Annotated in this window: 46 protein-coding genes and 3 pseudogenes (1 of these 49 running past the window's edge); 27 read left to right on the top strand and 22 right to left on the bottom strand. The window is 73.7% G+C overall.

The annotated features are described in order from the left end of the window. On the top strand, positions 1-239 hold the end of the coding sequence (locus tag ACIG5E_RS22490) for a trans-sulfuration enzyme family protein (RefSeq protein ID WP_396535882.1). 964 nt of this gene lie to the left of the window's left edge; the window shows 239 of its 1,203 coding nt (coding positions 965-1,203); its start codon lies beyond the left edge, outside the window; its stop codon occupies positions 237-239. Between the two features lie 153 nt (positions 240-392). On the opposite strand, the gene ACIG5E_RS22485 is transcribed toward ACIG5E_RS22490, so the two are convergent. Beyond that, positions 393-2,138, bottom strand: coding sequence for a SpoIIE family protein phosphatase (locus tag ACIG5E_RS22485; RefSeq protein WP_396535880.1), 1,746 nt, complete (start codon positions 2,136-2,138; stop codon positions 393-395). A gap of 183 nt (positions 2,139-2,321) precedes the next feature. On the opposite strand from ACIG5E_RS22485, the gene ACIG5E_RS22480 reads away from it, so the two are divergent. Both ACIG5E_RS22480 and ACIG5E_RS22475 read left to right on the top strand, forming a co-directional pair. After that, the gene (locus ACIG5E_RS22480; RefSeq protein ID WP_396535878.1) at positions 2,322-3,179 is read left to right on the top strand and encodes an SDR family NAD(P)-dependent oxidoreductase; all 858 of its coding nucleotides are present in this window, start codon (positions 2,322-2,324) and stop codon (positions 3,177-3,179) included. Between the two features lie 196 nt (positions 3,180-3,375). Next, the gene (locus ACIG5E_RS22475) at positions 3,376-4,596 is read left to right on the top strand and encodes an ROK family protein (RefSeq protein WP_396535876.1); all 1,221 of its coding nucleotides are present in this window, start codon (positions 3,376-3,378) and stop codon (positions 4,594-4,596) included. A 7-nt stretch (positions 4,597-4,603) separates the two neighbouring features. Here the strand turns inward: ACIG5E_RS22475 and ACIG5E_RS22470 are convergent, their stop codons facing one another. Continuing rightward, positions 4,604-5,785 (bottom strand): S1 family peptidase, encoded by a 1,182-nt coding sequence (locus ACIG5E_RS22470; RefSeq protein ID WP_396535874.1) that lies wholly within the window; start codon positions 5,783-5,785, stop codon positions 4,604-4,606. A gap of 162 nt (positions 5,786-5,947) precedes the next feature. On the opposite strand from ACIG5E_RS22470, the gene ACIG5E_RS22465 reads away from it, so the two are divergent. Both ACIG5E_RS22465 and ACIG5E_RS22460 read left to right on the top strand, forming a co-directional pair. Further along, entirely contained in the window at positions 5,948-6,505 is a 558-nt protein-coding gene (locus ACIG5E_RS22465; RefSeq protein WP_396535872.1) for a hypothetical protein, read from the top strand. Between the two features lie 247 nt (positions 6,506-6,752). Further along, positions 6,753-7,937, top strand: coding sequence for a serine/threonine-protein kinase (locus tag ACIG5E_RS22460; RefSeq protein WP_396535870.1), 1,185 nt, complete (start codon positions 6,753-6,755; stop codon positions 7,935-7,937). Positions 7,938-7,994: 57 nt separating this feature from the next. Here ACIG5E_RS22460 and ACIG5E_RS22455 read toward each other — a convergent pair. Then, positions 7,995-8,545: pseudogene (locus ACIG5E_RS22455) on the bottom strand (TraG/TraD/VirD4 family protein); the annotation flags it as partial. 686 nt (positions 8,546-9,231) lie between these two features. On the opposite strand from ACIG5E_RS22455, the gene ACIG5E_RS22450 reads away from it, so the two are divergent. Next, positions 9,232-9,765, top strand: a complete 534-nt coding sequence (locus ACIG5E_RS22450) for a hypothetical protein (protein WP_396535868.1) — start codon at positions 9,232-9,234, stop codon at positions 9,763-9,765. A 164-nt stretch (positions 9,766-9,929) separates the two neighbouring features. Here ACIG5E_RS22450 and ACIG5E_RS22445 read toward each other — a convergent pair whose 3' ends face one another. After that, positions 9,930-10,268 (bottom strand): hypothetical protein, encoded by a 339-nt coding sequence (locus tag ACIG5E_RS22445; protein ID WP_396535866.1) that lies wholly within the window; start codon positions 10,266-10,268, stop codon positions 9,930-9,932. A 988-nt stretch (positions 10,269-11,256) separates the two neighbouring features. On the opposite strand from ACIG5E_RS22445, the pseudogene ACIG5E_RS22440 reads away from it, so the two are divergent. Then, positions 11,257-11,465 (top strand): annotated as a pseudogene (locus ACIG5E_RS22440) (SRPBCC family protein); the annotation flags it as partial. 154 nt (positions 11,466-11,619) lie between these two features. Next, positions 11,620-12,369 (top strand): ribonuclease BN, encoded by a 750-nt coding sequence (locus ACIG5E_RS22435; RefSeq protein ID WP_396535864.1) that lies wholly within the window; start codon positions 11,620-11,622, stop codon positions 12,367-12,369. Between the two features lie 158 nt (positions 12,370-12,527). On the opposite strand, the gene ACIG5E_RS22430 is transcribed toward ACIG5E_RS22435, so the two are convergent. The 4 genes from ACIG5E_RS22430 to ACIG5E_RS22415 all read right to left on the bottom strand — a co-directional run bounded on the left by ACIG5E_RS22430 (position 12,528) and on the right by ACIG5E_RS22415 (position 15,073). Then, the gene (locus tag ACIG5E_RS22430; protein ID WP_396535862.1) at positions 12,528-12,779 is read right to left on the bottom strand and encodes a lantibiotic dehydratase C-terminal domain-containing protein; all 252 of its coding nucleotides are present in this window, start codon (positions 12,777-12,779) and stop codon (positions 12,528-12,530) included. Between the two features lie 58 nt (positions 12,780-12,837). Beyond that, positions 12,838-13,551 carry an SDR family NAD(P)-dependent oxidoreductase gene (locus tag ACIG5E_RS22425; RefSeq protein ID WP_396535860.1) on the bottom strand — a complete coding sequence of 238 codons (714 nt, stop codon included), beginning with the start codon at positions 13,549-13,551 and terminating at the stop codon, positions 12,838-12,840. A gap of 136 nt (positions 13,552-13,687) precedes the next feature. Beyond that, on the bottom strand, positions 13,688-14,110 hold the full coding sequence (locus ACIG5E_RS22420; RefSeq protein WP_396535858.1) for an SRPBCC family protein: 423 nt from the start codon (positions 14,108-14,110) through the stop codon (positions 13,688-13,690). Positions 14,111-14,260: 150 nt separating this feature from the next. After that, complete coding sequence (locus tag ACIG5E_RS22415; protein ID WP_396535856.1) at positions 14,261-15,073, bottom strand: phytanoyl-CoA dioxygenase family protein; 813 nt, start codon at positions 15,071-15,073, stop codon at positions 14,261-14,263. 876 nt (positions 15,074-15,949) lie between these two features. Between ACIG5E_RS22415 and ACIG5E_RS22410 the strand changes: the two genes are divergently transcribed. Then, on the top strand, positions 15,950-16,324 hold the full coding sequence (locus ACIG5E_RS22410; protein WP_396535854.1) for a hypothetical protein: 375 nt from the start codon (positions 15,950-15,952) through the stop codon (positions 16,322-16,324). A 76-nt stretch (positions 16,325-16,400) separates the two neighbouring features. Here ACIG5E_RS22410 and ACIG5E_RS22405 read toward each other — a convergent pair whose 3' ends face one another. Continuing rightward, a complete protein-coding gene (locus ACIG5E_RS22405) occupies positions 16,401-16,703 on the bottom strand; it encodes a hypothetical protein (RefSeq protein ID WP_396535852.1) in 303 nt (100 codons plus the stop codon). Between the two features lie 421 nt (positions 16,704-17,124). On the opposite strand from ACIG5E_RS22405, the gene ACIG5E_RS22400 reads away from it, so the two are divergent. Continuing rightward, positions 17,125-17,325, top strand: a complete 201-nt coding sequence (locus ACIG5E_RS22400) for a SpvB/TcaC N-terminal domain-containing protein (protein WP_396535850.1) — start codon at positions 17,125-17,127, stop codon at positions 17,323-17,325. 425 nt (positions 17,326-17,750) lie between these two features. Here the strand turns inward: ACIG5E_RS22400 and ACIG5E_RS22395 are convergent, their stop codons facing one another. Continuing rightward, complete coding sequence (locus ACIG5E_RS22395) at positions 17,751-18,482, bottom strand: TetR/AcrR family transcriptional regulator (RefSeq protein ID WP_396535848.1); 732 nt, start codon at positions 18,480-18,482, stop codon at positions 17,751-17,753. 128 nt (positions 18,483-18,610) lie between these two features. Between ACIG5E_RS22395 and ACIG5E_RS22390 the strand changes: the two genes are divergently transcribed. Both ACIG5E_RS22390 and ACIG5E_RS22385 read left to right on the top strand, forming a co-directional pair. Next, entirely contained in the window at positions 18,611-19,336 is a 726-nt protein-coding gene (locus tag ACIG5E_RS22390; protein WP_396535846.1) for a hypothetical protein, read from the top strand. Further along, a complete protein-coding gene (locus tag ACIG5E_RS22385) occupies positions 19,336-20,742 on the top strand; it encodes an alkaline phosphatase family protein (protein ID WP_396535844.1) in 1,407 nt (468 codons plus the stop codon). Before ACIG5E_RS22390 ends, ACIG5E_RS22385 begins: the two co-directional genes overlap by 1 nt. A 420-nt stretch (positions 20,743-21,162) precedes the next feature. Here ACIG5E_RS22385 and ACIG5E_RS22380 read toward each other — a convergent pair whose 3' ends face one another. The 4 genes and pseudogenes from ACIG5E_RS22380 to ACIG5E_RS22365 all read right to left on the bottom strand — a co-directional run bounded on the left by ACIG5E_RS22380 (position 21,163) and on the right by ACIG5E_RS22365 (position 24,056). Continuing rightward, the gene (locus ACIG5E_RS22380; RefSeq protein WP_396535842.1) at positions 21,163-21,561 is read right to left on the bottom strand and encodes a hypothetical protein; all 399 of its coding nucleotides are present in this window, start codon (positions 21,559-21,561) and stop codon (positions 21,163-21,165) included. 108 nt (positions 21,562-21,669) lie between these two features. Beyond that, complete coding sequence (locus ACIG5E_RS22375; RefSeq protein ID WP_396535840.1) at positions 21,670-22,248, bottom strand: DUF6817 domain-containing protein; 579 nt, start codon at positions 22,246-22,248, stop codon at positions 21,670-21,672. A 55-nt stretch (positions 22,249-22,303) separates the two neighbouring features. Then, positions 22,304-23,176: a ketopantoate reductase family protein gene (locus ACIG5E_RS22370; protein ID WP_396535838.1), complete on the bottom strand. Its 873-nt coding sequence runs from the start codon at positions 23,174-23,176 to the stop codon at positions 22,304-22,306. Between the two features lie 216 nt (positions 23,177-23,392). After that, positions 23,393-24,056, bottom strand: a pseudogene (locus tag ACIG5E_RS22365) (response regulator). Positions 24,057-24,179: 123 nt separating this feature from the next. On the opposite strand from ACIG5E_RS22365, the gene ACIG5E_RS22360 reads away from it, so the two are divergent. Both ACIG5E_RS22360 and ACIG5E_RS22355 read left to right on the top strand, forming a co-directional pair. Next, the gene (locus ACIG5E_RS22360; protein WP_396536054.1) at positions 24,180-24,650 is read left to right on the top strand and encodes a MarR family winged helix-turn-helix transcriptional regulator; all 471 of its coding nucleotides are present in this window, start codon (positions 24,180-24,182) and stop codon (positions 24,648-24,650) included. After that, on the top strand, positions 24,647-26,008 hold the full coding sequence (locus tag ACIG5E_RS22355; protein ID WP_396535836.1) for an MFS transporter: 1,362 nt from the start codon (positions 24,647-24,649) through the stop codon (positions 26,006-26,008). The genes ACIG5E_RS22360 and ACIG5E_RS22355 overlap by 4 nt, the downstream gene beginning before the upstream one ends. A 7-nt stretch (positions 26,009-26,015) precedes the next feature. Here ACIG5E_RS22355 and ACIG5E_RS22350 read toward each other — a convergent pair whose 3' ends face one another. Together ACIG5E_RS22350 and ACIG5E_RS22345 are read right to left on the bottom strand one after the other, a co-directional pair. Continuing rightward, positions 26,016-26,546, bottom strand: coding sequence for a DUF5959 family protein (locus tag ACIG5E_RS22350; protein WP_396535834.1), 531 nt, complete (start codon positions 26,544-26,546; stop codon positions 26,016-26,018). A 157-nt stretch (positions 26,547-26,703) separates the two neighbouring features. Further along, positions 26,704-27,714, bottom strand: a complete 1,011-nt coding sequence (locus tag ACIG5E_RS22345) for a ScbA/BarX family gamma-butyrolactone biosynthesis protein (protein WP_396535832.1) — start codon at positions 27,712-27,714, stop codon at positions 26,704-26,706. Between the two features lie 452 nt (positions 27,715-28,166). On the opposite strand from ACIG5E_RS22345, the gene ACIG5E_RS22340 reads away from it, so the two are divergent. Beyond that, positions 28,167-28,898: a ScbR family autoregulator-binding transcription factor gene (locus ACIG5E_RS22340; RefSeq protein WP_396535830.1), complete on the top strand. Its 732-nt coding sequence runs from the start codon at positions 28,167-28,169 to the stop codon at positions 28,896-28,898. 894 nt (positions 28,899-29,792) lie between these two features. Then, positions 29,793-29,933 (top strand): hypothetical protein, encoded by a 141-nt coding sequence (locus ACIG5E_RS22335; protein ID WP_396535828.1) that lies wholly within the window; start codon positions 29,793-29,795, stop codon positions 29,931-29,933. Here ACIG5E_RS22335 and ACIG5E_RS22330 read toward each other — a convergent pair. Further along, positions 29,920-30,645 (bottom strand): TioE family transcriptional regulator, encoded by a 726-nt coding sequence (locus tag ACIG5E_RS22330; protein ID WP_396535826.1) that lies wholly within the window; start codon positions 30,643-30,645, stop codon positions 29,920-29,922. The genes ACIG5E_RS22335 and ACIG5E_RS22330 overlap by 14 nt on opposite strands. Before the next feature lie 93 nt (positions 30,646-30,738). On the opposite strand from ACIG5E_RS22330, the gene ACIG5E_RS22325 reads away from it, so the two are divergent. Further along, positions 30,739-31,884, top strand: a complete 1,146-nt coding sequence (locus ACIG5E_RS22325) for an erythromycin esterase family protein (protein WP_396535824.1) — start codon at positions 30,739-30,741, stop codon at positions 31,882-31,884. Positions 31,885-31,914: 30 nt separating this feature from the next. On the opposite strand, the gene ACIG5E_RS22320 is transcribed toward ACIG5E_RS22325, so the two are convergent. Beyond that, on the bottom strand, positions 31,915-32,856 hold the full coding sequence (locus ACIG5E_RS22320) for a LysR family transcriptional regulator (protein WP_396535822.1): 942 nt from the start codon (positions 32,854-32,856) through the stop codon (positions 31,915-31,917). 72 nt (positions 32,857-32,928) lie between these two features. On the opposite strand from ACIG5E_RS22320, the gene ACIG5E_RS22315 reads away from it, so the two are divergent. From ACIG5E_RS22315 to ACIG5E_RS22275, 9 genes are all read left to right on the top strand, one after another. After that, positions 32,929-33,576, top strand: coding sequence for a maleylpyruvate isomerase family mycothiol-dependent enzyme (locus ACIG5E_RS22315; protein WP_396535820.1), 648 nt, complete (start codon positions 32,929-32,931; stop codon positions 33,574-33,576). A gap of 227 nt (positions 33,577-33,803) precedes the next feature. Continuing rightward, a complete protein-coding gene (locus ACIG5E_RS22310) occupies positions 33,804-34,943 on the top strand; it encodes a PP2C family protein-serine/threonine phosphatase (RefSeq protein ID WP_396535818.1) in 1,140 nt (379 codons plus the stop codon). A gap of 450 nt (positions 34,944-35,393) precedes the next feature. After that, positions 35,394-36,818, top strand: coding sequence for an MFS transporter (locus ACIG5E_RS22305; protein ID WP_396535816.1), 1,425 nt, complete (start codon positions 35,394-35,396; stop codon positions 36,816-36,818). Positions 36,819-36,859: 41 nt separating this feature from the next. Next, positions 36,860-38,119: a non-ribosomal peptide synthetase gene (locus tag ACIG5E_RS22300; protein WP_396535814.1), complete on the top strand. Its 1,260-nt coding sequence runs from the start codon at positions 36,860-36,862 to the stop codon at positions 38,117-38,119. A gap of 170 nt (positions 38,120-38,289) precedes the next feature. Next, positions 38,290-41,379: an amino acid adenylation domain-containing protein gene (locus ACIG5E_RS22295; RefSeq protein ID WP_396535812.1), complete on the top strand. Its 3,090-nt coding sequence runs from the start codon at positions 38,290-38,292 to the stop codon at positions 41,377-41,379. Next, positions 41,376-42,551 (top strand): acyl-CoA dehydrogenase family protein, encoded by a 1,176-nt coding sequence (locus ACIG5E_RS22290; RefSeq protein ID WP_396535810.1) that lies wholly within the window; start codon positions 41,376-41,378, stop codon positions 42,549-42,551. Before ACIG5E_RS22295 ends, ACIG5E_RS22290 begins: the two co-directional genes overlap by 4 nt. A 30-nt stretch (positions 42,552-42,581) precedes the next feature. Continuing rightward, a complete protein-coding gene (locus ACIG5E_RS22285) occupies positions 42,582-44,360 on the top strand; it encodes an amino acid adenylation domain-containing protein (RefSeq protein ID WP_396535808.1) in 1,779 nt (592 codons plus the stop codon). Between the two features lie 71 nt (positions 44,361-44,431). Beyond that, positions 44,432-46,219, top strand: a complete 1,788-nt coding sequence (locus ACIG5E_RS22280; protein WP_396535806.1) for a non-ribosomal peptide synthetase — start codon at positions 44,432-44,434, stop codon at positions 46,217-46,219. Continuing rightward, positions 46,216-49,056 (top strand): condensation domain-containing protein, encoded by a 2,841-nt coding sequence (locus tag ACIG5E_RS22275; RefSeq protein WP_396535804.1) that lies wholly within the window; start codon positions 46,216-46,218, stop codon positions 49,054-49,056. Before ACIG5E_RS22280 ends, ACIG5E_RS22275 begins: the two co-directional genes overlap by 4 nt. Positions 49,057-49,102: 46 nt before the next feature. Here the strand turns inward: ACIG5E_RS22275 and ACIG5E_RS22270 are convergent, their stop codons facing one another. Genes ACIG5E_RS22270 through ACIG5E_RS22255 form a run of 4 tightly spaced genes read right to left on the bottom strand, consistent with a single transcriptional unit; the run spans position 49,103 to position 53,660 of the window. Further along, positions 49,103-49,567, bottom strand: a complete 465-nt coding sequence (locus ACIG5E_RS22270) for a hypothetical protein (RefSeq protein WP_396535802.1) — start codon at positions 49,565-49,567, stop codon at positions 49,103-49,105. A 40-nt stretch (positions 49,568-49,607) separates the two neighbouring features. Next, a complete protein-coding gene (locus ACIG5E_RS22265) occupies positions 49,608-50,987 on the bottom strand; it encodes a VWA-like domain-containing protein (protein WP_396535800.1) in 1,380 nt (459 codons plus the stop codon). Continuing rightward, the gene (locus ACIG5E_RS22260) at positions 50,984-52,231 is read right to left on the bottom strand and encodes an AAA family ATPase (RefSeq protein WP_396535798.1); all 1,248 of its coding nucleotides are present in this window, start codon (positions 52,229-52,231) and stop codon (positions 50,984-50,986) included. Before ACIG5E_RS22260 ends, ACIG5E_RS22265 begins: the two co-directional genes overlap by 4 nt. 58 nt (positions 52,232-52,289) lie before the next feature. After that, a complete protein-coding gene (locus tag ACIG5E_RS22255) occupies positions 52,290-53,660 on the bottom strand; it encodes a hypothetical protein (RefSeq protein WP_396535796.1) in 1,371 nt (456 codons plus the stop codon). Positions 53,661-53,999: 339 nt separating this feature from the next. On the opposite strand from ACIG5E_RS22255, the gene ACIG5E_RS22250 reads away from it, so the two are divergent. Then, on the top strand, positions 54,000-54,653 hold the full coding sequence (locus ACIG5E_RS22250) for a polysaccharide deacetylase family protein (protein ID WP_396535794.1): 654 nt from the start codon (positions 54,000-54,002) through the stop codon (positions 54,651-54,653). Positions 54,654-56,426 lie beyond the last annotated feature (1,773 nt).

Genomic DNA, 56,426 nt, shown 5'->3' with positions numbered 1-56,426 from the left:
CCGGCGGCCGCGAGGCCGCGAGGGCCTTCACCGAGTCCGTGCGCCTGGCCTCCCTGGCGCCCTCGCTCGGCGGCGTCCACACCCTGGTGCTCCACCCGGCGAGCACCTCGCACCGGCAGCTGTCGGACGAGGAGTTGGCGGCGGCGGGCATCGGCGCGGGAACGGTCCGGGTGTCGGTGGGCATCGAACACCCGGAGGACCTCTGGACGGACGTCGAGCAGGCCCTCGCGAAGGCCTGACGGCCGCCGGGCGCTCGGCGGCTCAGGCCGGAGAGCGGCGGACGCGGGTGGGGTCGAGGTGGAGTTCGCAGGCGGTGTGGCAGTCGTCCATCGCCGTGGCCATCTCGGCTCCGCAGGGGCAGAGGCGGTTCGGACGGACTTCCGGCGCGGCCGTCAGCGGGGCCTGGGGCGGGCGGCGAGGAGGGCGATGTCGTCCTCGGCGGCGGGGGCCGGGGGTGGGGCGAGGGAGTGGAGGACGGCGTCGAGGAGGACGTCGAGGTCGCCGGTGGCGGGGAGGCGGAGGGCGGCGAGGCGTTCCAGGGAGGTGTCGATGTCCTCGTGGCGGCGTTCGACCAGGCCGTCGGTGTAGAGGAGCAGGGTCTGTCCGGGGTCGAGCGGGTGGGTGGTCTGCTCGTAGCCGCCGAGGCCGGTGCCCAGCGGGGGACCGGTGGGGACGCGCAGCAGTTCGGTGGGGTGGTCCGGGGTGATCAGGGCGGGCGGCAGGTGGCCGGCGCTGGAGAGGGTCCAGCGGGCGCGGCCGGGGTCGGCGAGGGCCAGCAGGCAGGTCGCGGGGCGGGCGGTGTCGTCGGCGGAGATGACGGCGTCGAGCTGGCGCAGGATGCGGTGCGGGGGCAGGTCCGTGCCGGCGATGTCGCGCAGCGCCGAGCGGTAGTGGCTCATGTCGACGGCGGCCTCGACGCCGTGCCCCATGACGTCGCCCATCACCAGCAGGGTGCGGCCGAAGGGCAGCCGGACCGTCTCGTACCAGTCGCCGCCGACCACCGAGATGCTGCCGGAGGGCAGGTAGCGGGAGGCGAGGGTGAGGTTCTGGTGCGGGTTGCCGGGCTCGCTCAGCAGTGCTCGCTGGAGTTCCAGGGCGATGTCCTGGGAGCGGGTGTAGCGGCGGGCGTTGTCGATGGCGGTGGCGGCGCGGGCGGCGAGTCCGCCGAGCAGGGCGGCTTCCTCGGGGGTGAAGGCCGGAGTGCTGGCGGTGCGGCCGAGGGTGAGCACCCCGATCAGGTGGCCGCGGACGGTGAGCGGCAGGACAAGCAGGGAGGCGGCGCCGGCCGGGCAGGCGTCCGCCGGGCCGGGTTCGGTGAGGACGGCGACGCCGGCGGACAGGCTGCGGGCGGCGGCCGAGCCCTCGCGGTGGCGGACGGACTCGCCGGGGCGGGGCAGCTCGGCGAGGGCGGCGTCGAGCGCGGGCACGGCCAGCACGGCGGCGCGGTGCAGTCGTGGGGCGCCGGACCGGCCGGGGCGGGCGGGTTCGGCTTCGGGCGGCAGCACGTCGACGGTGGCGAGGTCGGCGAGGCCGGGCACGGTGAAGGCGGCGAGCTCGGCGCAGGTGGTGGCGGTGTCGAGGGTGGTGCCGATCCGTTCGGCGGCGGCGTCCAGCAGGGCGAGCCGGGCGCGGGCCTGTTCGAGTTCGCGCAGTTGGTCGCGGGCCGGGCCGGGGTCGTCCAGGACGACGACGATGACGCCGGTGGCCCGCCCGGCCTGCCGCAGCGGCCGGTAGCGCACCCGCAGGCCGGGCGGCACGGGGGAGCCGGCGCCCTCGGGGCCGCCCGTGACGTGTTCGCTGTCGCGTCCGTCGGCGAGGACGCGGCGCAGCGGGCCGACGGCGCCGGCGAAGGCGGTGGTCTCGGCCGTGCGGCCGAGCAGGTCGGCGCGGCGCAGTCCGGTGACGGCGGTGAAGGCGGCGTTGAGGTGGCGCCAGCGCAGGTGTTCGTCGAGCAGGGCGACGCCGACCGGGGCGGCGTCGAGCACGTCGCGAAGCAGGTCCGGATCGGTGCCGGACCGGCCACTGTCGGTGAGCGATCCGAGGCTCGCGGCGAGGGCCGCCGCGGTCGCCGCCAGGGAGCGGGCGTCCGGTGGTGAGGGAGGGGTGCCCTCTGCTCGGTCGTCGTGCCGGTACTGCATGGGTCCATGATCACGCGCCGGGGCGCGGCGCGCCCACAACTGGGTGAAACCTTGACTGGCCGGAGACCTTGTTGCAGCGAAGCCCGCGGCTGGTTGCGTGCGCGCACACCCACTTGTAGGGTGCGTGCACACGCACACAGTCATCGGCCTCCGGAGCGACCCGGAGGCCGGGAGGAGGCCCGCATGGCAACCCATCGCATCGTTCTGATCACCGGCACCTCCTCCGGGATCGGGCTCGCCGCGGCCGTGGCCGCCGCCGGCGCCGACTGCCGCGTGATCGCCACCATGCGCGACACCGGAAGGGCCGGGAACCTGCTCCGAGCGGCGGAGAAGGCGGGCGTCGCCGACCGGATCGAGGTCGAGCGGCTGGACGTCACCGACCCGGCCTCCGTCGCGAACTGCCTGGACATCGTCCTCGACCGCTACGGGCGACTGGACGCCGTCGTCAACAACGCGGGCGCCGGCTTCCTCGGCACGATCGAGCAGGACGGGATGGCGCCGGTGCGCGCCGCGATGGAGGTCAACTACTTCGGCGTGGTCGAGGTGACCCGGGCCGCGATGCCGCACCTGCGGGCCAGCGGCGGCCGGGTGGTCACCGTGACCAGCGTCGGCGGCGTGGTCGGACAGCCCTTCAACGAGGCCTACTGCGCGGCCAAGTTCGCCGTCGAGGGTTTCATGGAGTCGCTGGCGCCGGTCGCGGCCACCGTCGGGGTGGCCGTCACCGTGGTCGAACCGGGCGCGGTGGCCAGCGAGTTCGTCGGCAACCAGAACCTGGACGTGCCCGCGCTGATCACCGCCGCCGGCCCGTACGGCCCGGCCCTGGGAGCGTACGTCGACCGGGCGAGGCAGGCCTTCGACAGCTCCCAGACCCCCGAGGAGGCGGCCGTCCCGATCGTCGCGGCGCTGACCGCGGAGCGGCCGCCGCTGCGGGTGCAGACCTCCCAGACGGCCCGGGCGTTCGCCGGGGTCAAGCTGGCCGACCAGGACGGTTCGGCGGTGCTGGGGATGACGGGCGGCTGGGTCGAGCCCGCCGGCGCCTGACACCGGGTCGCGGCGGGGGCGGGGCTCGCGCGGTCGGCGCCGGGTGATCACCGGTCATACTTGGGCCGCGGCACCCGACACCGGACGCTGCGGGCGGTGTCAGGGCCACCGCCCGCCGGCACCGGAAGGTCCGTCGTGGACCGCCCGTCGTGGACCGCCCGTGGCGGACCGTCAGCAGCCCAGACCGGAGGAACCGATGAGCCCCCAGCAGCCGACCAGTCGCCCGGCGGCCGGGGCCCCCGGGGTGCCGTGGAACCGGCAGCGGCTGCGCAGCAACAACGAGTGGCTGCTGCTGGAGCTGCTGCGCACCGGCGGCGGCACCTCGCGCGCCCAACTGGCCCGGGACACCGGTCTGTCCAAGCCGACCGTCTCCGCCGCGCTGGCCGACCTGGAGCAGGCCGGGCTGGTCCGCGAGGCCGGGCGGGTGTCCCCCGAGCGCGGCCGCACCGCGGTGCTGTACGAGGTCGACCCGACCGCCGGCCACGTGCTGGGCGTGGACATCGGCCGGGCCCGGCTGCGGGTGGCGGTGGCGGACCTCGCCGGGACGGTCGTCGCGCGGCGGGACGTGGCCAACCGGGGGCGGACGGCGGACGCCGTCGCGGACGCCGTGGTCGCCGCCGCGCAGGAGGCGACCGCCGAGGCGGGCCTGAGCGCCGCGGACATCGTGCACGCGGTGATCGGCACGCCCGGGGTGTGGGACGAGGAGCGGCGCGGCGTCCGGTACGCCACCAGCCTGCCCGGCTGGGGCCGGCCGGGGCTGTTCGACCGGATCGGCGAGGGGCTGGGCACGGCCGTCACGGTGGCCAACGACGCCAACCTCGCCGCGCTCGGCGAGTACACCCTCGGCGCCGGGCGCGGCAGCCGGATGTTCGCCTACCTGTTGGTCGGCACCGGGCTCGGGCTGGGCGTGGTCAAGGACGGTGAGCTGCTGCTCGGCGCGCACGGTGCGCTGGGCGAGATCGGCCTGGTGCCGCTGCCCGCCCTCGCGGGCGAACCGGCCGGGACGACGCTGGAGCAGGAGGCCGCGGCGGACGCGGTGGTGCGGGCCGCCCGGGAGTTCGGACTGGAGGGGGCGGGCGGGCGGCAGTTGACCGCCAAGCGGGTCTTCGAGCGGGCCCGGGCCGGCGACGGCGCGGCGCTGCGGGCGGTCCAGTGGGAGGCGGATCGGCTCGCCTACGCCGTCGCGGTGCTGTCCGCCGTGCTCGACCCGGACCTGCTGGTGCTCGGCGGCGGCATCGGCAGCAGCGCGGACCTGCTCCTGGAACCGCTGGAGCAGGCCCTGCGCCGCTTCGCCCCGATGCGTCCGACGCTCGCACCCAGCCTGCTGGGGGAGGAGGCGGTGCTCCTCGGCGCGGTCTCCACGGCGCTGGAGACCGCCCGCCCCGAGGTGTTCGAGCGCCGGACGGCGGAGCTGTGATGTGGTGTCAGCCGGTGGCCAGGGTCAGGCCGTAGGTGCTGAGGATCGGGTTGACCGGCTGGAAGTAGGTCTCGCCGCCCGAGGTGCAGTCGCCGGAGCCGCCCGAGGTCACGCCCTGGGCCTGGTCGCCGGAGATGAACGAGCCGCCGGAGTCGCCCGGTTCGGCGCACACGTTGGTGCGGGTGACGCCGTAGACGCTGCCCTCCTGGTAGTTGACGGTGGCGTTCTGCTCCTCGACGGTGCCGCAGTGCCAGCCGGTGGTGGAGCCGGAGCGGCACACCGAGCCGCCGACCGGCTGCTCGGTCGAGCCGGCCACCGTCACCGCGCCGCCCGCGTAGTCGTTCACCTGCGGCTGGGCGGTCCAGTCCGGGCCGGCCGCCACCCAGGACCAGTCGTTGCCCGGGAAGGTCGAACCCTGGAAGGTGCCGATCGAACTGCCGTCGGAGGCCGTCGCGTTGGAGCCGGGCTGGCCGCAGTGGCCGGCGCTGACGAAGCCGGGCTGGCCGCCCTGGGTGACCGGGAAGCCGATCGAACAGCGGGCGGCGTTGTCGATGTAGTACGCGTCCCCGCCGTGCAGGTCGGCGAGCGGCCGGGGCGTGGCGGTGGCCCGCTCGACCCGGACCAGCGCGCGGTCCACCCCGGACTGGTCCAGGAAGGCCTCGGTGCGGGCGTCGTCGGCGGACTGCACCACGACGGTGTTGGACCGGACGTCGACGTACCAGAGCGGGGTGGCCTCGGGCGCGGCGGCCCGGGAGGCCTGGTCGAGCGCGCCCTTGGCCTGGTCCAGGGCCTTCAGCGGGTGCTGGACGACGGTCGCCCGGCCGCCGTGGGCGGTGATGGTCCGGGCGGCGGAGGCGTCCGTGGTGGCGACCACCAGATCGGCCTGCGGTCCGTCGATCCAGGCGCCGGCCCAGCGGTCGCCGAGCGCCTGGGTGAGGGCGCTCCGGACCGCGGCGGCCTGGCCCTCCCGGGCGATCCGGTCGGCGGCGGCCTGCGGGGCGAGCCCGAGGTCGCGCTGCATCGCGTGCAGCAGGGCGGGCGGTACCGCGGCGGTGCGGGTGGGGGCGGCCAGGGCGGCGGCTATGGACGGGTCGTCAGCGGGTGCGCTGACGGCGGGTGCTGCGGTGAGCGCGACGGTCGCGAAGGCGGCGGCGACGGCGGCGACGGCGAGCGCACGGATCCGGAGCATGGGGTCTCCTCGTTCGGCGTGGGGGTTGCCGGAAACCGTAGCGATCCGCTTGGGCTGGCCGGAACATGTCATAACGCCCCGCGCTCCGGTGCTATACCCCCGTGGGTCGGCGAGGTGCTCCGGCGGTCGTCGTGTGCGGCGGGTCGTGGCGTTCGGCGGGGCGTGGCGCCTGGTGGGTCGTCGACGCCGCCGCCCGCGCCGGTCGCCCCGCCGCCGTCGGCCCCGTCCGCCGCCCACCCGCAGACGCCCGTCGCCAAGCCGCAGCCGAAGGTGACCACGGCGCAGCCGCCGACCGACCCGGAGCCGGAGCACACCCAGGCGGCGGCCGGCGGTTCGGGGTGCGAGATCCGCTTCAGCGCGGGCAACTGCTACGCGGCCCGGCAGTTCTGCCGCAACGACGACCTGGACCGGAGCACCCACGACGCCGACGGGCGGGTGATCTACTGTCGGATGGTCAGCGGCAGCCGCACTGGCAGGCGTGAGTCACCCGCCCAGGGTGGACCAGAACAGGTGCTCGTAGGCCTGGAGCAGCAGGCCGTACTCCCGGGCGGTGGCCAGGCTGTGGCCGTCCAGCGGGACCGGCCCGAGGGCGTCGGCGGCTTGTTGCTCCAGTTCGGTCGCCGGCTGGGCGAAGAAGTCGAAGAACGCGCAGGCCTCGTCGGAGAAGCCGTGGTGGCGGCACAGGGCCTGGGCGATGGTGGCGCAGTAGCCGCCCGGTAGTCAGGTGTCCACCTCTGGATGCGGACGCGCTCCGCTGATCGGAGTGTGGAGCCATGGCGAGCAAGGTGAAGTACCTGGATCTTCTCCTTCGGAAGTCCCAGGTGGTTCGGGGAACCACCACACGGGACATCCTGTCCTTGAAGTCCCAGGAGAGCCAAGGGCAGGCCTGGGGCAAGCGGGACGTGACGGATACGCTCAGAGTGTCGGCCATACTGTCCGCTCCAAGACTCGGGGAGGCGTGCGACGTATGGAGTTCGGAGCGGACGGGGTCAGGCGCATCGGCAGCTATACCGTCGAACGCGAACTGGGCGCCGGTGGGATGGGAACCGTCTACCTGGCACGTTCGCGTGGAGGCCGTGCAGTGGCCGTCAAGGTGGCGCACGCGGAACTTGCCGCCGATCGGCAGTTTCGTGAGCGGTTCCGAGCCGAGGTCGCCGCGGCTCGTAGGGTCGGTGGATTCCATACGGCCCCGGTGGTGGACGCCGATCCGGAGGCGGACGCGCCTTGGCTCGCCACGGCGTACGTGCCGGGGCCCACGCTGTCGGGACTGCTCGCAGCCGAGGGACCGATGGACGAGGAGCGGTTGCGTATGCTGGGCGCGGCCCTGGCCGAGGCCCTGCAGGCCATCCATGCCTGCGGTCTGGTCCACCGCGACCTCAAGCCCGGCAACATCATCATGGCCGAGGACGGTCCGCGGGTCCTGGACTTCGGCATCGCACGGGCTGTTGAGTCAACCCGTCTGACCATGACCGGAGCAGCCTTCGGCACCCCCGGGTTCCTCGCCCCTGAGCAGGCCCAGGGCCTCGAAGTGAGCGGCGCCGCGGATGTGTTCGCGCTGGGCGCGGTGCTGGTCGCCGCGGCGGGCGGCAGCGCGTTCGGGGCAGGCACGCCCATCGGGCTGATGTACCGCTCGGTGCACGAAGCGCCGGATCTGTCCGCGGTACCGGAAGGGATTCGCCCGGTCGTCGCCGCCTGCCTGGCCAAGGACCCGGCCCACCGACCCGCACCGGACCGGCTCCTGGACCTGTTCGTGCCGGCGTCGGTGCCATACACCCCCACCGTGATCGTGTCGGCAGAGCAGAAGCCTGTCGAGGCGGTTGCGGCGAGGTACGCGCCGACCTTCCGTGCGGAGTCTCGAACCGAGGACGACGAGGAGGACGACGAGCTCGTCTTCATCGCCGCAGACCGCAGGAGCAGTGTCGCCATCGACAGCGGCGGTATCGCGATCGACCTCGACGGGGAGAGCGTTGAGCTCACCTGGGCAGAGATCGGCACCGTTGACTACACGGCGGAGCCCAAGCGACTCACGGTGACCGTCTATCGCCACGACGGCACCACCGTCCGCTGCTGGCTGAACGCACGCCGGGCTTCCCACCTCAACGATTGGATCAAGCAGTTGGTCCTAACCCTCGACCGCTATCTCCCGGCGTGAGACTCTCTTGCGGTTGGATGACGCCCTGTTGGTGAGCAGTCGTCAGGTTCTGCAGGTTCACGCCAGACCTTCGATCCCAGCAGCGCCTCGGCCCGCGCACGGTCCGGGTGCTCGTGGTGGCGGTGCCCACGCGGTGGCCTTGGCCTTGGCCCGCTCGGTGATCGCTGCGGTCTGCCGGGAGGAGGCCTTGCCGATCACGTCGGCGCCGGGCTCCTTGTACCAGGGGCGCAGGCTCAGCAGAGCGGGCTTGACGCCGGTGGCGAAGAGCAGCGCTGAGCCCTTGCGCAAGGCTCTGATCTGGTCGGCGGGCAGGATTCGCTCCTGCCGCATCGAGATCGAGGTGGAACGCCCGGACTCGCTGGCGGAGTGCGAAATCGTCTCGACGTCGTGCTCGCCGACGAGGCGGGACAGCTCGTCGGCGAAGTCCGCGTCATCGATGCCGGATCCGACGAGCTTGTCGTTGCGGCGGACCACATGGCGTCCATACCGACCTCGCCCCATACCCGCTGGCCCTGTCGGTAGGACTGGAGGATCGTGATCGGGATGACCCCGCGTGAGCCCAAGTGGCTGTACAGGTCGGGAAGATCGCCGATCTTGCAGACGTTGGCGTCAAGCAGTGTTGCCCCGAACCGCGATCCGCACACTGCGCAGGTCGGGGCCGGCGGAGTAGCGGATGAGCGTCCCTGCATCGTGCCCGGTACGCAGGGACTCGATCGCGTCCTCGTTGAGGCGTTCGCCGCGCAGGGCGGCCGGGATGCCAGGCTGGTCGGGGTAAGCGTCTCGGCCCCCGGGCGACCACCCGGACCGCCTCCAGAACACCCACCTGACCAGGCAAAACAGCCCTGACCAGCCAAAACACGCGCCCTGCCATAACGACACTCCACGCCCCTCCACACCGACCACCACGCTCACAAAACCCGCAATACTCCCAGCTCAAAGCCCCGGCCCACGGCCCGAAAGACTCGCCCACCCGTTCTCACCACACCCACAAAACCCCACCCCACACCCCAACTACACCTGAAACGTCAAGACGACAGAACTGGCAGTGACGGACCGACACGCCACGGCAGTCAACATTGAGCGGCTGACCCGACGCGCACCATCCGAACCGGGGTGCCCGAGGCCGGTTCACCAGGCTCGCAGGTCGCGGAAAGGGGCGCGCCCGCCGTTCCGTTCGACGAGCCCTGCAAGGCGGTGGAGCATGAAAGAAAGGGAAAACACACGTTCAGGTGTGACCGCGCAGACGCCATGCGGCAGACGCGCGTGCCATCCCGCGATCACATGAGGAGGAACAATGATCCGCACCCGCCGTCTCGCGATACTCGCCCCGCTGCTCTTGTCCTCATTGGCTCTCGGGCCCGCCGCCGTTGCCGCGCAGGGAGCGGCTGGACAGGCGCCTGCCCTTGCCTCCGCCAAGGCCAGGTGTCTGCTCACGCAGGACTCGACCAACTCGAAGCCCAATGACCCGAAGTTCACCCTCTCCGCTTCCGGTTTCAAGTCCGACAGCGTGGGGTTCTCCGGAGGCAACGGAGGCGGCGGAGCGAAGCTCACCAACGGATCCTTCTCCATCAACAACCTCGGGCCCGGCCATTACACCGTTACGGGCAACAAGGACGGCACCGTGAACTGCGGCAGCACACCGAAGCCGCAGAGTGAACAGAAGGGTGCCAACGACCAGTACAAGAAGGGCTTCTCGGACGGATTCGCGGCGATCAAGAGCAGCTGCACCGCGAAGCCGCCGCAGGGCCTCACCGCGGTGGACCCGAACTACCAGAAGGGCTTCACCGACGGAGCGGCCCTGGCGGCCAAGCAGTTCTGCGGGAAGTAGGACTGGTCCCCAGGCAGTTACGGGCCGGGCGCCGTGGCGGCGGCCGTCGTCCCGCTGCGTGACGATCGGGATGTCGGCGGCGGCCCTGTTGAACCTCGGCGGCGCGGGCATCGCGCACCTGGTGGGCGAACTCCTCCGGTGCGCGGTGCTCGCCGACCGCGAAGCTAGATCGGCTCCCCGATCTCCCAGACGACCTTGCGCGGCATGCCGGAGGTTTTGATCTGCGCGCTGACAAGCGCACCACGCTGGAGAACCACCCAGGTCTCGTACCCGCTCGGCGTGGCTTCGAAGATCATGTATTCGCTGCTCGACATGTAGTTGATCGCCTGCGCCGAGCCGCTGACGGACTCGTAGTCACCGAAGACTTCCTCCCCGGTGACGGATTTGGTCGGTGGGCCGACGAGCTTGACCAACTGGTCTCTGGTCATCCCCACCTGCAGTCGGGCCGCCGGATGGTCCTGCCAGTTGTTGTCGCCCTTGGTCTTGCGCTTGAAGAACGGCACCTCGTACGGCCCCCTCGGGTAGGCAACCGCCCCGCCCGGAACAGGCCCCACCTGTCGACGGTCGGTTGCATCAGGCAGTCTGACCCGGAGTCAGGGCCCTCGGCAACACCGCGGCTCCCCCGGCCCGGCCCACGTCGAAAGGACTGACGGTTGCGCCTGTCCTCCTGCGGTCAGGGGCGCGCAATTCGTACTCCGGCTGTAGATCGTCATCGCGCAGTGCCGCGCTACGCCGTCGCTGACCGCTTTTACGGCTCAGCCCAGTAGGCGCCGCCACCGGTGGCGGCGCCGCGGGCGCGCGGGTGCGGCGGCGGGGCCGTCGAAGTCGAGCGGCGCCGGGGCCACTAAGGCCCAGTAGAGGAGCTCGTCGGGGTCACGGGTCTGCCGCTCGGAAAGCAGGTCCCCACGCTCGGCGCATGCTCGGCCCCGTAGCCCGACCGCGCAATTATCGTCAAGATGACGAAAATGGGATTTCTCTTACGAGCAGGGTTAGGCGAGGCGGCCGCTCCGCCGGACAGCTGCTGGGCGCCCTTGGCGAGCTCGCCGCCGCGGCCGGCGACCTGCGGCTGACCCCGCAGGTGCAGGTGCCCGATCCGGGCGATCTGCGCCTGGACCGGGCCATGCTGCCGCGTGACGCGCTCTTCCAACCGAGCAGGTTCCGCTGGGCAAGGCGAGCGGGCGAATCACGTCGGAGATGCTCACCCTCCTATCCGCCCGAAAACCCCGGCCGCGCTGCCCGGCGAGCGCCTCGACGACGAAGTCCTGGCCCATCTGCGCAGCGATGCGGGGGCCGGGAGTCCGTTCCGGACGCCGCCGACCCGCGCCTGGCAACCGTCCGGGTCGCCGCGGTCTGACCGGCGGGTGTGTCGGTCTCCCAGAACAGGGCAGACGCCGCCGGCAGGAGAGGACATCGTCATGGCGGTTTTGATCGTGGTCTTGCTTCTGGCGCTGATTCTGGGCGGAGCAGGGTTCCGATGATGGGGGTGTCCCGATGATCATGGTGACCGAGTCGATCGACGTCGATGTGCCGGTGCACACCGCGTACAACCAGTGGACCTGGTTCGAACAGTTCCCGCAGTTCATGGAGGGCGTGGAGGAGGTCCGTCGGATCGACGACCGCCACAACCGCTGGGAGACGAGCGTCGCCAGGGTGGAGCATGAGTTCGACAGATCGTCGACCAGCTGCCTGATGAGCCGGTGGCGCGGCCGGATCTCTCCGGGATGAGCGATGGATCACGGGCAGTCGGCCGAGAATCCTTCCACTGGGGACGATGACGGCCGCACACCGCGGGGGCGGAGGCGGCGTGGCCGGCGCGGATCGGGTCCTTCGCTGGGAGGGCGTCGGCTGAGGGAGGTGTCCGGGAGGGCCTGGCGGTGCGGCCGGGAGATCGAGTTGCTGCACCGGTCACTGGCGTTCGCCGCCCTGTTCTTCCTGACCCTGGTGCCGTTGCTCATGGTGATCGCCGCGGCTTCCCCGGCTCGCGGCAACGGCATCACGGACTGGATCACCGACGGCCTCGGACTGTCGCCGCGCGGCAGCCAGGCGGTCGGCATGCTGTTCAGCTCTCGCGGGCAGATCCTCAGCACCGCCACCGCCTTCGGCCTCGCCGCCGTCGCCGCGTTCGGGATCTCCCTCACCGGCGCGATCCAGGCCGCCTATGAGCGGATCTGGCGGCTTCGCGCCGGTGGGTGGCACCAGATGTGGCGGCAAGTGGTGGCACTGGGCGGCGTGACCGCGTACCTCGTCATCGCCGCCTGGAGCGGCGTTCCATGGCGTCACACGGCCGCCCAGCCCGTCCTGCGGATCCTCGCGACGCTGATCGGCGGCCTGCTGCTGTTCTGGTGGCTCCCGCACCTCCTGCTCCGCGGGCGGGTGCCGTGGCGAGGCCTGCTTCCGGGCGCGGCCTTCACCATGGCCGCGCTGGTCGGCCTGCGGTTCTTCTCCCGCCTGGTCTTCGCGCCGCTGCTGGTCTCCAACACCGTCTCGTACGGGACGGTCGGAACCGTCCTGGTGGTCCAGTCCTGGCTGACCGGCGTCGGCTTCACGGTGTACGGCGGCGCGGTCGCCGGATGGGCGCTGCGCGGTGACAGAGGGGGTGAGTAGGGGCTCGGCCTGGCGGCCCCGGGCCGAGCCCCCCGCGAGCGTGTCGGCCGGGGCCCGTAGGTGCCGGGTCGGAACGCCGGGTGGGTCTCGCCGCCGGTGCGGCTCGCACCTGGCGGTGGCCGGGCCTCGGGCGGTGTTCCCCAGGGGGCACCGAGGCGTCAGCGGGCCGTCGCGGCCAGGCTCTGCCGCGTCCGGAAGAGCAGTTCCAGGACGATGTGCTCCGTCGTGCGGTCCGGGCCGAGCAGGCGGTTGCAGTGCAGGTGGACGTAGCTGTCGCAGAGGTCGGGCAGCGGCCTGCCGAGCAGCCGGCGGCGGTCCAGGTCGGAGAGCCGGGCGGCGACGTCCTGCGCCCCGCGGCGCTGTGCGGCGAGGATGGCGTCGATACCGGTCGGGGCCGGGTTGCTCAGCAAACGGCGGGTGAGCGATCGCCCGGCCGCGGGCGGTCGCGGCGCGCGGGCCGGCGGGTGGTCACCAGGGGATCGGGCGGCCCTGGCGGAAGAAGCCACTGGTGGGGCCGGAGTCGAGGAGGGTGGCGGCCCACAGGACGCTGGCGGCGCCGGTGGAGACGGGGGCACCGCCGGCGCCACCCATGTCGGTGGCGATCCAGCCCGGGCAGACCGCGTTGACCAGTATGCCGTCGGCGCGCAGCTCGTCGGCCAGGGTGCGTGTGAGGGCGTTGAGCGCGGCCTTGGAGACGCCGTACGCCGGGGTGCCGCCGCCCATGGACGTGAGGGAGCCGCCCTCGCTGGAGACGTTGACGATCCGCGGGTGGGCGGAGCGGCGGAGCAGTGGGAGGAAGGCCTGGGTGACCTGCCAGGCGCCGAAGAGGTTGGTCTCCATGGTGCGGCGCACCTCGTCGAGGTCGACGTCGACGGCCCGGCGGCCCGTGTCGTAGTTGATCGCCGCGTTGTTGATCAGGACGTCGAGACGGCCGAATTCGGCGTCGACCGAGCGTGCGAGCTCCAGGGCACCGGCGGCGTCGGTGACGTCGAGGGTGCGGGGCAGGAGGGTGCCGCGCAGGGCGCGGCTGCGGGAGAGGTCGGCGGCGGCGTTCGTGGCCGCCTGCGGGTCGCGGGCGCAGAGCAGCACGGTGTGACCGAGTCCGGCGAGTTGTCGTGCGGTTTCGCGGCCGATGCCGCGGTTGGCGCCGGTGACGAGGGAGATCGGTGCGGAGGTGTCCATGAGCGGTCCCGTTCCCCCCTCGTCCACGGATCATCCCGGCAAGACAGTATCGACGAGAAGTTCGGCGAGTGGCCGGCCGGGCGTGGAGGGCCGTTTCGCCGTCGTCAGCCGCGCTCGGACGCCGATCGGGCCCGGTTTAGGCGTAGCGGTCCTCGATGAACCGTTTGAAGCGACGCAGGTCGCCCCGCACTTGGCGGTCGAGCACGCCCAGTTTGTCGGCGGCCTTCTCGGCCAGGCCGGTGGGTTGGAAGGCCATGGTCATCCTCACCCGTGTCCGGGTCGCGCCGAGCGGTTCGAAGTCGACCGTGCCGGTGTGCTTCACGCTCTCGCCGGTGGTGCGCCAGGCGACCCGCTCACCGGGCACCCGCTCGACGACCTCGGTCTCGAACTCGCGGGACAGCCCGGCGATCCTGGTCCGCCAGTGGGCACGGCGGTCGTCCAGCTGCCTGACCTCCTGCACGCCCTCCATGAACTGCGGGAAGTCCTCGAAGGTCGCCCACTGGTCGTAGACGGCACGGACCGGCGCGTCCACGTCGATCGACTCCTCCACCGTGCTCATCGCCGCAGCCACCTCTCCACGCCGTCCCGTCCACGGCCGCCGGGCGGAGAGTCCACGGGCGGCACCGCTTTCAATCTGGGCCCTGCGGCGAGCAGCGGCAACCGGCGCACCCGCAGGCGGACGAACCCGAGCGCTCAGCGGCGCCCGGGTCTACCCGGCGCTGTGGGAGGTGTCGTCCCCGTCCGGACCGGGGGTGTGCTGTCCAAGTCCCCGGCGGATCGCGATCTCCACGGGTGAATAGGCGCCGTCGGCCCGCTCCAGTTCGTACGGCGCGGCGGGCATCAGCGGTGGCTGGGCCATGAAGCGTGGCCGCGTCCCGTGGTGCGGTTGCGCCGCGTGCACCAGGAACGGATGGCACAGGAAGACATCGCCCGGGGATCCGGTGGCGAGGGCGATCGGCCGGTGATCGGACGCCGCCACCAGGTCGGGTGCGAGGGTCAGCCCGCTCGCCCCGTCCTCCCCGTACTTCTCCAGCACCTTCGGCACGTCGAGGTGTGAACCGACCCGGATCCGGGTCGGGGCGTCCCCCTCACCGACCTCGCTGAACAGGAACAGCATCAGCAGTGCCCGGCCGCGGGAGCGCAGGTTCGTGAAGTACCAGCTCTCGCCCTCCGGCAGATAGCTCCCCTCGATGTGCCAGCCGGCGTCGTCCGGCTCGTCCTCGTGCGGGAAGCGCAGCGGGAACGTACCCAGCGAGTAGCGCGGCTCCCAGCGTCCGGTGCCGACGAGCAGGTCGTACGCGCCTTGCAGGGACGGGGAGTTGGGTGCGGCGGCGAACGGTCCCTGCGCCATGCCGCCCACCCAGTGCACGGGCTGCGTCCACGTCGTCGGGTCGTCCGGATCGCAGCCCGTCTCCTGCCACAGCAGCCGCGCGCAGTCCGCGGCCACGCGCGGTGCGACGGCGCCTTCCAGCTTCACGAAGCCGTCGCGAAGGAAATGGGATACCAGGGTCGTGTCATCCATGCCCCCATCATGCGGCGGCGCCGGTCCCGGTCACCCGACATTTTCTGCACCGCTTTTGTCGGGTGATCACCGAACCCGTTCCCGCCGGCCGGCCGGCTGGCGCAGCGTCGTCGCCCCGGGCGGAGCGGCTGCGGGTGGTCAGTCTCCCTGGGACCAGGCGGAGATCGGCAGTGACAGGTAGGGTGGGGTCTCTCGGATACGCTGGCAGACTCTGCCCGGTGGGCGGGCTCCCGCCGACAGGGGTGGCGGCGACGGCAGCCATGGCACGCGCTCAGCGGCACAGCTGTGCGACGAGCTCCAGCTCGTGTGCCAGCAGTCCAGCAGTCCCGGGCCCCGCGGCCGGCGTGCGGGGCGCTCAGCGACCGCACGCGGAAGCGGTTGTGCGGTGTGAGGGCGTCCGCCTCGCGGATCATCAGGTCCTGGAGCGGCAGCGGGATGATGCGGTCCTGCGTGTAGCGCACGAACGTACGCGGTACCCGGCCCCACGTCTCCGGCAGCCCTCGGGTGTCCTCGCTCGCGCCGACCGCCGCCGCCCCGGCCACGGCCGCCTTCAGCGCACTGCGCCGCGCCGTCCCACCGGCCTTCGCGTTGCCGCTGTTGGCACGGTGCTGTTCCTTGCCCATGGACGGCCTCCTCCTTGGGCGTTGAGTGCAGCTTTTCGTTCCCGGGCCGGCTAGGGGGGCGGGGCGGAGTTGCACAGCCGCTTGGTGCCCGTGGTAGCCATCCGTCCCTGAACGGTGTCAGGCGCCCCGCCTTGATGTCACCGGCAGACGACTGTCAGACGACCGACACCGCAGGCCACCAGGGGTTCGCCGGGCGGGCTCGGATCCTGCATGGCAGCGGGCCGACCGGTGGGCGCTCTCTTATCCTTCCGGCATGACGAGCCCTCAGCACGATCCCGAAGGGGACGCCGCCATGGCCCGCAGCGCCATCGACGCGTACCTCACCAACCGCGCGCGGTACTGGGAGCGGGCCGCTCAACAGACGAAGGCGGCCGATGCCCTGGCCGTGTACCGGGCCGCGCGCAACCGGCTCGCCCGGTGGAAGAACGAGGGCGTCGTCGACGACTGGGTCGCGAGCGCCGTCGTCGAGGCCGCCGAGCAGGACGCCGCCCGGATCGGTCGCGAGGCCGCCGCCGCGAGGACCGGTCCAGCCCTGCACGCGACCGCCGTCCGCCACACGGAGGCGATCCGGCGCTGGCTCGGCACCCACGGCCACGGGCTCGGCGATAACCCGTCAGAGGAGGCGTAGCCGCACGTGTCCGGGTGACGGCGGTCGTGTCCGGGGCGTGACGTACGTCCCCGTCCTGTGGCCGGGAGGCCCGCCGTCAGTACGCCTCGAACGACCAGAAGACACCCACCTCGTCGTCGGTCACCGCGATCAGGCCCAGGTCGCGTCCGAGGTCCAGACCGTTGAGGTACGCGGAGGTGAGGAAGCCGTGGGAGCGGGTGCCCTGGAGCCCCGCCGCGAGGAAGTCCGTGGCCGGGTCCGAGGCGGCGGCCGTCGCGTTGGTCCAGTAGGACGCGGTGGGGCCGTACCGGTCGAGCAGGGTCCGGGCGTCCGCCAGCAGGACGTCCTGGTCCGGTCGGGAGCGGACGGGGGAGGGTTCCGACGACCACTGCTCGGCCATGACCGCAAGCGCGGTGACCGCTGCCCGAGCGTCCAGGCGGTACAGACGCTCGGGGAACTCCGACGCGGCCGGGGGGCCGAAGGGATACGCCGGCACCGTGCGGCGCGCGGTGTTGGCACGGTCCTCGTCCAGTCGAACCCAGCCACGCGGGTCCGGTACCTCGCGATGTAGCACGGCGAGGACGTCGTGCGCCCAGTCCTCGTGCCGGCGAGGCCCGGTTGCCGCGAACGCGTAGACGTCGTCGAGCAGCCGCAGGGCGGCTGCGTTCCAGGGACAGCGACGGCTGCGGAACTCCGCGAGCAGGCCGCCGACCTCGCGGACGAAGACGTCCCTCGGCTCGCGGGGGACGGCCCGCAGCCGGTCGAGGGCCCAGCGAACGAGTTCGCCCGCGCCGTCAGGGGCGAGGCCGGCCGGTACCTCCGTGGACGGGAGGTCCGTTCGGCAACGACGTCCCGTAGGCGGCGGACGGCCCGACGCCGGCCCACTGGTGCGTCGAGGTCGTCCTCGACTACGGCGAGCACGACACGTCAGCGCCGCTGCCAGCCGAGAGAGCACCCAGTGGCCATGCCGACCCGACCCGTTCTCGACGTACCGCGCGGGTTTCGAGCTGCACACCTACTGACCTGCCGCCGGATTCTCATGTTCCACCGGTTCCCGGCGGAGCTGGGCGCCGTCCTGCGACGCGAGGCACCCGGGTCGGCCGAACGCGCGTCGAACGACTGATGCGCCAGGCCGGCGTCCAGGGCGTCAGCCCGCTCCGGCCCCGTTCCTTCACCCGCAGCGACCCGGCGGCCTGCACGGGTAGCGCAGGCGCGCTGGCCCGTGGGGTGGGTGGCATGGCCGAGTGGAAACGACGGACGCGACGCCAGATGATCAAGGTTGCTGAGACCGAAGATCGACCTGGAGTCGCGTCCGCGTGCAATCTTCCCTGATCAGCGTCCTCACGCGCCACTTCGAACACCCGCTCGCCCGGTACCTGCGCGCCGCCGCCGGCCTCGGCTACCGCGAGATTGTTCCCTCGTGTTGGAGGGCGCGCCAAAGGGCCGTTCAGGCCCCGAACCGATTCAGGAGGATCTCGAGACCACCTGCGAGTTCCGCTGCCGGATCGTGCTCGGTGAGCAACGGGGCCAGCGCGCGCAGGCGGGGGTACTGCGCGATCGGCAGGCGGTGCAGTCCGAGCCGCAGCAGCGGCTCGGACTCGTCGGGGTCGTCGATCACCTGCCGCTTGTCCACCAGCAGGTAGCCCAGCACCCAGCCGACCACGGCGCGGTAGGCCCGCAGCGTGGTGCGGCCGTCGAGCCCAGCCCGGTCCAGCAGGGCCAGCACGTGTTCGTTGAGCTGGAGCATCGAGGCGGGGCGGCGGGCCAGCGGGACATCCAGCGGACGGGTCGCCACCAGCGGGAAGACCGCGGGGTGCGCTTCGGCGACGGCGCAGAAGGTACGGGCCACGCGGAGCAGCTCCGCCCGCCATCCGGAGTCACCCGCGACCCCGGCCTGGGCGAGCGCCTCGCGCTCCGCCCGCAGGCCCTCGTTCACCTCGGTGTAGAACAGCTCCACGATGCCGTCCAGTAGCGCCTGCTTGCTGGAGGCGTAGCGGTAGAGCGCCATCGGTTCCACGCCCAGGTCGGTGGCCAGGCTGCGCATGGTGAGCGCGGCCATGCCCTCGCGGTCGACCAGCGCGACAGCCGCGCGCAGCACCCGGGGCCGGGTCAGCCGGCCCCGCCCGGACGGCGGGGCCGGCGCGGCGGCCGTCGGATCGGGATTTCGATCGTCTTCCACAGCTGCCTCCGAACGGCTCCCAGGCCCTTGACGCATCCCGGTACCGGAGTGAGGCTGTAAGTATACAAGCTATCCGTCTGCCATATGCATACGCGCCACGCGTGTGGTGTACACGCTTGGGAGGAATGATGTCCACTGTCCAAATCGAAGTGACCAACGAGAGCAAGACACTCAGCGATGCGCAGGTCCAGGCGGTGGTCCCCGCGTTGCAGACCCAGGTCAGCCGGGACTTCGCCCCCGTCTGGGGAATCGACGCCCAACTGTCGTTCGTCGCGTCGAACGCCCTCTCCGACAGCACCTGGTGGCTCGTGATCCTGGACGACTCCGACCAGGCCGGAGCACTGGGCTATCACGACATGACCGCGAACTACCTGCCGATCGGGAAGGTGTTCGCCGCCACCGATCGGACGTACAAGCAGCAGTGGACCGTGACGGCCAGCCACGAGCTCCTCGAAATGCTCGGCGACCCCGAGATCAACCTGGTGGTCTTCGACCAGCCGAACGCCGGCACGGGCACGTTGTACGCCCTTGAGGTTTGCGACGCGTGCGAGGCCGACAACTACGCGTACGCCATCGACGGCACGCAGGTCAGCGACTTCGTCCACCCCGCATGGTTCCAGCCGAGTCGCACGGCCGGCGACGCCCAGTTCGACCACGGCGGTCAGATCAAGAACCCGCTCGAACTGCTGCCCGGAGGCTACATCGGGGTCTTCAACGTGTCAGCTGGCACCGGGTGGAGCCAGCAGACCCAGAACGCCACCGCCGACTACGTCAACCGGCCCCGCGTCGGCAGCCGCCGGGAGCGGCGCCGGACACCCCGCGACCAGTGGCTCCCGAGCAAACGGAGGCCCTGATGTCCAACGGCAACGGCCTCTCGAACATCGAGCACCTTGTGGTGCTGATGCTGGAGAACCGGTCATTCGATCACATGCTCGGGTTTCTCTACACCGACCAAGCCAACGTCTCTCCCGCCGGACAGGCCTACGAGGGACTGACCGGGGAGGAGTCCAACCCGGACGAGAACGGCAAACTCGTCACGGTCCGCCGCATCGAGGCAAGCGACCCGAACCCCTACTTCATGCCCGGCGCGGACCCGGGCGAAGGGTACGGCCCGACCAACGCACAGCTCTTCGCCACCCTCAACCCGCCGGCACCACCGGTGGCGACCATGCAGGGATTCGTGACGAACTTCGCCGACACCCTGAACCAGCGGACGCAGCAGCGCGAGACCGTCCTGCCGGGCACCGTCGCCGACGACATCATGGGCTGCTTCACCCCCGACACGCTGCCGGTCCTGTCCGCGCTGGCCCGCGGCTACGCGGTGTGCGACCAGTGGTTCAGCTCGGTGCCGACCGAGACCCTGCCGAACCGGGCGTTCGCCTGCGCCGCCACCAGCCAGGGACACATGGACGACCACACCCGCACCTTCACCTGCCCCAGCATCTTCGGCCGGCTCAGCGACGGTAACGTCGGCTGGAACGTGTACGGCGACACCGTCGCGCCGATGACCAGGCACAACTTCCCTGACATCAGCGGCGCTTCCGACGACCACTTCGGTCTCTACGGCGACTTCCAGAAGGCCGCCGCAGCGAACACGCTGCCCGCCTTCACGTTCCTGGAACCCACCTTCGCGTCCACCGGCAACAGTGAGCACCCCGTTGGTGACGTGGCCCTGGGCGAACAGCTCATCCAACAGGTCTACCGGACCCTGCACGACGGACCAGGCTGGAACCAGACCCTGCTCGTCATCACCTACGACGAGCACGGCGGTTGCTACGACCACGTCCCGCCCCCAGTCACGAGCACGCCGCCCAACGACGGCACCACCGGCGAGTTCGGCTTCGACTTCACCCGCTTCGGCGTACGGGTCCCGACCGTCCTCGTCTCCCCGCTGATCGTTCCCGGCACCGTCTTCCGGTCCCCTGACGGGGCGCCACCACTGGATCACACCAGCATCCTGCGCACCGTCGAGCAACGCTGGACGCTGTCCCCGCTCACCGCCCGCGATGCCGCCACCAGTGACATCGGGGCCGTCCTCACCCTCGGTGCACCGCGCACCGACGACGTCCTCGCGGGCGTCAACGCGCCGCCCCCCGCAGCGGTCAACCCTGCGGCCGCCGAGGTCTCCCATCTCCAGCAGGTGCACGCCGACCTCGTCGCCCGCCAGCTCATTCCGGGTGGCCAGAAGGTGCTCCAACGACAGCTGCCCTCGTCGTTCACCCCGCAGGCATACGCCGACTTCATCAAGGCCAACACCTAGGTAGGGCCTGTCCAGCCAACGGCTCTGTCCCGTAATCGGCTCTGGCTCACATCCGGTGGTGACGCATGGCGACGACCGCTACTTAGCGCGATTTGCCCAGCTCGCACCTTGCCAGCGGGACCTGCTCCCGGGTGCGCCGACGACAGGGGCGGCGGGGTCTGTGCGGTCTTCGGTCTTCGGTGTCACAGGACACAGTCGCGGGAATGGCCGAATTCGGTGAGGTGACATTGCGGCGATTCCGTGTGTCGCAGTGCCGCTCCGGCTTCGGATGTCGGTGTGTTCGGGCGGGTCAAGGATCGGGTGGTTCACCGGTGCCTCCGGGGTGCGGTTCGGTCCGGTGCCCATTCCTACCGCCTGGCGACGGCCGGGCGGTGGCGACAGGCCGGGAGCGCTGGGTGTTCGGCGCTCCCGGCCGCTGGGTCAGGCTCCGGCGCAGGCCTTGGTCAGCTCGCCGGCGGCGTCGCCGATCGGTGCGAAGTCGGGCTCCTTGCCCTGGGAGACGGCGTCTTGGGCCTTGTCGACGGCCCTGGACAGCTTGTCGGCGGCCGCGTCGAGCTTGCCGTCACCGTCCTTGCGGATCTTCTTGACGTCGTCACCGACCTTCTTCAGGGCGTCCACGGTGTGTTTGCGCCGACTCTCGTCGGTGATCTGGCCGACGTTGAGCGCCGAGTCGGTGAGGTCCTGGACATCGCCGGTGAGGCTGATCGCCCGCTTTCCGCAGTCGAGGGCCTGGTCGGCGTTCTTGCATGCGGTGAACAAGGGGGCCGCCACGAGCAGTACGGTCGCGGCGGCGGCAAGTCGGTACGGCTTCTTTGTCATGTCTTTATCCCTCCCGCCTTCGAGAACGTCTTGCCCTCGTGCGGTGGTTCCGACATGACAAGTGAACGGCTGGCAAAATTTCTGTTCCGACCAGTTGTTGATGTGACGTCAGGTCGCTTGCCCGAACTTTCCGCGCCAGGCCTGCCAGGCCTGCCATGCATCGGTCGGGAGCAACTCCCTGGTGCGGGCCAACAGTTCGTACAGCGAAGGGCCGTAGCGGTCGGCGAGCTCGGCGTTGTGGGTGAACACGTCGAGCTCGTTGGCGGCCGTGATGGCGAGGAAGGCCCGCAGGTCCTCCTCCGGCGGGGTGTGGTCCTGTCCGGTGAACCGGTCGTGGAACAGCGGCACTTCGTCCCGGCCGAGGCGCGGGTAGACGACGGCCCGGCCGCAGCTCGCGTACAGGTAGACGATCGCCTCGGCGCGTTCGCCCACGAGTTCGACCAGGGCGTCCCGCTCGTCCAGCGCCAGCAGGGCGCCGTCGAACCCGTCGGTCCCGTACGCGGCGTGGCATAGCCCGGCGGCCTGGACGGCGGAGTCGGTGCCCCAGTCCGCCAACAGGGCCGCCACCCTGGTCAGGTGCTCAAGCAGGGTGCCGCCCGGATGCGGGAACCGGTCGGCCTCGTGGGCGCGGAGGAACTCCTCGACGTGGCTCCACGCGGGAGTGCTGCGGTGGTCGGCTGGCGTCACCCGAGGAGTTCTACTCCTGTCGCCGGCCGACCCGCAACCGCGATCGGCCGCTCCGCTACGACAGTTCGCGCACCAGGCGGGTGATGGTCGGGGTGGGGACGGAGTGTGCGGCGGCGGCCCGCAGCACGGCGCCGCCGATCGCGTCGAGCTCGGTCGGCCGGCCCGCCTCGACGTCGCGCTGCATCGAGGACTTCATCGCGCCGGGGATCCGGTCGAAGGCGGCGAGCAGCGTCCGGGCGTCGGCCGGGGCACCGACCGCCTCGGCGACGGCGGTGATCTCGTCCAGAACGGCGAGGAGTTCACCCCGGTGCTCGGTGCGCACGACGCCGATGCCGTCGGCGTGCCGGGTGGTCAGCAGGGCGAACGGGGCGAGGAAGGACAGCTTGCTCCAGAGCATCGCCGTCTCGTCCTCGCGCAGCGTCACGTCCAGGCCGGTGCGCCGCAGCTGCTCGGCGAACTCCTCGACGGGCGCCGCCAGTTCGATGGTCGCGAACGGGCTGGTGTGCTCGATCCGGCCGGGCGCGGTCCGGGTGGCCTCGACCCGGATCGTCCCGGCCACCACCCGCCCGGCCGGGTAGCGCTCGCGCAGCAGCGCCATGTGGTCCAGGCCGTTGAGCAGCGGCACCACGATCCCGGCGCCGAGGGCCTGCGGTGGCATCCGGTCGAGCGCGGCAGTCAGGGCCGTCTCCTTGACGGTCACGAAGGCGGCGTCGACCGGCTCGCGCAGCTCGGTGGCGGCCTCGACCCGGGCGGTGAACTCGCCGAACTGGCCGCTGCGCACGTGCAGTCCGTCCCGGGCGAGGACGGCCGCGGTCTGCTCGCCGGCCAGGCAGATGACGCGGTGGCCGTCGCGCGCGAGCAGGCCGCCGATCAGGCCGCCGACGCCGCCCGGTCCGAGGACGGCGACGGTGAGGGGGGTGGTGGTCATGGTGACTCCTGGGGTTGGTGGGATGGGGAGTTGGGGGCCTTCGGAACATCCGGGCGTTTCCCAGGGCAGGGCGTTTCCCAGGTCAGGACGTTTCCCAGAAGAAGCGGCCCTCCAGGCCGTCCGGACTGAGGAAGCCGAAGCCGACGCCGTAACCGAAGTTCGCGGTCCGCCGGACGGTGAGTCGGGCCTCAGGCTCCGGGCCTCAGGCTCCGGGCCTCAGGCTCCGGTCTCCGCGAGGTAGGCCAGGACGGCCTTGACCCGCCGGTTGTCGGCGTCCGTCGCGGGCAGGTCGAACTTGGTGAACACGGCCGCCACGTGCTTCTCCACCGCCCGCTCCGACACCACCAGCAGTCCGGCGATCGAGCGGTTGGAGTGGCCCTGGGCCATCAGTTCCAGCACCTCGCGCTCGCGGGCGGTGAGCGAGTCCACCCGGCTGCGCCGTCCGCCGTGCATCAGCCCGTTGACGATCTCCGGGTCGAGCGCCGTGCCGCCGGTGGCCACCCGGTGCAGCGCGTCCACGAGTTCGGAGGTACGGGCGACCCGTTCCTTGAGCAGGTAGCCGATGCCGGCGGCGCCACCGGCCAGCAGCCGGGACGCCCAGGCGGTCTCCACGTGCTGGGAGAAGACCAGGATCCCGACCTCGGGCGCGGAGGCCCGGATCTCGACCGCGGCCCGGATGCCCTCGTCGGTGTGGGTGGGCGGCATCCGGATGTCCACCACGGCCACGTCGGGCCGGTGTTCGGTGACGGCGGCAACGATCGGGGGCGGTCCCGGCGGTGGCGACCACCGCGCAGCCACGGTCGGTCAGGAGTTCGACCATCCCGTCCCGGAGGATCACCGAGTCCTCGGCTAGGACGACGCGGAGCTGCTTGTCGATCATGACGCCATTATCGGGGTGCGGGGAGGCGACGGGGTCGGTTGGGAAATCTATACAGCAAGGCTGGACAGTTTGGGCTGATGAAATTACCGTGGAACCGTGACCGAGAAGCAAACCGCCCCACTGATCCCTGAAGCCCCGGCCGATCCCGCTGGGCGCGCAGACCGCCCCGACTCCGCCGCGCTGGCCGCCCGGGAGCTCCGTGCCGTCTTCAGCCGCCTGCGGCGGACCCTCCAGGAGAAGGGGCAGGGCGCCAGCGGCCTCACCCCTTCCCAGACCGCCGTACTCAGCCGCCTGATCATGGACGGACCGGCCTCCGCCAGCGTGCTGGCCGCTGCCGAGCGGGTCCGCCCGCAGTCGATGGCGGCCACGCTGGCCGTGCTGGAGGGGCGTGGGCTGGTCGTGCGCCGTCCCGATCCCGAGGACGGGCGCCGCCAGCTGGTCGGCCTGAGCGAGACCGGCCTGGCGTGGATCGCGGACAGCCGTCGGGCACGGGAGGAGTGGTTGGCCAGGGCCTTCCAGGAGGACTTCACCGAGGCCGAACGCGCCACCGTGCTGGCGGCGTTGCCCCTGATGGATCGGCTGAACCGGCGATGACCGGCCCGTCGATACGGCTGGCGCGGCTCCGGCCGCGCCGACAGGAGTCCCGGAAGCCCGTTGACGACGGCGGCTTCAACCGCAGGCTGCTCGCCCCGATGGTGCTGGGCTCGGTGCTCAACCCGATCAACTCCTCGATGATCGCGGTGGCCCTGGTGCCCGTCGGTACCGCCTTCGGCGCGCCGCCCGCCGAGACCGCCTGGCTGGTGACCGCGCTCTACCTCGCCACCGCCGTCGGCCAGCCGGTGATCGGGCGGCTGGTGGACGGCTACGGGCCGCGCCGGCTCTACCTGGCCGGGACGGCCGTGGTCGGCCTCGCCGGACTGGTCGGCGCGCTCGCGCCGTCCTTCGGGCTGCTGATCCTCGCCCGGGTGCTGCTCGGGATCGGCACCTCCGCCGCCTACCCCGCCGCGATGCACCTGACCCGCAGCGAGGCCGAACGCACCGGTCGGAGCAGCCCCACCGGGGTGCTGACGGTGCTCGCCGTCGCCAACCAGACCATCGCCGTGATCGGGCCGACGCTCGGCGGTCTGCTGATCGGGCTGGGCGGCTGGCGGACGATCTTCGCCGTCAACGTCCCGCTGTCGCTGGCCTGTCTCGTGCTCGGGGCCGTCCGCCTGCCGGCCACGGCGCCGCGCCGGGAGGGCGGGGAGCGGCTCGACCACGCCGGGATCGCGCTGTTCGCCGTCCTCCTGCTGGCGTTGATGCTGTTCGTGATGAAGCCGAGTCCCGCGCTCTGGTACCTGCCGGTGCTGGCCGTTCTGGCCGGGGTCGGCTTCGCGGTGCGGGAGCGCAGGGCCCGCAGCCCGTTCATCGACCTGCGGGCGCTCGCCCGCAACCGTCCGCTGGTCGCCACCTATCTGCGCCAGGTGCTCGGCTACACCGCCACCTACGCCTTCCTCTACGGCTACACCCAGTGGCTGGAGGAGGGGCGCGGCCTGAGCGCCGCCTCCGCCGGGCTGGTGCTGCTCCCGCTCTCGCTCACCGCGCTCGCGGTCTCCGGTCTGACCGGTCGCAGTCCGGCGGTGCGCGGCAAGCTGGTGGTCGCGGCGGTGGTCCAAATGGCGGCCTGCGCAGCCCTGTTGTCGGCCGGGTCGGCCAGCCCGCTGGTCCTGCTGGTCGCGGTCGGAGTGTTGGCGGGCATCCCGCAGGGACTGATCGGGCTCGGCAACCAGACCGCGCTGTACCACCAGGCCGACCCGGCCGCGAACGCCGCGTTCTTCCCGCACGGTGCCACCACGGGCGGACTGCACCACCTCGCGCTGTTCATGCTCGGCGGCGCGGCCCTGCTCTTCCTCCTGACCCTCCCCGACCGCTCGCTCGTCAGCATCGAATCTGCTTCACCGGAAGAGAGTTGATGGATTGTCAGAGATCGTCGGCCGGCTGTCCGCGCCAGGTGTGGACGCCGGGGGCGACCTCGGCCACTTCGGACGGGTAGGCGTCCCGGGCGAGCTTGAGCAGGGTGCGCTGTTCGTCCAGCCAGTCGGCCGCAGGGGAGAGTGCGACCCGGAGGGTGACGCCGGACTGCTCGGCGTCACAGACGGTCACCCAGACCCCGCCCGGCCGTCCGGGCTCGATCCGCAGTTCCGGGCCGTGCTCCTGGTCCAGCCAGCGCACCGCGCAGCCCAGCGCGAGCCGCTCCAACGCGTCCTGCCACTGGCCGAGTTGGCGTTCGGTGACCAGGGTGACGAACTGCCCGCGCACCGAGTCGGCGGTGACGGTGATCTCGCAGTCCAGCCAGTCGTGTCCGGGCGGCGAGCCCGGTGCGTGCCGTCCGAGGACCCGTACCCGGACGCTGCGGCCGCCGTTGCGTCCGTCCCGGCCGGGGGCGTCGTCGGTACCCGGACGGTCGGTCAGGCTGATCAACTCGTATCGGCGCGGGGCGACTTCACTCACTGTTCACTCCCGGTAACAGCGGATCCAAGGGCTGACATCCTCGCGCAGGTGTTCGTCGAGTGCCAGCCCCGGGGAGGAGCCGGGTTATCCGGATGTAGGCCGACGGCCCGTCGACCGTGGTGGCCGGACGGGCCGTACCGGATGTGCGGGGCGCGGATCAGCGCTGGTCGGGATGGCCGGTGAGGACGGTGGTGAAGATCGGCTCGCCGTGCTGGTGCCCGGTCACGGTGGTGATCAGGGCGTCCGGGTCCGCGCCGGGGGTGTGCCGGGCGGTGATGGTGGTGGGCGCGTCGTGTTCGGCGTAGCGGTGGAAGGTGGTGGCCGCGGCGGTCGGGCTGACGGTGATCGGGGCCGTGAGTGCGTTGGTGGCCTGGCGGGCCGCCTCCAGCAGGACCATGCCGGGGATGTGGTCGCCGGCGTGGTCGAAGAGGATCGGGTGCCACGGGTCGGGCGTGAGGTGCCAGGTGCCGGGCGTGCCGGTCGGGGTCAGGACGACGTCGCAGGGGCGCAGTCGGCCGACCCGGGCCGGCGGCAGCGGCTCGCCGGGCACGGCGGTCTCGGACGCGGCGGTCTCGGGTGTGGGTGCGCTCTCGGGGCGCGCCCCGCGCAGCCGGCGGTAGGTGGTGTCGGGAACGGTGGTGAAGCGGGCCTCGCCGGTGGCCGCCAGGTGGGGGCCGCGCCGGATGATCGCGCTGAGAGTGAAATCGACCGTGCTGCGGATGCGGCGCGGCTGGGGGACGAGTGTGGCCTCGATGATGAGGTCGGTGGGCATCGCGCCGATGGACAGCCGGCGGACGTGGGTGACGTAGTCAAGGTTCCACATCATGAACTTGTGGTCGAGCGGGACGCCGAACCGGGTGTGGGCGAGGTAGAGACCGGCCTGCCGGATCGTTTCGGCGGCCAGCATCGGGTCGTGCCGGGTCCCGTCCGGGGTGCTGAAGAAGGTGTGGGCCCGCGGCCATTGGGCGGTGACGGCGAAGGTGGTGTCACCGAGCGCCTCGCTGCCGGTGATGAAGACCTCGGCGTGGCAGGCCCGGTGGACGTACTCCTTGGCAACGGTGCTGGTCAGCCGGGGTGCCGGGGCGGGCGGAAGGACCGGCCCGGGCGCCGCCCCGAGGGTCGCGGAGACCGGGGTGAGGGCAGGGGCGGGGTAGGCGAGCAGGGTCATAGGGAGCGCTCCAAAGGGCCGTGACGGGCGGGGTGGGCTGCTCAGGGCTCGTAAGATACGTACCTACCGGTTTGGTTTTCAAGGCAGCAGGGCGAAGTTCGTCGGCGGTCGAACGCCTCCGGGTCGGCGTCCGGCGCATCGTCCGCGCTCTGCTGGTTGGCGCCGGTGGCCGGTTCATGGCCACTCACCTGCGGAGATCGTGACAGACGGATTGACATGTGCATTATCACAACGGGCGGGTGCGGTGGGCGGACCGATCTGAAGTAGCAGAGGTGGTTCCGATCGTGGTGGCTTCCGTGCGGGGCTCCGTAACCGGACGGCCTCGGACCGTCCACGCGGTTTTTTCCCGCTCGAAGGCGGCTCCACGAGCCCTGGAAGCCAGGGTTATTGGACAGTGGGGCGGTTAAGATACGGGGTGTTTGGTTTTATTTGCCGAGCGTTTCGGGTGGGTGATGGCGGTGGCACGGCAGGAGCGAGCGGTCCGGACGCGGCGGCTGATCCTGGAGGCGGCAGCCTCCGTCTTCGACGAGTACGGGTACGAGGGCGCGACGATCGGTGAGGTGGTCGCGCGCGCGGGGGTCACCCGCGGTGCGGTGTACTTCCACTTCGCGTCCAAGCGGGAGCTCGCCCAGGGCGTCGTGGAGGAACAGTTCGGCCGGGAGGAGATCCCCGAACGGCACTGCAAGCTCCAGGAGTTCGTGGACATGGGGATGCTGGTCGCGCATCTCATGCCGCGCGACCCGCTGTTGAGCGCGGGCGCGCGGCTCTCCCTGGGGCAGGACGTCTTCGGTGACCTCAGCGGCGGTGCCGCGCCGGGGTGGATCCGGCGCTCGGAGGCCGTGCTGGCGGCGGCCGGCGGGCGCGGTGAACTGCTGCCGCACGTGGTGCCCGCCGAGACGGCCTGGCTGGTGACCGGAGCCTGGACGGGCGTGCAGATCCAGTCTCAGAAGATGTCCGGCCGAGCGGACCTGGAGCGCCGGGTCGCCGTGCTCTACCAGCACCTGATGCCGAGCATCGCCGTCCCGGGCGTGCTGGCCACGTTGGACCTGGGCCCGGACCGGGGCGGTCGGGTGGCCGCCGAGCTGGCCGCGGCCCGGGACGCGGGCGGCCGGGCGGAGCCCGTCGACGACGAGGGGGCGGGCGGCGAAGCGGGGGCCATGGCCGGCCGGGCGGCTTCGGCCTGAGGTCACGCGTTCCGGTGCGCTGATTTCGTGGCCGATCGCTCGGTCATAAACAAACAGCGCGTTCGGTCTTATATGGACAAACCGTCTGTCCTGTTTTTGGCGAGGCGCTAGCTAGCCCTGTGGCGCGGCCCCGGCCCCCACTGACTCCCGACCGACCGGTACGAAGTCCGGGTGGCGGGAGGGTGGCGCCGGGTGGAAACGCGTTGGTGGGCGGCGCCCGGGCCACTGGTCGGCGTCACCGGACTGGTGGTCGACGGCTTCGACGTCGGGGGGTTCCTGATCACGTTCCTCGGGGCGTGCGGGGTCGCCCTGGCCGTGCTGCCGAGGATCCCGGCCGTCGCCGAGCGCGTCCGCGCCGCCCAGACGAGGCCGCCTACGTGCTCGCCGACCTGCTGGCCGCGCCCGCCGAGGCCGTCGTCCTGCTGGACCGGCACGGCCGCACCGCCCAGGCCGCCGAACTCGCCGAGGGGCGCGGGCTGGCCGCCGAGCTGGTGGTCCGGCTCCACTGGCGGGCCGGGAGCCGGGAACGGGCAGTGCGGATCGCCCACCGGCGGGACGTCTTCGCCACCGCCGTCGAGCGGCTGACCGAGAGCGACCTGGCGGCCGCCCGTGAGCTGCGCACTGCCTGGGTGGAACACCGCCGCCGGGCGGGCGACCGGCGCGCGCGGTCGAGGCCGCCTGGCCGGACGAGACGCGGCGCGCCGGCGCGCTGCCCGACCTGCGGGAGGCCGCCGAGCTGGGCGGCACGGCCCGCGGGCGCGCGCTGGCCCACCTGCTGGCCCTCGGCGAGGACGTCGCCGGACCCGTGCGTGCGCTGCGCACTGCGGACGCGTCCGGCAGCACCGGCCTGCGGGCCACCGTCGGGGGCGCGTCCGGGCGGCCTTCACCGCCGTCGTGCCCGGCGTGACCGACTCGCTGTTGCAGGTGCACTCTCACGCCGGCGCGGTGACCTGCCGGCACCGCAGCGGGCGGGTGTTCGCCGTCCGGGCGGACGGTTCGGAACTGCCGGCCAACCTGCGGGTCACGGTCGGCTGAAGGTGGTTCCGCTGAAGGTGGTTCCCAGGTAGGCGTCCAGTCGGGCGGCGGCGGTGAGCATCGCCCGGCCGCGGGCGGTGAGGCGGCGCTGCCAGCCGTCGAGGGCCTCGGCCAGGCTGTCCGTCCCGCCCGCTGTGCGGATCTGCTGTACCACGGTGGCGATGTGGGCCAGCGGGTAGCCGCCGCGGCGGAGCAGGTGGGCGAGTTCGGCGTCGCGGGTGTCCTCGGGGCGGTAGAGGCGGTGACCGGTGGCGCGGTCGCGGGGCGGGGCGAGGATGCCGGCGGCCTCCCAGGCGCGCAGGGTGGCCGCGGTGACGCCGAGGCGGTGGGCGAGTTCGCCGATGCTGAGCGGGCCGGGGAGCGCACCGCCCGTCTCGGCGGGGGCCTGTGCGGCGGACAGGTGGTCGACCGCCCGGCGGACGGCGGTGAGCGTCTCCCGGTCGCGCAGCAGCTGGGCGTGGCCCCGGTCGATGGCGGTCAGTGCCTCGTCCGGGCGGTCGGCGTGCACGGCGGTCATGACCAAGCCCGCGAGCGCGTGCCCGTGCGCGGGGACGAGGGCGAGGAAGGCCCGTAGGGCGGCGGCGTGCAGCTCGGTGTAGATCCGGTAGCCGCTGGGGGTGCGCTCGGCGGGCGGGAGGAAGCCGTCGCGTTCGTAGTTGCGCACGGCCTGGGTCGAGATGCCGTGCTCGCGGGCGAGGTCGGCGGGGCGCACGGCGATGTCCTCCTGTTTGAGAGTTCTGGCGGAAATCCTCGGGTGGACTCGGCGAAAGTCTCAACCGATCCTTCAAGGATACGCTTGAGGTCCATGAGCCAGGACATTCGAGATTTCCTCACCCCCTCCTGCGAACTGCTGGCGCTCGGCGAGCCGACGCACCAGGAACCGGCCTTCGGGCGGATCCGCAACCGGCTATTCGCCCGATTGGTCGAGCGGGGCTTCCGCTCGATCGCGCTGGAGACCGACCGGGTGGCCGCGCTCGCCGTGGACGACTACGTCCAGCACGGCGTGGGCACCCTCGACGCGGCACTGGACGGCTTCACCCACGGCTTCGGTGCACAGCCGGGAAATCGCGAACTCGTAGCCTGGATGCGCGAGTTCAACCGCGACCGGGAACCCGCCGAGCGGCTGGCCTTCCACGGCTTCGACATCCCGACCGAGAACACCATGGCCCCCAGCCCGCGCGGCTACCTCGAACACGCCCGCGACTACCTCCAACTCGACCTCGACATCGCCGCGTTGGCCGGGGAGGACGAGCGCTGGAGCCGAGAGCAGGCGGTGCTGGACGCGGCGAGCTCGCCCGGAGAGGCACCGGAGGCCGCCCGGCTGCGCCGCATCGCCGACGACCTGCTGACCCAACTCTACCTTCGGGCAGCCGAGTTGATAGTGGAGAGCTCCCGTACCGAGTGGCTCCGGGCCCGGACGCAGCTGCAGGCCGGGCTCGGGCTGCTGCGCTACCACGCGCAGGCGGCGGTCCAGGGCCTCGGGTTGAGCGACCGGGTGTCCGGCCTGCTCGGGCTGCGGGACGCGCTGATGGCGCAGAACCTGCTGGACATCCGATCGGCCGAGGCCGAGCGCGGGCCGACCCTGGTGTTCGCCCACAACCTGCACCTCCAGCAGGCCCCGAGCGCCTGGGCCGGGGGCGAACTGGACTGCCGCTGGAACGGCGCGGGTCGCATCGTCGGCCCGCTGCTGGGGGAGCGGTACCTGTTCGTCGCCGGCAGCCTCGGGCGCAGCGGAGCGCTGGGGCTGGCCGAGCCGGCTCCGGGGACGTACGAGGCGCTGATGGGGCAGCGGTCGGACGCCGCCTGGGCCCTGGTGAAGCCGCCGACACCCGGCGAGGGTGTGGCCCGTTCGGACACGGCCCCGCAGCACGGGTACTCCTTCGACCGGGCGAGCTTCGCAGGGGCGTCCGCGGTGCTGCACATCGGCGACGGCGCGGCGGCGGCCGCATAGCAACTCGTCACGGGCTCCGGTAGCGGCTCGTCAAAGGCCCGGGTAGGCGGCGAGCAGGTGGGCCAGCAGAGCGGCGGTCGGCGGTGCCGGTGGCCGCCCGGTCGGCCAGACCAGTGCGATCCGCACCCGGGGGACCGGGTCGGTCAGCCGTCGGACCGGCAGTCCGGCGGCGGCCCCCGGATCCGGCAGCACCGCCACGCCCAGCCCGTGCGCGGCGAGTTCGGCCAACTGCGGTGGTGCGGCGGCCTCGACGGCCACGGTCGGGGTCGCCCCCGCCTCGGCGAGGGCCCGCTCCAGCGCCGTCCGCAGACCGGTGCCGCGCGGCGTGCTCACCAGCGCGTGCCCGGCGAGCGCGGCGACCGGCAGCGGGCCGTCCGCAGCGGCGAGCGGATGGTCCGCCGGGCAGAGCGCGACCAGCGGGACCTCCAGTACGGGGTGCATGGCGAGCCCGGACAGTGCCGTCCAGCCGTCGTCGCCCGCCCGCCCGCTCGCGGCGGTTGGCAGTCCGATCACGGCGAGGTCCAGCCGTCCCTCGCGCAGGCAGCCGAGCATCCGGGTGGTGGTGTCCTCGGCGAGCGAGAAGTCGATGCCGGGGTGCTCCTGGCGGAAGGCGGCGAGCGTGGTGGCCAGCCCGGGGAAGGGGCCCAGGGCTGGCGGCGGGGTGAGCGCCGCGCCCGCGACCATGCCGAGCCGCACGCGTCCGCGCCGCAGGCCGTCGAAGTCCTGCGCCGTCCGCCGGGCGGCCGTCGCCGCGGCGAGCGCGGCCCGCGCGTGCGGCAGCACCGCCTCGCCGACCCTGGTCAGCCGCACCGAGCGGCCCGAACGGTCCAGCAGCTGGTGGCCCAACTCCCGTTCCAGCCGGCGGATCTGGGCGCTCACTCCGGGCTGGCTCAGGTGCAGCAGCTCGGCCGCGCGGGTGAAGCTGCCGTGCTGGGCGACGGTGACGAAGTACTGGAGCTGCCGGAGTTCCATAACTGTTGATCATAGGTGGCAGAACCACTCGGTCTTGGACGGGCGGGCGCGCCCGGCCGCAGGCTGGGGAGCATGAACAGTGTGCAGCAGGAGCATGGCATCGGGTGGATCCGCGAGCAGATCGCGGCGGAACGACGGGAACTCGCCGAGGTGTTCGCCGGCCTCACCGCCGAGCAGTGGAACTCGCCCTCGCTGTGCGCGGGTTGGCGGGTCCGCGAGGTGGCCGCGCACATGAGCACCGGCTTCCGGCACTCGACGGCGCGGACGGTCTGGGAGCTCACCCGCTCCGGCGGCAACGTCCACCGGATGGCCGACCGGATCGCCCGCCGCGACGCCGCCGCTCTCAGCGAAGCCCGGCTCGCCGCCGCCCTGGCCGAGCACGCCGACCACCCCTGGCGGCCCCCGGCCGGCGGCCGGATTGCCGCCCTCGCCCACGACGCCGTCCACGGCCTCGACGTCACCGTCGCCCTCGGCCTGCCCCCGCGCCTCCCACTGCCCCGGGCCGCCGCCCTACTGGGCGCGGTCTCGCCCCGCAGCCTGCGCTTCTTCGGCGCCCGGCTGGAGGGCGTGCGGCTGCGGGCCACGGACACGGGCTGGTCGTACGGGCAGGGGCCGCTGCCGGTGGAGGGGTGCGCGGCGCACCTGCTGCTGGTGGCCTACGGGCGGCGGGTTCCGGCAGGGTTGCTGTCGGGGCGGGGGGCGGATCGGTTCACGCGCTGACGCGCTGCGATGGCGGCAGGCAAGCCCGGTACGGCGGAGGTGCCGGCTCCACTGAGCGGGTTCACCCCGATCGCGACGAGCGGAATGAGGACCGGGCCTCGGCGGGACTCGGTGAGTGCCTCCCGGGAGCCGCCTTCCCAGCCCCACCACCCTGCGCCCCGCCGCCGCCGGTGCCTACGATCGAAAGAGCCTCCTGCTGGGTGCATGAGACGGAAGCCAGGTGGCCGATGGCCCCGAAGTCCGTGCAGTGGCCGCCGTACGTGCGGATCGCGCCGTGGTTGCTGATCATCGGTGGGCTGGTGTGGAACTCGCTGGATCCGGCCGACTACTGGGGCGATCCGCTGCTGGCGGCGGCCGCCGTGCTGTCCGGAGCGCTGCTGACGCTGCGCGACACCGTCGCCGTCGGGGTGGCGAATGTGACCGGGATCCTGGTGCTGTCCCTGCGGGACGGGTCGGCCGGGACCCAGGACGGCTACCTGGAGCTGGTGAACACCGCCTTCACCGCCCTGCTCGGGGTCGGGGTGAACCGGGTGGTGGCCCGGCACGGGCGCAGGCTGGCGCGGGTGCGGTCGGTGGCGGAGGCGGCGCAGCGGGCGGTGCTGCCGGAGCCGCCGGGGCGGGTGGCGGGGCTGGAGGTCGCGGCCTGCTACCGGGCTGCCCAGGACGAGGCGCTCATCGGCGGGGACGCGTACGCGCTGCAGGCCACTCCGTACGGTGTGCGGGTGCTGATCGCGGACGTGCGGGGCAAGGGGCTGCACGCCGTGGGGGCGGTGTCGGTGCTGCTCGGGGCGTTCCGGGAGGACGCGCACCGGGAGCCGGACCTCGCCGCACTCGCGGACGCGCTGGAGCGCACGCTGGTCCGGGAGAGCGTCGCGCTGGGTGAGGAACTGCGGCTGGAGGGGTTCATCACGGCGCTGCTGGTGGAGTTCCCGCCGGGGGAGGCCGTCGCGCGGACCCTGGACTGCGGCCACCCCGGGCCGTACCTGCTGGGCGCGGGCGGGCCGACGGTGAGCCGGTGGGACGCGGCCGATCCGGGGCTGCCGCTGGGCATGGGCGTGCTGGGGGTGGCGCGGCCGGAGGTGGAGACCAGGGCCTTCCCGTCCGGCTGCACGCTGCTCCTGGTGACCGACGGGGTGACCGAGGCGCGGGACGCGGCGGGGGAGTTCTACGACCCGGTGCGCGGGCTGGCTCCGCTCGGGCCGTTCGCCGGGGCGCGGGAGGCGGTGGACGCGCTGGTGGCGGATGTGGCCCGGTGGACGGGCGGGCCGCGCGACGACGACATGGCGGTGCTCGCGGTGACCCGGCGCGGGGCTGAGACAGGTGCCGAAACAGGGGCCGAAACCGGGGCGGGAACAGGGGCCGGATGAGGGGCGGGGCCAGGGGCGGGGCCAGGGGCGGGGCCAGCCGGACCAGAGGTCGGGGGAGCGGCCGCGGCCGACGGGTAGCGCGCCCCCGGGTGGCCGGTCACGGCTCTGGACGGTCACGCCGATATCACGGTGGGGTTACGGAAGCTGCCTACTTCATGGATTCCGGCCAAGTTGAGCGGCGAACTCCGGTGGCCGGAAAGCGAGTGTCCGAATATCGGACGACGAAATGGACTCCCTGGTCGGGAGCCCGTCCGGGTGCCCGGGTGGGCCGTGATGCCTTGGCCGACGGGCGGTGACGGCCGCGCGCCGGATCGTAGCCGGGGCATAAGGGCTCGTAGGGGAGGCGCACGGGTCGGTCACGGCAGTGGCGGGATCCGGCCGACCCGCGCTTCGTCCGGAAACGGACCAGGTGCTTGCCCAGTGTCGAATGTGTGACCGAGAGTCGCATTGATGAACGAGAAGCCTCACCCCCGCCAGGCCCGTCTGTTCGGCCACCGCGACTTCCGGCTCCTGCTGACCGGAGCCGCGGCGGCCCAGACGGGCAGTCAGGTCACCCTGGTCGCCCTGCCGCTGGTGGCGGTGGTGGTGCTCGACGCCACCCCGTTCGAGGTCGGTCTGCTCACCGCCGCCGAGACCGCCGCGTTCCTGCTGGTCGGGCTGCCGGCCGGCGCCTGGCTGGACCGGATGCGCAAGCTCCCGGTGCTGATCCGCGCCGATGTGGTGCGCTGCCTCGCGGTGGGCTCGATCCCGCCGGCGGCGGCGTTCGGGGTGCTGACCATGCCCCAGCTCTATCTGGTCGCGCTGGTCACCGGGGTTGCCACGGTCTTCTTCGACGTGGCCCACCAGTCCTTCCTGCCCGCCGTCCTGCCGCGCGAACAACTGGTCGCCGGAAACGGCGCTTTGGAGACGGTCCGCTCCTCGGCGCAGATCGCCGGGCCGGGCCTGGGCGGTGGGCTGGTCCAGCTGCTCGGCGCGCCGATCGCCATCGTCGCCGACGCCTGCGGCTACCTCGCCTCGGCGCTGCTGCTCGCCCGGATCCGGGTCGAGGAGCCGCGGCCGGAGCCGGAGCCAGGGCGCTCGCTGCGCGCCGAGGTGGCCGAGGGCGTGCGCTTTGTGCTCGGCCACCCGCTGCTGCGGGCCATTGCCGCGGCCACCGCCACGTCCAACCTGTTCTCCGCCGTGCTGATGGCCGTCCAGACGGTGTTCTGGGTCCGGGTGCTCGACCTGTCGCCCGGGGCGATCGGCGCCCTGCTGTCGGCCTCCGCCGTCGGCGGGCTGGCGGGCGCGCTCTGCGCGGGGCAGCTGTCCCGCTGGGTCGGGCAGGCCCGGCTGATCTGGCTGGCCACCGTGGTGACCGCGCCCTTCGCGGTGCTGTGGCCGCTGTCCGGCGGCGCGGCGGGCGCCCTGCTGTTCGGCCTCGCCTCGGGCGTGGTGCTGTTCGGCGCGGTGGCCTACAACGTCGCGCAGGTGAGCTTCCGGCAGAGCGTCTGCCCGCCCGAGCTGCTCGGCCGGATGAACGCCACCATGCGCTTCCTGGTGTGGGGCACCATGCCGATCGGCGCGCTCGGCGGCGGGCTCGTCGCCGACTGGGCCGGCCCGCGCGCCGCCCTGTGGCTGTGCGCGGCGGGCTTCCTGCTGGTGCCGGTGCCGCTGCTGCTGTCGCCGCTGCGGGGGATGCGCGAGCTGCCCACGGCGCCGACGGGGCCCCGGGCCGTGGACACCGCGGACGGCCGACCCGGCGCGGACGGCCAGAACGCCCGGGAGGCCCAGACCGCCCGGGAGGCCCAGACCGCCCGCGAGGCCCAGGACGCCGCCGAGGACGTCCAGGACGCCCAGGACGCCGAGCACCCCTCCGCGTGCCCCACCGCCCCCTGACCCCCTGACCCGAGCCGACACCGGAAACCGGAGACCGTTCCGTGCACGCCAGCATCACCGCCGCCTACCTCGCCCGGTACCGCTCCGCCGCCGCCGAATCCCCGGTGGAGCTGCTCCCGCTGACCGGCGCCCAGCGGCGGTTCCTGATCACCCGCCGGCTCGCGCCGCAGACCCGATCCGACCTCGCCCCGCTGTTCTTCGTCTTCCCGGGTGGCACCCTCGACCTCGACCGGCTGGGCCGCGCGGCCGCCGCCGTCGCGGCCGGCCACCCGGCGCTGTGCGGCGCCTTCGCGACCGTACGCGGCACACCCGTGCTGCGCACCGGCGGCCCCTCGGTCGAGGTCGCCCGGGTCGCCGCGGCCGCTGGCGGCGGCGCCGAGGGCGCGCTGCGCGAAGCGCTGCTGGACTGGCCCCTGGACGGGCCCGCGCTGCGCCTGCTGGTGGCCCGGGAGCCCGACGGCGGCGAGGAGTTGCTCGCCCTCGCGCTGGACCACGCGGCCTGCGACGAGCAGTCGATCGGGGCGCTCGTCGGCGAGCTCACCGACGCCTACCGGCGGGACGACCCGCCCGCCTCCGCCCCCGGCCCGCAGGCCGTCGCCGCCTTCCGGGAGGCCGTCGAACTCCAGCTGGCCGCCGAGGAGGCCGCCGCCGGGCCCGCCGCGCGCGCCCACTGGGGGCGCCGGCTCGGCGCCCTGACCGGGGCGGGCGGCGGCGCCGCGAAGACCGCCGGCCTGCTCACCGAGCGGCTGCCCGCCGTCGAGAGCGGCGCCCGCAGCGCCCTCTTCCCCGCCCTGCTGGACGCCGTCGGCGCCGCCGCCCGGCGGCTGCACCGCACGGACGGCCCGCTCGCCCTCGGCTACCCCTGGGGCGGCCGCCCGCCCGGCGCGCCCGCCGCGCTCGGCTGCTTCCTCAACACCCTGGTCCACGCCGTGCCTCCGCAACCCGCCGCCGACCTGGAGGCGCTCTGCGACGACTGGTGGGACGACCTCGACCACGCCGGCACCCCCTTCGACGAGGTGGTCCGGGCCGCCCGGGCCGCCGGATCCCCCTGGTCGGGCGCGCTGGACGCGATGCTCACCTTCGAGGACCTCCAGCGCCGCCCGTCCCTGTTGCTCGGCGGCGTGCCCGGCCGGGAGGTCCACCTCGCCGGTCGCCCGCTCGCGGCGCCGCTGGCCGTCTCCGCCTCCCACGGCGACGACCTGACGGTGCACCTCGCCTGGGACAGCGAGCGCTTCCCGGTCGCCGACGCCGAGGCCGCCTTCGGCGACCTGCTCGCCGTGCTGCGCCGCCACCTCGCCTAGACCCCGGCCCGCTCAGGGCCCCCGGCCTCTCAGACCACACTTCCCGAGGACCCCGGGTCGCACCCTCACCCCGGTGCGGCCCGGATCCCCCCGGCCGTACCCGGGACCACCCCCACCCCCGCACCCGGCCACCGCAGTGCCAACACGCCCACCACACAAGGGAATCATCCATGTTCGCACTCTCTCCCTCGCAGGAGATCGTCTGGCTGCACGAGCAGATGCAGCCGGGCAGTCGCGCCTACAACTTCACCGGTGTCCTCGACCTGTGGGGCACCCTCGACCGGGACGCCCTGCACACCGGGCTCGCCGCCGTCCTGGCCCAGCACCCGGGCCTGCGGCTGGAGTTGGTGCCCCGGCCGGAGGGCATCCCCGGGCAGCGGGTCGCCGAGGACTGTCAACCCGTGCTGCGGCACAGCGACTTCACCGCCGAGTCGGACCCGGAGGCCGTCTTCCGCCGGCTGCTCGCCGCCGAGGCCGAGGAGCCGCTGGACACCGAGCGGGCGCCGCTGCTGCGCTGGCACCTGGTCCGCCTCGCCGAGGACCACCACCGGCTGATCCACGTCGAGCACCACCTCGTCCACGACGGCCACTCCTTCGCGATCTTCCTGCGCGACCTGTTCACCGTCTACCGCGCCCGCGTCCTCGACCAGCCCTACGAGCTGGCCACCGCCCCCTCCTACGAGCAGCACGCCCGCACCGAGGCCGACCCGCAGGCCCGCGAGCGCGCCCTCGCCTTCTGGACCAGGGAGCTGACCGACGCCCCGCGCGAGGTCACCCTGCCCGGGCTGGCCCGGCCGGGCGTCGAGCGCCGCCACCGCGGCGGGCAGCTGCGCCAGTCGATCGGCGCCGACCTCGCCGAGCGGCTGCGCGAACGCAGCAAGGCCGACGGCCACACCCCGTTCAGCACCCTGCTCGCCCTGTTCGCCGAGCTGCTGCGCCGGCACAGCGGCCACCGCGAGGTGACCGTCGGCACCGCCGTCGGCAACCGCCCGGAGGGCTTCGAGGGCACCGTCGGCATGTTCGTCAACACCGTGCCGCTGCGCCTGCGGCTCGACCCGACCGCCTCCGGCACCGACGCCGTGGACGAGGTGACCGACGTCCTGATGCGCGCCCTGCCGTACCAGGACCTGCCGGTGCAGGAGCTGACCCGCCGGCTCGGGCTGCACACCGGCGGCGCCGACAACCCGCTGTTCAACGTGATGTTCAGCGCCCACGACGCCTCGCTGCCCGACGTCCAGGCGCCCGGCCTCGACGTCTCGCTGTACGAGGGCTTCAACACCGGCACCACCCGCTTCGACCTCGACCTGGTGCTGCTGCCCGACGACCGCCGGGTGGTCGGCGAGAAGCACGGCGCCGCCGGGATGACCCTGATCTGGGACTACGACGCCGACCTGTTCGGCGAGACCGAGGCCGTGCTGCTCTCCGAGCGCCTGCTGGAGCTGCTGCGCCGCTACCTCGACCGGCCCGAGGCGGTGCTCGCCGAGCTGGCCCCCGCGCCGCAGGCCGAGCCGGCCGCCCCGGTCACCCCGGCCGGACTCGACCCGGCCGCCGCCCAGGACCCGACCGCGCTCGCCCTGCTGGCCGGCACCGAGCGGGTCACCTACGGCGAACTCGACCGCCGGGTCGGCGAGTTGGTCGACCGGATGCGCGCCGCCGGGGTCACCGCCGGCCAGCCGGTGGCCGCCGTGCTGCCGCGCGGCACCGACAGCGTGGTCACCCTGCTGGCCTGCCTGCGCCTCGGCGCCGTCTACGCGCCGCTGTCCACCGAGGACCCGGCCGCCCGGCTCGGCCTGCTGCTGGAGCGGCTCGCCCCCGCGCTCGTCCTCGCCACCCGGCAGAGCGCGCTCGCCCTGCCCGCCGAGGGCGTCACCCCGGCGCTGCTGGACGGCCCCGCCTTCCCGAAGGCCGAGCCCGCCGCCGTCCTGGACGGCGCCGCGTACATCATCCACACCTCCGGCTCCACCGGCGTGCCCAAGCCCGTCCTGGTCGGCCGCGAGGCGCTCGCCGGGTACGTCGCCGCGATCACCGCCCGCTACGAACTCACCTCCGCCGACCGGGTCCTGCTGTTCGCCCGGCCGTCCTTCGACGTGGCACTGGAGGAGGTGCTGCCCGCCCTCGCGGCCGGCGCCGCCCTGGTGGTGCCGCAGCGCGAGGTGCCCACCGGCCCGGAGCTGGTGGCCGTGCTCGCCGCCCGCGGCGTCACCGTCGCCAACCTGCCCACCAGCTACCTGCTCGCCGTCCGCGAGGACCTGCGAGAGGCGCTGCGCGACGGCCGCTGGACGCCCCGGCTGCTCGTCCTCGGCGGCGAACGGCTGCCCGCCCGGGCACTGGCCGGACTGACCGAGGCCACCACCGTGCTCAACGCGTACGGCGTCACCGAGGCCACCGTCACCTCCACCGTGCACCAGGTCAGCGCGGCCGACGTCACCGAGGACGGCGAGATCCCGCTCGGCACCGAACTCGACGGCGTGCGCCTGCACGTCCTGGACGAGACGCTGCGCCCGCTCCCGTACGGCTGCGTCGGCGAACTCGCCGTCAGCGGCGACCTGTTGGCCGAGGGCTACGCCGGCCTGCCGGAGCCCACCGCGGCCCGCTTCAGCACCGTCCCCGCGCTCGGCGGCCTGCGGGTCTACCGCACCGGCGACCGCGGCTACCGCGACACCGAGGGCCGACTGCGCTTCCTCGGCCGCGCCGACAACCAGGTCAAGCTGCGCGGCCACCGGATCGAGCTGGAGGAGATCGAGGCCGCCGCCTCCGCCGAACTCGGCGGCCGCTCCTGCGCGGTGGTGCTGCACACCGACCCGCAGACCGGCCCCCGCCTGCTCGGCTTCCTGGAGGGCGCCGAGCGCCCCGACCAGGCCGCCCTGCACACCGCGCTCGCCCGCCGGCTGCCCGGCGGACTCGTCCCGGCGAGCTGGACGGCCGTCGCCGCGATGCCCACCCTGCCCGGCGGCAAGCCCGACCGCGCCGCCCTCGCCCGGCTGGCCGAGGCGACCCCGCAGGAGGAGCCGGAGAGCGCGCCCAGCACCTTCGCCGACCCCGGCCAGGAGCTGATCGCCGCCGCCTGGCGCGAGGTGCTCGGCCACGACCGCTTCACCGCGGACTCGCACTTCTTCGAGGTCGGTGGCCACTCGCTGCTCGCCGCCCAGCTCGCCGCCTACCTGGAACCGCACCTGGGCAGCCGCCCGCCGCTGCGCACCCTGTTCCGCCACGCCGTGCTGGCCGACCAGGCCCGCGTCCTCGCCGGAGATGCCAAGTGACCGCGCCCTCCGCCGTCCTGGAGGACGGCCACCGCGAACTCGTCGACGCCTTCGAGAGCTTCATCCGCCGCGAACTCGTGCCGCTCGCCGCCGAGCTGCCCGAGACCGCCGACCAGGTCCCGACCGACCTGCGGGCCTACGTCCGCAAGCGCTCCGCCGCGCTCGGCTTCTACGCCGGCGACTACCCGGAGGAACTCGGCGGCGCCGACATGCCGTTCACCGCCGTCGTGCTGCTGCACCACGCCGCCGGGCGCAGCGGCTGCGTGCTCGCCCCGTACGCGCTGGCCGGCTCCGACGGCCCCAGCCCGCTGCTGCGGCACGGCACCCCCGAGCAGGTCGAGCGCCACCTCGTCCCGCTGGTGCGCGGCGAGCAGACCCGCTGCCTGGCGCTCACCGAGCCGCAGGCCGGCTCGGACGCGTTCCACCTCACCACCACCGCCGTGCGCACCGGCGACACCTGGGTGCTGAACGGGCGCAAGACCTTCGTCAGCAACGCCGAACACGCCGGGATCGCCCTGGTGGTCGCCGCCACCGACCTCGGCGAGGGCGCCGGGCCGACCACCGGGGCCACCGCCTTCGTGCTGCCGATGGACCAGCCCGGCCTGCGGATCGGCCAGCGGTACGAGGGGATGTCCGGCGAGCCGCTGTTCGAGCTGCTGCTCGACCAGGTCACCGTCGGCCCGGAGGCCGTCATCGGCGGCGAGGAGGGCATCGGGGCGGCCACCGCCCTCGCCATGGACAGCCTCTCCCGCGGCCGCCTGGTGGTCGCCGCGATGTGCAACGGCATCGCCGAGTACGCGCTGAAGGCCGGCGTCGAGTACGCCCGCGAGCGGCGCGCCTTCGGCAAGGTCATCGGCGAGTACCAGCACGTCCAGGAGCACCTGGTGACCACGCGCGCCGAGGTGGAGTCCTCCAAGCTGCTCACCCTCGCCTGCGCCCGGCTGGTCGACGAGGGCACCGAGTCGCCCGAGAACGCGGCGCTCGCCAAGCTCACCGCCTCCGAGACCGCCGTCCGCGCGGTGGACCGCTCGCTCCAGGTGCACGGCGCCACCGGCTGGGTGCGCGGCCACCCGCTGGAATTCCTGTACCGCTACGTCCGGATGACCACGATCATCGAAGGGACCTCCGAGGTCCAGAAAGTGATCATCGCCCGCTCCATGGGCCTGAACTGACGGTTATTACGCACGCATCTGGAGACGATGATGGAATCCCTGAGCATCGGGTACGGCCGTCCGCACCAGGACGGCGCGGTCCTCGACCTGTTCACCGGCTGGGCGCACCGCACCCCGCAGGCGCCCGCCCTGATCGACGGTGAGCACACCCACAGCTACGCCGAACTCGACCGCCTCGCCGACACCGTCGCCGAGGCCCTGCGCGGCAAGGTCGGCGAGGGCGACCTGGTCGGCGTCTGCCTCGGCCACTCGGTGGAACTGGTCGCCGTCACCCTGGCGATAGCCAAGCTCGGCGCCGTCCACCTGCCGCTCGGCCCGCGCCCCGGCGAGAAGCGCCTGCAGGCCGTCGCCGAGCAGCTGCGCCCGGTCTGCCTGGTCGGCGAGGCCGCCGTGCTGCCCTCCGGCGGCGAGCGGCTGGAGCTGGACCTGCCCACGGGCGGCGTGCTGGCCGCCCTGACGCCCGGCGAGCAGGTCAGCGTGCCCGTCGGCACCTACTACGCCGTCCTCACCTCCGGCTCCACCGGCACCCCCAAGGCCGTCGCCGTCACCGAACCGGCGCTCGGCGCGCTGCTGCAGTGGTACCGCGAGCTGACCGGCCTCGGCCCCGGCGAGCGGCACAGTCTGCTGATCGGCGTGTCCTTCGACCCGCACCTCCTGGAACTGTGGGCGGCCCTCGCCTCCGGCGCGACGCTGGTCGTCGCCCCCGAGGACGTCCGCTGGGACTCCGGCGCGCTCACCGACTGGTGGCGCGAGGCCGGCATCACGACCTGCCTGCTGCCCACCCCGCTGGCCGAGCCGATCCTGGCCCGGCCCTGGCCGGCCGGGCTGGCGCTGCGCCACCTGTTCATCGGCGGCGACCGGCTGCGCCGCGCCGCCGGGCCGGAGGTCACGGCGACCGTCCACAACGGCTACGGCCCGGCCGAGGCGACCGTCGTCACCACCGTGCACACCATGGCCCCCGGCGGCGACCACGGCGCCGGCGCGCCGCCGATCGGACTGCCGATCCCCGGCGCCGTCGTGCTGGTCAGCGACGAGCAGGGCCGCCCGGTGCCCAGAGGCACGGCCGGCGAACTGCGGATCGGCGGCCGGGGCCTGGCCGCCGGGTACCTAGACCCCGAGCTGACCGCCCGCCGCTTCGTCGAGGTGCCGCCCGGCGTGGACGGCACCGACCGGGTCTACCGCACCGGCGACCGGGTGGTGATGCGCGCCGACGGCGTGCTGGAGTTCCACGGGCGCCTGGACGACCAGGTCAAGGTCAGCGGGGTGCGGATCGAACCAGCCGAGGTCGAGGCCGCCTTCGAACGCGACCCCCGGGTGCGCCGGGCCGTGGTCGCCGCCGAGACGGCCGCCGCCGGCGGCGTACGGCTGCTCGCCTTCGTGCAGACCGAGGAGGACGCCGAACCCGCGAGCCTGCTGGACGCCGTCCGGCCCTGGCTGCCCGAGCAGGCCGTGCCGTCCACCGTGCGGCTGGTCGAGCACTACCCGCTGGACGCCAACGGCAAGGTGGACCGCGCGGCGCTGCTCGCCGCCGCGCCGCCGGCCCCGGTGGCGGCCGTCGAGGACGGGGACACCCCGGTCGAGCGCACCGTGCTGAAGCTCTGCCGCGAGCTGATCGGCCGTGCCGAGCTCGGCCCGGAGTCCAACTTCCTGGACTCGGGCGGAAATTCGCTCGCCGCCGCCCGACTGCTGGAGGCCCTGGAAGGGGAGTACGGCGTGCGGCTGCGCGCCCCCCTGGTGCTGCGCCAGCCCGACCTGCGGGCGATCGCGAAGCTGGTCGAGGAGCGGATGCCCAGCGCCGCGCTCAGCTGACCCGCAGTACCTCCTGTCCTGAACAGCGGCGCCCCGGCCTCACCGCCGGGGCGCCCGGAAGGGAACCCGCCATGACGCCCGCCCTCCTCACCCTCCCCGCCCTGATCGCCGGGCAGGCCGAGCAGCACCCCACCGCCCTCGCCGTGACCGACGGCGACACCTACCTCACCTACCGCGAACTCCTCGACGCCTCCGGTCGGTTGGCCGCCGTGCTGGCCGCGCGCGGGATCGGCCCCGGCAGCGCCGTCGGCCTGCTCTGCGCCCGCTCGACCCGGCACGTCGTCGCCCAGCTCGCCGTCTGGCGGGCCGGCGCCGTCGTCCTCCCGCTCGACCCCGGCTACCCGCGCCCGCGCATCGCCGAGATGACCGCCGACGCCGACGCGCGGCTCGTCCTCGGCGACAAGGCGCTGCTCGCCGAGGCCGGACTGCCCGCCGAGCGCACCCTCGTCCTGACCGAGCGCGGCACCGAGGCCACCGGAGGCGCCGTCCCCGACGCCGCCGAGCCGGACGCGCCCGCCCTGCTCTACTACACCTCCGGCTCCACCGGCCGCCCCAAGGGCGTCGTCGTCCCGCACCGCGCCGTCACCGACCTGGTCACCGCCCCCGACGCGATCGCCGTCGGCCCGCGCGACCGGGTGCTCCTCCACGCCACCCCCTCCTTCGACGCCGCCACCTTCGAACTGTGGGCCCCGCTCGTCCACGGCGCCGCCATCGCCGTCTCCCCGGCCGACCGGCCCACCGCCGAGGAACTCGTCCGCGACGTCGAGCGGTTCGGCGTCACCGTCCTGCTCCTCACCACCGCGCTCTTCCACCACCTGGCCGCCCGGCAGTCCCGGATCTTCGGCGTGCTGCGCACCGTGGCCGTCGGCGGCGAGACGCTCGCCCCCGAGCACGCCGGCGCCGTGCTGCGGGCCTTCCCCTGGCTGGAGCTCCACAACGTCTACGGGCCCACCGAGGCCACCACCTTCACCACCACCCACCGGGTCACCCCCGCCGACTGCGAGGCCGGAGCCATCCCGATCGGACGGCCGTTCGGCGGCGCCCGCACCCTCGTCCTGGACGAGCAGCTCGCGCCGGTGGAACCCGGCACGGTCGGCGAACTGTGGATCGGCGGCGAGCGGCTCGCCCACGGCTACCTCAACCGGCCCGAGCTGACCGCCGAGCGCTTCCGCGACCTCCAGGACCACGGCCGCGCCTACCGCAGTGGCGACCTGGTGCGCCAACGGCCCGACGGCGTCCTGGAGTTCCACGGCCGCACCGACGACCAGGTCAAGGTCCGCGGCTTCCGGATCGAGCCCGGCGAGGTCGAGCACGCCCTGCTGCGGTTCCCCGAGATCGCCGAGGCCGCCGTGGTGGTCCGCCGCGCCGGACAGGCCGACGCCGCGCTCACCGCCTGCCTCGTCCTCGCCGACGGCGCCGGAACGGCCGTCGAGACCCTGCGCGCCCGGCTCGCCGAGCGGCTGCCCGCCCACCTGGTGCCCACCGCCTGGACCGTCCTCGGCAAGCTGCCGCTCACCGGCACCGGCAAGGTCGACCGGCGGGCGCTCGCCGAGGCCCCCGACCCCTCCGCGGCCGGGCAGGCCCCAGCCGAAGCCGGACTCAGCCCGATCCAGCAGGTCGTCGCCGAGGCCTGGAGCCGCGCCCTGGAACGCCCGATCACCGACCCGGCCGCCGACTTCCTCGCCGAAGGCGGCCACTCCCTGCTCGCCATGTGGGTCGTCGACGACCTGCGCGAGGACCTCGGCATCGAACTCTCCCTCGCCGACTTCCTCGACCACCCCACCGTGGCGGGGCAGGCCGAACTACTGGAGCGCGCCCTGCGGGCCGCCGACGACACCCCAGGAGCAGCCCAGCGATGACCAGCGACCAGAACGACCTGCTGCGCCGCGCCCGCAACCGCCGCACCGCCCTCACGCCGGACCGGCCGACCACCGCGGACACCGGCCCCGCCCCGCTCTCCCACGCCCAGCAGCGGATGTGGCTGATGGAGCAGCTCGGCCAGGGCGGCGCCCTCTACAACGTCCCGCTCGCCACCCGGCTGCGCGGGCCGCTCGACGCCGGCGCCCTGGCCACCGCGCTCACCGGGCTCACCGAGCGGCACGCCGCCCTGCGCACCCGCTACCCGCGCCGCGGCGAGCAGCCGTACCAGCACATCGAGCCGGCCGGCCCGGTGCCGCTGCCGGTCGTGGACGTGGCGGGCGTCGGCCTGGACACGGCGGGTGCCGAGCAACTCCTCGAAGAGGCCGCCCGGCCGTTCGACCTCACCGCCGGCCCGGTGCTGCGCGCCCTGCTGCTGCGACACGGGCCCGAGGACCACACCCTGATCCTGACGATCCATCACATCGCCGTCGACGGCGGATCGCTGCCCGTCCTCGCCGCCGACCTCGCCGCACTGTACGCCGCCGCCCGCGACGGCGCCGAGCCCCAACTCCCGCCGCCGGGCATGCCGTACGACGAGTACGCCCGCCAGGAGCGCGCCCGCGACGCCGAACTCACCGCCGCCGCCGACGCCCGCGCCGCCGACCTGGCCGGCGCCCGCCCGCTGCCGCTGCTGCGGCCCGTCCCGCCCGGCGCCCGCGACCGGCGTGCCGCCCTGCACGCCGCCCCGCTCGACGCCGCCACCGTCGAAGGCCTGCGCCGGCTCGGTGCCCGGCACGGCGCCACCCTGTTCGCCGTCGTCCTGGCCGCCGCCTTCGCCACTCTGCGCACCGCCGCCGGCCAGGACGACCTCACCCTCGGCTGCGCCAGCGGCCAGCGCGCCCGGCCCGAGCTGCGCCGTACGGTCGGCCTGGGCGTCAACACCCTCGCGGTGCGGGCCGAACTCACCGGGGGCGAGTCCTTCGCCGACGCGCTCGCCCTGGTGCGCGGCGCCCTGCTGGAGGCGCAGCAGCACCACCAGGTGCCCTTCGACCTGGTGGTCGAGCGCCTCGGCGCGGCGGCGCGCGGCGCCGACGGCACCCCGTTGCTGTCGGTCAGCTGCGACCTCCTCCAGCCCTCGGCGCCGCTGACCCTGCCCGGGCTCGACGCAGAGGTCGTCGAACTCGACCTCGGGCTGGCCAAGTTCGACCTCACCCTGGTGCTGGAGGATGGCCCGCAGCCGCGCTGCCTGGTCCAGCACGACCAGGCCGCGCTGGACCAGGCCACGGCCGCCCGGCTGGTCGAGGCCTTCGCCGCGGTGCTCCGGGCGGTGGCCGAGGACGCGGAGGTTCCGCTCGCCGAGCTGCCCGGCGAACTCCTGGTGTCCGCCGACCAGCACCCGGTGCTGGAGGCGCTGTTGGCCGACCCCGGGGTGGCCGACGCGGCCGTCGTCGAGGCCGTCGACGGCCCGCCGCTCGCCTACGCGGTGGTGCGCGGACCGGTCGCCCCCACCGGCACCGACCTGCGCTCCCGGCTCCGGCGCGCGGTCGCGGCGGACGAACTCCCGCTCGCCGTCACCCTGTTGGACCGGATCCCGCGCGGCGCGGACGGCGGCGTCGACCGCGGCCGACTGCCCGGTGCCCTGGCCGCTGCGCCCGTGGTCGAGCAGACCGGCCCGCTCGACCTGGTCCGCACCGCCTTCGGCGAACTGCTCGGCAGCGTCCCGCCCGCCGACGGCGACTTCTTCGCCCTCGGCGGCCACTCGCTGGTCGCCGTCCAACTCGCCGAACGCCTGCGCACCCGCGTCGGGCTGCCGCTCACCGGCCTCGACATCCTGGAGCACCGCACCCCGCGCGCCCTCGCCGCCCTGCTCGCCGCCCGCGAGGAGGAGCGCCGCGCGGCCGTCGCGCAGGCCGGCGGCCGCACGACGGCTGAGCCCCGCACCGGCACCGTGCTGCTCACCGGCGCCACCGGCGGGGTCGGTGCCGCGGTGCTGCAGGAACTGATGGCCCAGGGGCGGCCGGTACGCGTCCTGGTCCGCCCGGAGTCGGCTCACCTGCCCGCGCTGCACGGCGCCGAGATCGCCGAGGGTGACCTCGCCGACCTGGACAGCCTCCAGCGCGCCGTCAAGGGCGTGGACGCCGTCATCCACGCCGCCTGCACCTTCACCGAGCACGAGACCGACGTGGCCGCCATGCGGACCCTGCTGGACGGCTGGTCCGGTGGCCCGTTCGTCTTCGTCAGCAGCATCGACGCGTACGGGCGGCCGTCCGACACCGACGTCGCCGAGGGCGGCCCCAGCGGCGCGCCGGTCACCGCGTACGGGCAGGCCAAGCTGGACTGCGAGCGGATGCTGTTCGAGACCGCCGAGGCCACCGGGCACGGCCCGGCCACCGTGGTGCGCGCCCCGATCGTCTGGGGGCCGCACCAGCGCCTGCGCGACCAGCTCCGCTGGGGCTCCACCGGCGAGCTCTACCAGGCCGCCCTGACCGGCCGGCCGATCCTCCTGCCCGCCGCGGGAGTTGACGGGGAGAGCGAGTGGAACGGCGCCGCCTGGGTGCACTCCGCCGCCCTGGCCCGCGCCCTCGCCGCCTGCGCCCTGCCCGACAGCCCCGCCGCGGGTCGGATCGTCAACGCGATCAACGGGCACGTGTCCTGGGCGGAGTTCAGCGCCGAGCTGATCCGGCTGCTCGGATCGGGCAGCGCGGTCGAGCCGAGCCCCGACGCCGACCCCGAGCTGCGGCGCCCCTGGCACTACCGGGCCGAGACCCTGGCGGCCGCGCTGCAGCCGGAGCCGGGGGAGGACTGGCGCAGCGTGCTGGCGGCCATGGTGGGCTGAGCTGCGCGTGACCGGGCGGAGGGGTCCTTCGGGCTCCTCCGCCCGGCTACCGCAGCCCGCGCAGCCGGGAGGCCGCGACGTTGCGGATCCGCCGGGTGCGCCCCGCCTCGGCCAGGACGCTCAGGCACGACCCGGCCGGCGACGTCTCGGCGGCGTGCAACTGGAGCCAGTCCGACGCCGCCAGCAACTGCCGCTCCTCCCATGGCTCGCCCAGGGCCACCGCCCGGAGCAGCGCCCATTCGCGCAGGCGCCGTACGGCGAAGTCGTCGGCCGTCGCCGCCTCGGCCAGCTCCCGGCACCAGGCCAAGAACCCCGGGTCCGTCAGCAGCTCCGCCGCCCGTCGGTCCAGATACTCGCACACCGCGCCGCTCGCCATCGCGCGGTCGGGATCGGCGAGCACCCGCGCCACCAGGCCGGCCGCATGCTCCGGAGCCACCTGCGCGAACGCCCGGCGGTAGCGCGCCAACCGCGCGTGCTCGTCGGGGTGCTGCTCCGGGCTGTTCGTCTTCACGGGGCTTTCTTCCTTCTGTCGTGCACGGGGCCGGCACCGCTCACCCGATGGTGACCACCCGCGCCCACTCCGGCGGCGCGTCCGGCCGGTACTCGCCCTTGTTCTCGTTGTACCGGCTCGGCCGCCGGAACAGACCGACCACCGTACGGCACGACGGCGCGACCGCCGGCCACGGCGTCTGGCCGTCCGTCAGCACCACTACGACGTCCGGCTGCGGTCGGGTCCGCAGCGCGGCCGCGAAGCCCGTCCGCAGGTCCGTCCCGCCGCCGCCGACCAGCGGGATGCCCGCCGCCTGGCAGAGCGCGCCGACGGACTGCGCGGCCGCGTCGCAGGACAGCACGGTGACCTGGTCGTGGCGGCCGCCGACCGCCCGACCGATCGCCGCCACCTCCAGCAGCGCACTGCCCAGCTCCCGGTCGGAGACCGACCCCGAGGTGTCGACCACCACCGACACCCGGGGCGGGCGCCGACGCAGGCTCGGCAGCACCACGCCGGGCAGCCCGACCGAGCGGCGGGCCGGGCGGCCGTAGCTGTAGTCCCCGCCCGCGCCCGGCCCGGACACCGCCGAGCGCATCGCCGCACCCAGCAGCTGGCGCCACGGCTGCGGCGGGTGGAACACCTCCTCGGCCCAGCGCCGCCAGCCCGCCGGGGTGTTCCCGGGGCGGCCCCGGATGCCCTCGGCGACCCGGAAGCGGACGGCGTCCTGCTCCTGGGCGGTCAGGCCGTGGGCGCCGTCCGGGCCGAGCTCCCACCCGCGGTCCACGCCGTCGGCGCCGCTGCCGCAGTCCAGCCAGGCCAGGCCCGGCCGCCGCAGGTCGAAGCTGAAGCCGCGGAGGTAGTCCTCCATCAGCTCCCCCTCCGGCAGGTCGAGGAGCGCGGGCGTCAGCGCGCCGGCCGGCATGACCAGCCCGTCCCCGAACGCGTCGTCGTTGATCTCGCAGTCGGCGGCGATGTTCATCCGCAGGCGGTCCGCCGGGCCCGTCAGCCCGAGCTCGCGTGCAAGGCGGTCGCTGCGCCCGTGGTGGTCGCGCAGCAGGTGGGACACCTCGTGCACCCAGATGGAGGCGAGGTCCTCCACCGGGGTGCGGTCGACGAAACCCGGCGAGGCGTAGCAGCGCCAGTAGCGGTCCACACCCATGGTCGGCACCTGCCGGGACTCCACCAGGTGCAGGGCGAACAGTGCCGTCGCCAGGTAGGGGCGGGCCCGGACGGCCTGCAGCCGGGCGGCGTAGAGCTTGTCGAGGTCCAGCGTGCCGAGGCCGGGGGTGGCGGCGTTCGGCCCGTCGGCCTCCGGGCCGCTGCGCCTGCCGACGTCCAGAGGCGTGGGGGCGGCGGGCCTGGCCCTCCGGGCGAGGTCCCGTGGCGTGGGGGCGAGCCCGGTCGTCCCGCCGACGCCCGGCGGCGTCGCGCCCGCGCTCATCGGCCGGCCGTCACGTCGGTCCGCGCGGCGACGCGGACGGCGGCGCGGTCGGCCCGCCGGGACAGGGCCACCGTCGAGGCGAGGTGCTCGATCGCCGCCGGGACCTCCCAGTCCTCCCGGCGCAGCGAGGCCAGCGTGGTCGCCGGGACGACCAGCACGTCCGGCGCGCCGGTCTCCATCGCCCGCACCAGCACCGCCCAGGCGGCGTCCCACCGCGCCCGCTCCGGCCGGTTGCGCACCGCGACCACCACCCCGTCCAGCACCACCTGGCGCAGGTCCCCGCGTTCGGGCAGCACCGCGCCCGCCGGGTCGGCGAGCAGCTGCTCCGGGTCCGGCAGGTCCATCCGGTCCATGCTCGCCATCAGCTCCAGCCCCGGACCGTCCCCGACCGTGCCCCGGACCAGCAGCGACAGCACCTCCCGGGACGAGCCGGCGGCGGTGGCGAAGGCGATCAGCCGCAGCGTCATGTCCCAGCTGCGCGGGGACGGCCAGGCGCCGCCGCGCTTGGTCTCGTTGGTGGGCAGCTGATGCACCAACTCCGGTCGGACGGTGAGCAGTTCGCAAACCGCTCGGCGGGCGAAGGCGACCGCCGCCGACAGCTCCGCCGGATCGAGCTGCGGAAGGGTGGCGACCGGCCACACCCCACCGAGGCCACGCACCACTACCTCGTGGTCGTGCACCCACTGCAGGTGGACGAACCGGTTGGCCAGCGGCGGGCTCAGCTCCCACCCGTCGGCTGCCGAGGAACGAGGGTTGGCGGCCGCCACGATCCTTACGCCCGGCGGGAGTTGGAGCGCGCCGATGCGCCGCTCCAGGACCAGCCGGAGCAGCGCGGCCTGGACGGCGGGCGGCGCGGTGGACAGCTCGTCCAGGAACAGCAGTCCGCGCCCGGCCCGGACCAGGCGCACCGCCCAGTCCGGCGGGGCCAGCGGGACACCCTGCTGCGCCGGGTCGTCGCCGACGATGGGCAGGCCGGAGAAGTCCGACGGCTCGTGGACGCTCGCGATGACGGTGGTCAGCGGCAGGTCCAGGGCCTCGGCGAGCTGGTTGAGGGCGGCGGTCTTGCCGATGCCCGGCTCGCCCCAGAGTAGGACGGGCAGGTCGGCGGCCACGGCGAGGGTGAGCGCCTCCAGTTGGTCGTCGGGGCGGGGTTCGGTGCGGGTGTCGCCGAGCAGGTCGAGCAGTTGGCGGGCGACGTCGAGTCGGGCGGGGGTGGGCATGGGTGTGGGCATGGATGTGGGCATGAGTGATCACCTTGGGAAGTCGGAAGGCAGGGGGTTGCGGACGGTTTTCAGCGGGTTTTCAGCGAGTGGCGGTGCGAGGACGACGAGGGAACGGGTAGGCGCTGATCCGGGAGCGGGTCACGCCCCCTGCCCGGTAGAGGACGTAGGAGGTCCCGCTCTGTACCGCCTTGGCCCGTTGGTCGATGGTCAGACCGGCCCGGTACAGGCCGTAGGCGACCCGGCGTTCCGCCGCTGCCGCGAGTTCTTCCCGCAGCGGGCCGTCGCGCAGCGCCGCCTGGGGGCCGAGCAGGCCCTCCACCACGGCCAGCGCCCCGGCGGTGTCGCCGTGGTTCAACCGCTCGCGCACATCGGCCAGTTCGGCCGGGTCACGGTGTGCCTGGTCGATCGCGCGCAGGCACGGCAGCGGGGTGCCGGACAGCGCGGCCAGCAGCTCCTCGCGACGCAGCTGGGCCGGATCGTGGTCGAGCGCGGTCAGTACCCCGTCGACCACCGCGATCCGGTGTCGGGCGCCGCGGCACTCCACCAGCCGTTGGTCGGCGGGCGGTTGAAGGTCCCGGTCGGCTCGGTAGCCGGGCGCCAGCGCGGCCGCCACCAGCGGATGCAAGCCGTCGGGCTCGATCGCCCCGCTGCGCAGCAGGTCGATGTCAGGCAGCACCCAGGTCGCCGCGTCGGGCAGTAGCGGCAGGGAGCGGAGGTCGCCGACGACCTCCTCGGCCGGCCCGTCCAGCCCGTTCGGGGTGAGGAGCAGCCGCCGGCCGTGTTCCAGGCGGACCGCGACCGGCCCGGCCGGGCGCCCCTCGGCACGCAGCAGGACCTCTGCCTCGGCGGCCCAGCGGTCGACGGCATGGTGCAGCCCGTACCGGCCGGGTCCGTCCTCCGGCTCGTCGGTCGGCGGGCCGACGCCGGCGCGCAGCGCCAACTCCCCACTGCGGCCCGTGTCCCAGAGGTGTCGGTGCAGGTCGAGGCGGAACCGGCGGCTGGGGCGCGGACGCGGATGCGGAGCCGGGCCAGCGCCGGAACCGTCCCAGAGCGCCAGGCTGATCCGCTGCCCGAATTCCGCCCAGGCGGGGGGTGTGCGGACCACCAGGTGCACCGGCCGCTCGCCCGGGTACCGGGCCAGCGGCACGGTCAGCCCGGCGCGCAGCAGCCCGTCGGGCGCTGTCCTCGGCAGGTGCCATCGAAGCAACTCCGGTGCCAGGCAGCGCAGATCACCCCGTAGCCGGTCGGCGAGCTCACGGCCGTGGGTGCGGGTGACACGGTGCAGCTGGAAGTCGATCTCGACGTTGGCGGCGGCGCAGGCCCCGGCCCAGTCGCCGGACAGTCGGCGTGCGGTGGCGGTTTCGATCATGGAGGGCGGCACGGCGTACTCGCGTACGCGCCGCCAGAAGGAGAGACGGGAGTCGTCCCCGTTCGCGGTGTGGGTGAGCATCAGCACTCACCTTGCGCGAACGAGACCTCCGATCCGAGATCAGCGAAAGTGTTCATCGCCGGGGAGCATAGCGTCGCCCGTCGCCGCTCCGCCACACCCTTTACGCCCCGCAGCGGACTTGAAGTCCCCGGTGGAACCCGCCGAGCTCACCCGCCCGGGGCACCAGCCCTGCCCGGCTTCGGTCAACCCGCCTTCCAGCTGGCCGATTTCACCCCCTTTCGCCCCCGAGTGGGTCGCGACCTCGGCAGCCTTCGGCGCAGACTGGCCGGTACACGGCAGTTCCGACGTCAGGGGGCAGGCATGGCCGTACGACCCGTTGGACGCAGGGGAGTCGGAAGGATGCGGACCGCGATCGGCGCCCTCGCCGTCGCGCTGGTGGCGGGAGCGGCGGTCGCGGTGCCCGCCGAGACGGCGGAGGCGGCCGGTGCCAGGGGCGGCAAGGTCGTCTACCTCACCTTCGACGACGGCCCCAGCCCCGCCTACACCCCGAGGATCCTCTCGATCCTCAACCGCTACGGGGTTCACGCGACCTTCTTCGAGATCGGCGAGAACGTCGCCGCCCACCCCGCTCTCACCGCGCAGGTCGCCCGCCAGGGCCACAGCGTGCAGAACCACTCCTGGTCGCACCCGGACCTGCGCCGGCTCTCCGCCTCCTCCTTCAACTCCCAGGTGGGCGACACCGATCGGGTCATCCGAGCGCAGACCGGCCACGCGCCGAAGTGCCTGCGCCCGCCGTACGGCGCGGTGAACGGCACGGTGCGCTCCCGGGCCGCGGCGCTCGGCAAGCAGGTCGTGCTCTGGTCCGTCGACCCGGCCGACTGGTCCCGGCCGGGGACGGGGGCGATCCAGTCGCGGGTGCTGCGGAACGTCCGCCCGGGCTCGGTCATCCTGCTGCACGACGGTGGCGGGGACCGCAGCCAGACCGTCGCGGCACTGCCCACGATCCTGTCCACCCTCAAGGCCCGCGGTTACGGCTTCGCGACCCTCTGCTGATCAGCTGCCGGCCGGAAGGCCCGCGAACGCGGAAGGGCAGGCCCGGACAGTGCGCCCGGACCGGCCCGACTCCAACATGACTGTCAGCTCCGCCCGTTGAGGACCAGGGCCCAGGTCAGGCACCCCAGCGCGGCCGTGCACAGCAGCGCGCGCAGCACGTTGAAGCGCACCCACCGCGCCTCGAAGCGGCCGCGCAGCGCCGCCGGGTCGGCGATCCGCTACGGCGAACCCGCCTTCGCCAGCTCGTCGTTCAGCGGGATGTCGACCGCGCGGGTGACCCCGATCGCCGCGACGTACAGCACCAGGGCGGCCACCGTCGCGAGCAGCGCGTGGTGCCCCTCCGAGGGGCAGGTGCAGGGCGACCGCAGCCGCCGTGGTCAGCAGGGCGCCGACGAAGCCGAGCACGAACCAGCCGTTCAGGGGGCTAGGAGTCGCCCCTGGTCCCTCGCCGCGAAACGCCCTAGGTGAGCACCCATTGGGGCGCGTGTCCGGGGTCGGCCGGGCAGATGAAGACGTGCAGGTCCCGGTCCCGGCCGAAGCGGAGCCGAGTGGGTTGGGCGACGGATCGGCCGCCCCGGATCGACGCCTTCCCCTCAGGGTCGGGTCACGGTCCTCCAGGGGCACCCAGCTGTGCGAGCCGGCGTCCATCTCGTAGCCCTCGGCCGTCAGCAGCAGCCGCATGGGGGTTGCGCAGGACGCGCAGTCGATGGCCATCGGGCCCGTCGACGCCCAGCTGGGGAAGCCACCGACGCGCCAGCCGGGAGGGATCGACAGGTCGTACTGGTAGCTGGGAGCGTCGGGGCCGTGTTCCGCCACCTGGGCGTCGTCCCACGCGTCGATGCGCGCGATCAGCGAGGCGGGCAGCGTGTCGTCCTCCGCCCAGGGATAGGTGTCCACCTCTTCCGGGTGCAGGACACACGGCTCGGGGAGTTCGTGCTCCCATCGAAGCAGGGGCACTTCGGGCGGAGCGCCGAGGAAGAGATCCGCGCGCTCGGTCTCCCGTGCCCGTCGCCACCGCAGGTGGTAGCGGCGCTCCAGGTACGGGCCGTGGGTGAAGGGGCAGCGGAAGAGCTGCACCAGATCCGCGCCGTCGGGTCCGCAGGCAAGGCCCGGGATGTCACGGTGGAAGAACTGGGCCAGCCCCACGAAGGGCACTGGACCGTCCTTTCCAGGCGTTCCTGTGTGGGGCCATGGCCGGCTCGGCGGCCAGACACCTGCGGCCCGGGCGCTGCGGATCTCCTCCGGTGCATACCCCTCGGTCTCGCGCTGGTGCGGCTCGTGGCAGAGCGGCCATGGTTCGTCTTCCGGCCACAGCATCGGCCCGCCGACGTGACTGTCGTGCATGCCGGGCCGCCCCGGCCTGGGGTGCAACCGGGTCGTCTGGGCCCGGTAGCGGGCCAGCTCCGGGAACGTGGCCTCCACGGACACCGGTCTGGCTGGCGTGGTCCTCGTCATGCGCAGACCGTACGCGGCCGGGCAAACGCCACGCGAACGGATTGCCGCGAGCCCGGTGCACCACCCCGAGGCCGACGTGGGGGGGTGCCTCCCGTTCTCGGGCACACCGACCCCAGCTCCGGGGCGAGTGCCTTCCGAACCGGTGCACACCCGCTGTCGCCATCCGTACTCAAAGCCGGGCGACGACCGAACCTCGGCTGTCGCCATCACCTCGTACTTCAGAGAAGCTTCGCCATCTTCGAACGTGCTGGTCGGAGGGGCTGGCGTGCGGGTCGTTGGCCGTGCTCGTGCTGGTTGATCGCGGGAGTCTGGGCTCTT

The organism is Kitasatospora sp. NPDC053057, from assembly GCF_044546945.1.
Classification (GTDB): Bacteria; Actinomycetota; Actinomycetes; order Streptomycetales; family Streptomycetaceae; genus Kitasatospora.
Note: the sequence above shows the minus strand (reverse complement) of the source record. Positions and strands in the feature narration are given on the sequence as shown.

Excerpts from the sequence above, each read along its gene's own strand:
- ACIG5E_RS22355 (WP_396535836.1), top strand. The coding sequence starts at position 24,647 with ATGACCGGCCCGTCGATACGGCTGGCGCGGCTCCGGCCGCGCCGACAG.
- ACIG5E_RS22285 (WP_396535808.1), top strand. The coding sequence starts at position 42,582 with ATGGAATCCCTGAGCATCGGGTACGGCCGTCCGCACCAGGACGGCGCG.
- ACIG5E_RS22250 (WP_396535794.1), top strand. The coding sequence starts at position 54,000 with ATGCGGACCGCGATCGGCGCCCTCGCCGTCGCGCTGGTGGCGGGAGCG.
- ACIG5E_RS22280 (WP_396535806.1), top strand. The coding sequence starts at position 44,432 with ATGACGCCCGCCCTCCTCACCCTCCCCGCCCTGATCGCCGGGCAGGCC.
- ACIG5E_RS22380 (WP_396535842.1), bottom strand. The coding sequence starts at position 21,561 with ATGACAAAGAAGCCGTACCGACTTGCCGCCGCCGCGACCGTACTGCTC.
- ACIG5E_RS22390 (WP_396535846.1), top strand. The coding sequence starts at position 18,611 with ATGTCCACTGTCCAAATCGAAGTGACCAACGAGAGCAAGACACTCAGC.
- ACIG5E_RS22470 (WP_396535874.1), bottom strand. The coding sequence starts at position 5,785 with ATGCTCCGGATCCGTGCGCTCGCCGTCGCCGCCGTCGCCGCCGCCTTC.
- ACIG5E_RS22295 (WP_396535812.1), top strand. The coding sequence starts at position 38,290 with ATGTTCGCACTCTCTCCCTCGCAGGAGATCGTCTGGCTGCACGAGCAG.
- ACIG5E_RS22485 (WP_396535880.1), bottom strand. The coding sequence starts at position 2,138 with ATGCAGTACCGGCACGACGACCGAGCAGAGGGCACCCCTCCCTCACCA.
- ACIG5E_RS22345 (WP_396535832.1), bottom strand. The coding sequence starts at position 27,714 with ATGACCCTGCTCGCCTACCCCGCCCCTGCCCTCACCCCGGTCTCCGCG.
- ACIG5E_RS22305 (WP_396535816.1), top strand. The coding sequence starts at position 35,394 with ATGAACGAGAAGCCTCACCCCCGCCAGGCCCGTCTGTTCGGCCACCGC.
- ACIG5E_RS22310 (WP_396535818.1), top strand. The coding sequence starts at position 33,804 with ATGGCCCCGAAGTCCGTGCAGTGGCCGCCGTACGTGCGGATCGCGCCG.
- ACIG5E_RS22275 (WP_396535804.1), top strand. The coding sequence starts at position 46,216 with ATGACCAGCGACCAGAACGACCTGCTGCGCCGCGCCCGCAACCGCCGC.
- ACIG5E_RS22325 (WP_396535824.1), top strand. The coding sequence starts at position 30,739 with ATGAGCCAGGACATTCGAGATTTCCTCACCCCCTCCTGCGAACTGCTG.
- ACIG5E_RS22265 (WP_396535800.1), bottom strand. The coding sequence starts at position 50,987 with ATGAGCGCGGGCGCGACGCCGCCGGGCGTCGGCGGGACGACCGGGCTC.
- ACIG5E_RS22340 (WP_396535830.1), top strand. The coding sequence starts at position 28,167 with ATGGCGGTGGCACGGCAGGAGCGAGCGGTCCGGACGCGGCGGCTGATC.
- ACIG5E_RS22425 (WP_396535860.1), bottom strand. The coding sequence starts at position 13,551 with ATGGACACCTCCGCACCGATCTCCCTCGTCACCGGCGCCAACCGCGGC.
- ACIG5E_RS22410 (WP_396535854.1), top strand. The coding sequence starts at position 15,950 with ATGACGAGCCCTCAGCACGATCCCGAAGGGGACGCCGCCATGGCCCGC.
- ACIG5E_RS22405 (WP_396535852.1), bottom strand. The coding sequence starts at position 16,703 with ATGGCCGAGCAGTGGTCGTCGGAACCCTCCCCCGTCCGCTCCCGACCG.
- ACIG5E_RS22255 (WP_396535796.1), bottom strand. The coding sequence starts at position 53,660 with ATGCTCACCCACACCGCGAACGGGGACGACTCCCGTCTCTCCTTCTGG.
- ACIG5E_RS22450 (WP_396535868.1), top strand. The coding sequence starts at position 9,232 with ATGATCCGCACCCGCCGTCTCGCGATACTCGCCCCGCTGCTCTTGTCC.
- ACIG5E_RS22475 (WP_396535876.1), top strand. The coding sequence starts at position 3,376 with ATGAGCCCCCAGCAGCCGACCAGTCGCCCGGCGGCCGGGGCCCCCGGG.
- ACIG5E_RS22415 (WP_396535856.1), bottom strand. The coding sequence starts at position 15,073 with ATGGATGACACGACCCTGGTATCCCATTTCCTTCGCGACGGCTTCGTG.
- ACIG5E_RS22460 (WP_396535870.1), top strand. The coding sequence starts at position 6,753 with ATGGAGTTCGGAGCGGACGGGGTCAGGCGCATCGGCAGCTATACCGTC.
- ACIG5E_RS22320 (WP_396535822.1), bottom strand. The coding sequence starts at position 32,856 with ATGGAACTCCGGCAGCTCCAGTACTTCGTCACCGTCGCCCAGCACGGC.
- ACIG5E_RS22260 (WP_396535798.1), bottom strand. The coding sequence starts at position 52,231 with ATGCCCACATCCATGCCCACACCCATGCCCACCCCCGCCCGACTCGAC.
- ACIG5E_RS22315 (WP_396535820.1), top strand. The coding sequence starts at position 32,929 with ATGAACAGTGTGCAGCAGGAGCATGGCATCGGGTGGATCCGCGAGCAG.
- ACIG5E_RS22370 (WP_396535838.1), bottom strand. The coding sequence starts at position 23,176 with ATGACCACCACCCCCCTCACCGTCGCCGTCCTCGGACCGGGCGGCGTC.
- ACIG5E_RS22480 (WP_396535878.1), top strand. The coding sequence starts at position 2,322 with ATGGCAACCCATCGCATCGTTCTGATCACCGGCACCTCCTCCGGGATC.
- ACIG5E_RS22385 (WP_396535844.1), top strand. The coding sequence starts at position 19,336 with ATGTCCAACGGCAACGGCCTCTCGAACATCGAGCACCTTGTGGTGCTG.
- ACIG5E_RS22420 (WP_396535858.1), bottom strand. The coding sequence starts at position 14,110 with ATGAGCACGGTGGAGGAGTCGATCGACGTGGACGCGCCGGTCCGTGCC.